The organism is Niastella vici (assembly GCF_002077945.1).
Classification (GTDB): Bacteria; Bacteroidota; Bacteroidia; order Chitinophagales; family Chitinophagaceae; genus Niastella; species Niastella vici.
This window is the reverse complement of the sequence record NZ_LVYD01000056.1, coordinates 57,672-115,342: the sequence shown is the minus strand read 5'-3', so window position 1 is coordinate 115,342 and position 57,671 is coordinate 57,672. Positions and strand designations below refer to the sequence as shown.

38 protein-coding genes (2 of these 38 cut by a window edge) are annotated in these 57,671 nt (G+C 45.7%); 24 read left to right on the top strand and 14 right to left on the bottom strand.

Annotation, left to right across the window (positions count from 1 at the left end; all coding sequences use genetic code 11):
- Positions 1 to 490: the beginning of a LacI family DNA-binding transcriptional regulator gene (locus A3860_RS23505; protein ID WP_081150567.1), read on the bottom strand. 551 nt of this gene lie to the left of the window's left edge; 490 of the gene's 1,041 nt are visible here — the first part of the coding sequence; the start codon lies at positions 488 to 490; its stop codon lies beyond the left edge, outside the window.
- A gap of 129 nt (positions 491 to 619) precedes the next feature.
- Here A3860_RS23505 and A3860_RS41225 point away from each other — a divergent pair, with 129 nt between their 5' ends.
- From A3860_RS41225 to A3860_RS23470, 8 genes are all read left to right on the top strand, one after another.
- A complete protein-coding gene (locus A3860_RS41225; protein WP_158085336.1) occupies positions 620 to 769 on the top strand; it encodes a hypothetical protein in 150 nt (49 codons plus the stop codon).
- A gap of 62 nt (positions 770 to 831) precedes the next feature.
- Positions 832 to 1,191, top strand: coding sequence for a hypothetical protein (locus A3860_RS23500; protein WP_216823495.1), 360 nt, complete (start codon positions 832 to 834; stop codon positions 1,189 to 1,191).
- 134 nt (positions 1,192 to 1,325) lie between these two features.
- A complete protein-coding gene (gene uxuA, locus A3860_RS23495) occupies positions 1,326 to 2,483 on the top strand; it encodes a mannonate dehydratase (RefSeq protein WP_081150565.1) in 1,158 nt (385 codons plus the stop codon).
- Between the two features lie 461 nt (positions 2,484 to 2,944).
- Positions 2,945 to 3,523 carry a hypothetical protein gene (locus tag A3860_RS23490; RefSeq protein ID WP_081150563.1) on the top strand — a complete coding sequence of 193 codons (579 nt, stop codon included), beginning with the start codon at positions 2,945 to 2,947 and terminating at the stop codon, positions 3,521 to 3,523.
- A 204-nt stretch (positions 3,524 to 3,727) separates the two neighbouring features.
- Positions 3,728 to 3,985 carry a hypothetical protein gene (locus A3860_RS23485; protein WP_143774232.1) on the top strand — a complete coding sequence of 86 codons (258 nt, stop codon included), beginning with the start codon at positions 3,728 to 3,730 and terminating at the stop codon, positions 3,983 to 3,985.
- Positions 3,967 to 4,215 (top strand): RDD family protein, encoded by a 249-nt coding sequence (locus A3860_RS23480; RefSeq protein ID WP_158085335.1) that lies wholly within the window; start codon positions 3,967 to 3,969, stop codon positions 4,213 to 4,215. Before A3860_RS23485 ends, A3860_RS23480 begins: the two co-directional genes overlap by 19 nt.
- Before the next feature lie 131 nt (positions 4,216 to 4,346).
- On the top strand, positions 4,347 to 5,663 hold the full coding sequence (locus A3860_RS23475; protein WP_081150557.1) for a leucine-rich repeat domain-containing protein: 1,317 nt from the start codon (positions 4,347 to 4,349) through the stop codon (positions 5,661 to 5,663).
- 143 nt (positions 5,664 to 5,806) lie between these two features.
- Entirely contained in the window at positions 5,807 to 6,115 is a 309-nt protein-coding gene (locus A3860_RS23470) for a YdhR family protein (protein WP_081150555.1), read from the top strand.
- A gap of 33 nt (positions 6,116 to 6,148) precedes the next feature.
- Here the strand turns inward: A3860_RS23470 and A3860_RS23465 are convergent, their stop codons facing one another.
- Complete coding sequence (locus tag A3860_RS23465; RefSeq protein ID WP_245843602.1) at positions 6,149 to 8,203, bottom strand: LTA synthase family protein; 2,055 nt, start codon at positions 8,201 to 8,203, stop codon at positions 6,149 to 6,151.
- Positions 8,204 to 8,218: 15 nt separating this feature from the next.
- On the opposite strand from A3860_RS23465, the gene A3860_RS23460 reads away from it, so the two are divergent.
- The 4 genes from A3860_RS23460 (at position 8,219) to A3860_RS23445 (ending at position 13,600) form a co-directional block, all read left to right on the top strand.
- The gene (locus A3860_RS23460) at positions 8,219 to 8,896 is read left to right on the top strand and encodes a response regulator transcription factor (RefSeq protein WP_081150605.1); all 678 of its coding nucleotides are present in this window, start codon (positions 8,219 to 8,221) and stop codon (positions 8,894 to 8,896) included.
- Entirely contained in the window at positions 8,893 to 10,149 is a 1,257-nt protein-coding gene (locus A3860_RS23455; RefSeq protein ID WP_081150553.1) for a sensor histidine kinase, read from the top strand. Before A3860_RS23460 ends, A3860_RS23455 begins: the two co-directional genes overlap by 4 nt.
- A 53-nt stretch (positions 10,150 to 10,202) precedes the next feature.
- Positions 10,203 to 12,377 (top strand): TonB-dependent receptor, encoded by a 2,175-nt coding sequence (locus A3860_RS23450; protein ID WP_081150551.1) that lies wholly within the window; start codon positions 10,203 to 10,205, stop codon positions 12,375 to 12,377.
- Positions 12,378 to 12,601: 224 nt separating this feature from the next.
- The gene (locus A3860_RS23445) at positions 12,602 to 13,600 is read left to right on the top strand and encodes a phosphatase PAP2 family protein (RefSeq protein WP_081150549.1); all 999 of its coding nucleotides are present in this window, start codon (positions 12,602 to 12,604) and stop codon (positions 13,598 to 13,600) included.
- A 147-nt stretch (positions 13,601 to 13,747) separates the two neighbouring features.
- Here A3860_RS23445 and A3860_RS23440 read toward each other — a convergent pair whose 3' ends face one another.
- A complete protein-coding gene (locus tag A3860_RS23440; RefSeq protein WP_081150547.1) occupies positions 13,748 to 15,958 on the bottom strand; it encodes an alpha-N-acetylglucosaminidase in 2,211 nt (736 codons plus the stop codon).
- Between the two features lie 480 nt (positions 15,959 to 16,438).
- Between A3860_RS23440 and A3860_RS23430 the strand changes: the two genes are divergently transcribed.
- Positions 16,439 to 17,149: a hypothetical protein gene (locus tag A3860_RS23430; RefSeq protein ID WP_081150543.1), complete on the top strand. Its 711-nt coding sequence runs from the start codon at positions 16,439 to 16,441 to the stop codon at positions 17,147 to 17,149.
- 128 nt (positions 17,150 to 17,277) lie between these two features.
- Here the strand turns inward: A3860_RS23430 and A3860_RS23425 are convergent, their stop codons facing one another.
- On the bottom strand, positions 17,278 to 17,559 hold the full coding sequence (locus A3860_RS23425; protein WP_081150541.1) for a hypothetical protein: 282 nt from the start codon (positions 17,557 to 17,559) through the stop codon (positions 17,278 to 17,280).
- A gap of 472 nt (positions 17,560 to 18,031) precedes the next feature.
- Here A3860_RS23425 and A3860_RS23420 point away from each other — a divergent pair, with 472 nt between their 5' ends.
- Positions 18,032 to 19,957 carry a rhamnogalacturonan lyase gene (locus A3860_RS23420; protein ID WP_081150535.1) on the top strand — a complete coding sequence of 642 codons (1,926 nt, stop codon included), beginning with the start codon at positions 18,032 to 18,034 and terminating at the stop codon, positions 19,955 to 19,957.
- 7 nt (positions 19,958 to 19,964) lie between these two features.
- On the top strand, positions 19,965 to 20,672 hold the full coding sequence (locus tag A3860_RS23415) for a DUF6250 domain-containing protein (protein ID WP_081150533.1): 708 nt from the start codon (positions 19,965 to 19,967) through the stop codon (positions 20,670 to 20,672).
- An 84-nt stretch (positions 20,673 to 20,756) separates the two neighbouring features.
- On the opposite strand, the gene A3860_RS23410 is transcribed toward A3860_RS23415, so the two are convergent.
- On the bottom strand, positions 20,757 to 21,581 hold the full coding sequence (locus A3860_RS23410) for a 5'-methylthioadenosine/adenosylhomocysteine nucleosidase (protein WP_081150531.1): 825 nt from the start codon (positions 21,579 to 21,581) through the stop codon (positions 20,757 to 20,759).
- Positions 21,582 to 21,630: 49 nt separating this feature from the next.
- Complete coding sequence (locus tag A3860_RS23405; RefSeq protein WP_081150529.1) at positions 21,631 to 22,932, bottom strand: NCS2 family permease; 1,302 nt, start codon at positions 22,930 to 22,932, stop codon at positions 21,631 to 21,633.
- A gap of 384 nt (positions 22,933 to 23,316) precedes the next feature.
- On the opposite strand from A3860_RS23405, the gene A3860_RS23400 reads away from it, so the two are divergent.
- Positions 23,317 to 26,325: a SusC/RagA family TonB-linked outer membrane protein gene (locus A3860_RS23400; protein WP_081150527.1), complete on the top strand. Its 3,009-nt coding sequence runs from the start codon at positions 23,317 to 23,319 to the stop codon at positions 26,323 to 26,325.
- Between the two features lie 12 nt (positions 26,326 to 26,337).
- The gene (locus A3860_RS23395) at positions 26,338 to 28,092 is read left to right on the top strand and encodes a RagB/SusD family nutrient uptake outer membrane protein (RefSeq protein WP_081150525.1); all 1,755 of its coding nucleotides are present in this window, start codon (positions 26,338 to 26,340) and stop codon (positions 28,090 to 28,092) included.
- Positions 28,093 to 28,187: 95 nt separating this feature from the next.
- Here A3860_RS23395 and A3860_RS23390 read toward each other — a convergent pair whose 3' ends face one another.
- Together A3860_RS23390 and A3860_RS23385 are read right to left on the bottom strand one after the other, a co-directional pair.
- Positions 28,188 to 29,825, bottom strand: a complete 1,638-nt coding sequence (locus A3860_RS23390) for a RagB/SusD family nutrient uptake outer membrane protein (RefSeq protein ID WP_081150523.1) — start codon at positions 29,823 to 29,825, stop codon at positions 28,188 to 28,190.
- 56 nt (positions 29,826 to 29,881) lie between these two features.
- Positions 29,882 to 32,881, bottom strand: a complete 3,000-nt coding sequence (locus tag A3860_RS23385; RefSeq protein ID WP_245843601.1) for a SusC/RagA family TonB-linked outer membrane protein — start codon at positions 32,879 to 32,881, stop codon at positions 29,882 to 29,884.
- Between the two features lie 237 nt (positions 32,882 to 33,118).
- On the opposite strand from A3860_RS23385, the gene A3860_RS23380 reads away from it, so the two are divergent.
- The 3 genes from A3860_RS23380 to A3860_RS23370 all read left to right on the top strand — a co-directional run bounded on the left by A3860_RS23380 (position 33,119) and on the right by A3860_RS23370 (position 36,672).
- Positions 33,119 to 33,721: a CDP-alcohol phosphatidyltransferase family protein gene (locus A3860_RS23380; protein ID WP_081150601.1), complete on the top strand. Its 603-nt coding sequence runs from the start codon at positions 33,119 to 33,121 to the stop codon at positions 33,719 to 33,721.
- A 334-nt stretch (positions 33,722 to 34,055) separates the two neighbouring features.
- Positions 34,056 to 34,604, top strand: a complete 549-nt coding sequence (locus tag A3860_RS23375) for a Crp/Fnr family transcriptional regulator (RefSeq protein ID WP_081150521.1) — start codon at positions 34,056 to 34,058, stop codon at positions 34,602 to 34,604.
- 61 nt (positions 34,605 to 34,665) lie between these two features.
- Positions 34,666 to 36,672 (top strand): FAD-dependent oxidoreductase, encoded by a 2,007-nt coding sequence (locus A3860_RS23370; RefSeq protein WP_081150519.1) that lies wholly within the window; start codon positions 34,666 to 34,668, stop codon positions 36,670 to 36,672.
- 174 nt (positions 36,673 to 36,846) lie between these two features.
- Here A3860_RS23370 and A3860_RS23365 read toward each other — a convergent pair whose 3' ends face one another.
- The 4 genes from A3860_RS23365 to A3860_RS23350 form a co-directional block, all read right to left on the bottom strand.
- A complete protein-coding gene (locus tag A3860_RS23365) occupies positions 36,847 to 37,173 on the bottom strand; it encodes an SHOCT domain-containing protein (RefSeq protein WP_081150517.1) in 327 nt (108 codons plus the stop codon).
- Between the two features lie 778 nt (positions 37,174 to 37,951).
- Entirely contained in the window at positions 37,952 to 40,564 is a 2,613-nt protein-coding gene (locus A3860_RS23360) for an Ig-like domain-containing protein (protein WP_081150515.1), read from the bottom strand.
- 148 nt (positions 40,565 to 40,712) lie between these two features.
- On the bottom strand, positions 40,713 to 42,590 hold the full coding sequence (locus A3860_RS41920) for a glycosyl hydrolase family 18 protein (RefSeq protein WP_081150513.1): 1,878 nt from the start codon (positions 42,588 to 42,590) through the stop codon (positions 40,713 to 40,715).
- 33 nt (positions 42,591 to 42,623) lie between these two features.
- Positions 42,624 to 44,348 carry a carbohydrate-binding protein gene (locus tag A3860_RS23350; RefSeq protein ID WP_081150511.1) on the bottom strand — a complete coding sequence of 575 codons (1,725 nt, stop codon included), beginning with the start codon at positions 44,346 to 44,348 and terminating at the stop codon, positions 42,624 to 42,626.
- Between the two features lie 1,010 nt (positions 44,349 to 45,358).
- On the opposite strand from A3860_RS23350, the gene A3860_RS41685 reads away from it, so the two are divergent.
- Positions 45,359 to 49,435, top strand: coding sequence for a glycosyl hydrolase family 18 protein (locus A3860_RS41685; protein ID WP_216823494.1), 4,077 nt, complete (start codon positions 45,359 to 45,361; stop codon positions 49,433 to 49,435).
- 150 nt (positions 49,436 to 49,585) lie between these two features.
- On the opposite strand, the gene A3860_RS23340 is transcribed toward A3860_RS41685, so the two are convergent.
- The gene (locus A3860_RS23340; protein ID WP_081150507.1) at positions 49,586 to 50,743 is read right to left on the bottom strand and encodes an MFS transporter; all 1,158 of its coding nucleotides are present in this window, start codon (positions 50,741 to 50,743) and stop codon (positions 49,586 to 49,588) included.
- A 114-nt stretch (positions 50,744 to 50,857) separates the two neighbouring features.
- A complete protein-coding gene (locus A3860_RS23335) occupies positions 50,858 to 51,748 on the bottom strand; it encodes an AraC family transcriptional regulator (protein WP_081150505.1) in 891 nt (296 codons plus the stop codon).
- A gap of 302 nt (positions 51,749 to 52,050) precedes the next feature.
- On the opposite strand from A3860_RS23335, the gene A3860_RS23330 reads away from it, so the two are divergent.
- The 3 genes from A3860_RS23330 to A3860_RS23320 all read left to right on the top strand — a co-directional run.
- Entirely contained in the window at positions 52,051 to 53,469 is a 1,419-nt protein-coding gene (locus A3860_RS23330; RefSeq protein ID WP_216823493.1) for a TolC family protein, read from the top strand.
- Between the two features lie 72 nt (positions 53,470 to 53,541).
- Positions 53,542 to 56,772, top strand: coding sequence for an efflux RND transporter permease subunit (locus tag A3860_RS23325; protein WP_081150503.1), 3,231 nt, complete (start codon positions 53,542 to 53,544; stop codon positions 56,770 to 56,772).
- A gap of 62 nt (positions 56,773 to 56,834) precedes the next feature.
- On the top strand, positions 56,835 to 57,671 hold the 5' portion of the coding sequence (locus A3860_RS23320) for an efflux RND transporter periplasmic adaptor subunit (protein ID WP_081150501.1). Its footprint extends 333 nt past the window's final position; the window shows 837 of its 1,170 coding nt (coding positions 1–837); the start codon lies at positions 56,835 to 56,837; its stop codon lies off the right edge, out of view.

Below are 57,671 nucleotides of genomic sequence, written 5' to 3'. Positions count from 1 at the left end.
GCACACTGGTGCATTCGGGGTGGTCGGCCACGCGGTCGAAAAAGATAAGCGGGATGTTCTTTTGAAAGAAGGGAGAGAAATGGTTTAGGTTTTCAGTATCGTAAGCGAGGGAAACCAGGATGCCATCGACCCGGTTATTGAACATGGTTTTGGCGCTGGCCAGTTCTTTTTCGGCCGATTCAGACGACTGGCTGATAATAAGGGTATAGCCCTCGTTATTGGCAACGCTTTCAATACCGGCGATCACCGTGCTCATGAAGTAACTGTTGAGCCGGGGAACAATGACCCCGATGGTATAGGTGCGCTGTTCGCGAAGATTACGGGCAAAATGGTTGTACCGGTAGCCCATTTCTTCGGCCAGGTCAAATACCTTTTTCTTGGTTTTTTTGCTTACGACCGGGTCGTCCTTTAAGGCCCTGCTTACCGTTGCTATGGAGACGTTCAACTTACGGGCGAGGTCATAAATGGTTACTTCTTTTGGTTTTGTCATACAATCGCTTACATACTTGATAGTAAAGGTAAAATAAAAATATTCTTAAAAAAACAATGTAATCGGTTACATTGTTTCGTTTTGGGTTGTAAATTAGCGTCGTGAATTGTTAATCAATAGATTGCCATCATGATTAAAACGATTGAAAAAAGATCAGGCTCCCTAAAAATAAAGTTATTAATAATATTCTGCTCGTTAGGCATAACGGCAACCGCCCAAATAAAACTGCCCCGCCTCATCAGCGATAACATGGTGCTGCAACGCGATGCCAAATATTAACCATTTGGGGTTGGGCGGCCGCTGGCGAAAAGGACAACCAGCCCGGTGAAAGCAGCTGGGCCATGACGCGCGAAGCGCAATTGAAAACATTATCATTACCCAACACCGGAATGGCAGTAATAACCGACATTGGCGAATGGAACGATATACACCCATTGAATAAAGAAGATGTGGGAAAACGGCCGGCCTTGTGGGCGCAAAAGCAGGCGTATGGCGATAAGAAGGTAGTATATTCAGGTCCGTTATACCAGTCAATGACAAAACAGGGCAACAGGATCGTACTGCAATTTACCAGTACCGGAAGCGGATTGATGGCAAAAGGAAATGGGGAACTGAAATATTTTGCCATTGCCGGAACCGATAAAAAGTTTGTATGGGCTAAGGCTGCCATTGAGGGGGAACCGTGTAGTGGTGTGGAGTGACCAGGTGGCTGATCCCGTGGCGGTACGATACGCCTGGGCGGATAACCCGGAGGAGGCGAATTTATATAATAAAGAAGGTCTACCGGCTTCTTCATTTAGAACAGACAGTTGGTAAACGTAACAAAAAACTTGCTATGGAATATACAATGCGTTGGTTCGGGCCAAACGATCCCGTTCCTTTACAACATATCCGGCAGGCCGGATGTACCGGTGTGGTAACGGCTTTGCACCATATTCCGGTGGGCGACGTGTGGACGATAGACGAGATCAACAAACGAAAAGCCATGATCGAAGCGGCCGGCATGAGCTGGACGGTCATTGAAAGTTTACCGGTGCATGAAGACATAAAAAAACAAACCGGTAATTACCAGCAATACATTCAAAACTATCAGCAAAGCCTGCGCAACGTAGCCGCCTGCGGATTGAAAGTGATCACTTATAATTTCATGCCCATTCTCGATTGGGTGCGTACAGATATTAACTATGAAATGCCCGATGGCAGTAAGGCCCTGTTGTTTGAACGGCTGGCCTTTATTGCCTTTGATGTATTTATGCTGGAAAGACCGGGGGCCGAAAAAGAATATACAAAAGAAGAACTCAGTGCTGCACGGCAATATCTCGACAACATAACGCCGCAGAAAAAGGAAACCCTGTACCGCAATGCCCTGCTGGGTTTGCCCGGCAGCGATGAACCGTTTACCAAAGAACAGGTGCTGGCCGCGCTCACCACCTATCATCATATTGATGCAAAAAAGCTGAAAGAACATTTGTTCTATTTTTTGCAACAGGTGATGCCGGTAGTGGAGGAATGTGGTTTGAAAATGGCCATTCATCCCGATGATCCACCATACCCGGTATTGGGATTGCCGCGTATTATGAGCACCGAACAGGATGTAAAAGACCTGTTGCAGGCGGTACCTTCCCAATCGAACGGCTTGTGTTTTTGTACCGGGTCGTTTGGAGTACGGCCCGATAACGATCTGCCGGGCATAGTACAGCGCTATGGCGATCATATTCATTTTGTGCACCTGCGTGCCACTAAAAGAGATGCCGCCGGTAATTTCTTTGAAGCCGATCACCTGACCGGTGATGTAGATATGTATGCGGTGATAAAGGAATTGGTGCTGGTGATGAAAAAAAGAGGCGTGTCGTTACCCATGCGGCCCGATCATGGTCACCAGATGCTCGATGATCTCAAAAAAACGACCTATCCCGGTTACAGTGCTATTGGCCGTTTGCGCGGACTGGCAGAGTTACGGGGATTGGAGTTGGGGATCGTAAGAAGTTTGTAAGTTTTTAAGTTTGTTTGTTTATAAGTTAGTAACCAGACCTGTGAGGTCCATCACCTGAGCTTGCATTATTATCAGGCTGAATTGGACCTGACAGGTTTTCTTACCTCGGCTTAATAGGTGTTTGATTATCAATACTTATATACTCTAATATTGCTTTTTAGATTATTTCCTGCCTTTACCGGATTCTTCCATTTCATAAAAAGTTCAAAAAAAGAGAAAACGTCTTCGGTTATTCATCAAATTTTAGTAACCTCGGTGCCGGGAGATCGTTAAGTTAACGGCTCTCCCCTTGTAGTATTCCAAAGGATTTGATTAATTGCGATACTGTGGCTGATGGGGCGAAGCTTTGCTGAACACGCATCGCATCCAAAAGCTAAAAACCAGGTACATGGATACAATTGATTTAAAACGAATTTTTCACCTTATAATGCCGCTAACGTTGTAGGCAACTTTAACCTCCTATGCGAATACTTCTTCTTATTGGGACATTGATAATATTTTTAAAGGCTCAAAGCCAGGACAAATATTATGATACCTATACAGTTGACACAATTACATTGACTGATATTCACTTTAAGAAAGTTGTTTCGTATCAGATTAACTCCGTGACGTTTTTTGTCAATTATGAAGACTACAAAAACGAACTATATATTTGTTGGAAAAGGTATCATGATGGAATGAAAGGAACTAAACGAGAGAAAAGAAGAGGCGAGTATATCAACCCAGATTACGAGCCAAGATGGAAAATAATTGACTCAGTATATCAGCTTTTAAAAAAGCAGGTCACGACACAGGACACAATATTTCTAACTCAAAAAATATTTGACAAAGTAGGATTAGGCGCTTTAAACAGCTTTTTTCCCGACATGATTGAAAAGAATAATTGTGCAATCTTTGGCAGTGACAATAAACGACATTTCATAATTATCCGACACAAAGGCTCAAAGAAAACGGGGAACTTTACTGGTACTGGTGGAAGAGTTTACTTTTTGCCAGGTCAAAAGAAATATTTTATTGGCGCAATGGATTGGGTATCGTAACAAAACTGCCTACAACAAAAAGCTTTGCGTCAGCAGGGCTAACGAGGTCGAGCCTCCGCAACAGTAACTCCGGTAAGCTTTAGTTCTGGCTCGACCCAACGGAACTCATCAATAGAATATGTTCTCAACTTTTTATTTTTAATCAGCTTTTGTTATGGGTGGGACGAATAAATCCGTCCCGCCGAACGCAAAGTCCTGAACGTTGTGGGCAAGCAAGCAGTCGCTTTCAAAAATTTAAAAAATCAACCCTATACACTAATGAACTTTTTACCAGAATTTGAAGTAGATTATAAAATTGCATTAAAAAGAACAAGAATAGCCGCAGCGCTAATCGACTTTTTTATATGTTGGTTTATTGGCTTTGTAATTGGAATAATTGGTGGCGACTTTTATCAGGACAGTGAAAGCATTGGGTTTCATTTAAAAGGATATCCGGCATTTTTTTGGGTTTTATTGTTATAATTCCAATAAATGAAGGAATATCTGGACAAACAATTGGCAAGAAGGTTTTAAAAATTAAGGTTGTTAAAAATAATCTGAGTCCAACAAATATTCCGATTTCATTAATCAGACATATATTTAACATAGTTGATTTAACTCTTTTTCTTGGATTAATTGTTGCAGCAATAAACAAAAAGAAAAAGAGAATCGGAGATTTAGTCGCAGGTACAATAGTGATTCACAAATACTAACTGCCTGCCCACAACAAAGGGTTTGCTCAAGTGTGGCTGGCTAAACTAAACTTTAACTTTTTTACCTGGCCAGGCTGTGGTTTTGGGCTGGACAATCCAATTGGGGCTTTAGTTCTTAATTTTCGGCATTTATGAACCGTATACTTACATTAGCAGCTTTTCTCTTGCTCACATTTAAAGGATATTCCCAAAACTGGAGGTATGTTCCTGATAAAAAGGTTTATAAGAGTCTTAGTGAAGCCTTTAAAGCGGAAGAAAAAGTATATAATCTTAGTCTTTATAATCAAAAGATTACCCGGGCTGATTTAAAAAAGATCGGGACATTAGATAGCTTACAATTTTTGTATATCGAGAAATGCGACTTAACAACTTTACCCGATGAAATTTTTAAGCTCCCAAATCTAAGAACTCTTTTTTTAGATTATAATTCCTTTACTACTCTTCCAAGAGGAATAAAGTTTTGCAAAAAATTAGAATATCTTTCAGTACATAGCTGTAAGCTATCAGTTATCTCTCCAGAAATCGGGGAACTGACTAATCTTCGGGAATTACATATCGGCAATAATAACATTTCACGCTTACCTGTTGAGTTTGGAAATCTTCAGAATCTTGTAGAGGTTTCATTCCAGGACAATAAAATTGAATATTTACCTGACCAAATCGGGGATCTGAAAAGTCTTGAATATCTAGGTTTAAGTGCCAATAGACTACAGGTGTTACCGGCATCGATAGGACGGCTTATCAGATTGATAACTTTAGACCTATCAGAAAATTACCTCACAACGCTTCCAGAAGAAATCAAAGATTTACAAAACCTAACGCGGCTATATGTATCCTGCAATAAGTTTACCAGCCTTCCAAAAGAAATAAAAGATTTACGAAGCTTAACGGTGCTAATTGTATCCTGTAATAAGCTAACCAGCCTTCCAGAGGAGGTCAAAGATTTACAAAACTTAACGCTGCTAAATTTATCTCAGAACAAGCTTACCAGCTTTCCAGAAGAATACACACAATTTCCTAAACTAAAACAATTATTTCTTGATGATAATAAGATCAAAATTTTCCCTCAGGAAGCAGGTTTATTGAATAATCTTGAAAAGCTTTCATTAACCAATAATTCAATCTCAGAATTTCCAGCGTTTATATCTGGTCTGAAGAGCCTAAAAAGACTTGAGCTGGACAATAATCAAATTACCAGTCTTCCCCAGGATTTTTTTAAGTTAGCCAATTTAGAGTGGCTAACAATAAGCATGAACCCGCTCTTAAATATTCCGGATGAAATTCAGGAATTCAGGAAACTAAAATGGTTACAGATACAGTTAACCCGTATTCAACCAGACCGGGCCGCAGAAATTAAAAAGCTATTACCCAAAGATTGTGAGATTGCCTATGAGGTTCGCCAAAGGAACATGAAAAATAGGATCCCGCTAAGTACTTTTATGCAGTAATAGCTAGAGCGGTAATGCTATGACGTAACGGTTATGTTGATTGTACACGAATGAATAATGCATGGAGCAAAGAGACTTTTGTGTATTTTTAGGTGGTGGTACACTTTTACCTTTGCATTAATATTTATTTAAAATATTGAACAATGCATGCACAAATAATCACTTATCAATTAAATGATATTTCCCAGGCGGAATATCTTAAGCAAATGGTGGAACCAGATGCACCAATTATAGCGAAAGTAAAAGGGCTAATTTCAAAAGTTTGGCTCGCAGACATAGAAAAAAACTCTTTTGGCGGTTTCTATTTATGGGAAAGCAAATCGGCAATGGAAGATTTTATGAATTCTGACCTGGTAAAAGCTGTTGTAAGCCGCCCGTACGTAAAGAATGTTTCTTCGGTTGACTATGAAGTAAATCAGAGTGCTTCATTGATTACCCGGGGAATAAAATAGGTAGTTGAGGCTTCTTCCATGTTGACAGAAGCACTACCGCTTTTCCTTCATCCCCCCATTCTTAAATAGATAATACGCCGTCTGATAGGCCGCTATAGCTTTATTGCTCATCGCAGGATCAATTTTTATGGGCGATTGCTCATCTGTTTGGGCATTCCACCTGCTACTGGTAACCTGCTGTTGCGGACTTAAAATGGTGAGGCTGTCATGCTGCAGATACCCCAGCTTCTGGTAGGTAGCAACATAGGCCCTGGGGGTAAAACCCGGCAGCAGCACATCGTTGCCATACCAGTTGCTCTCATAATTCCAGTGCAATAATCCAAACAAAGTAGCGAACAGATCGATCTGCGAACATTGTTGCGGAATGGTGTGTAAGCCATCCCTTTTTAAATTATAAATGATGCAGGGGATATGATATTTTAAAACATCGATCTCGTTCTTACCCGCGCTGCTGGCGCAATGATCGGCCACAAATACCACAACTGTATTATTGAACCAGGGTTTCGACCGCAGCTTTTTCAGGAATTCACCAATGGCATAATCAGTATACTTTACCGCGCCATCGCGGCCCGAACCGGAAGGGATATCAATCTTTTTTTCAGGATACGTGTAAGGCCGGTGGTTCGAGGTGGTCATTACAAAATCAAAGAAAGGTTGCTGCTTCGCATGCCGGGCATCTGCATCCCGCATAACCGCATCGTACAGGTCCTCATCGCAAATACCCCAGGCATTGCTGAAATGAATGTCTTCATCGGGAATAATGGAACGTTTGCCAGTGAAATTGTCACCCGGTGCAAACCGGCCGCCCTTATCAACGATATCGAATCCATTATTGCCAAAGAAATTATTCATATTATCAAAATACCCATCCCCCCCATAAAAGAATGATCTTGCATAGCCGGCCTTCTTAAAAATAGAACCAACGGTAAACAGTCCGGCGTTATCATTGCGGCGAACGATGCTATTACCGGGAGTAGGGGGCACACATAAGGTCAATGCTTCCATTCCCCTTACCGTACGCGTACCCGTGGCATACATATTCGTGAAGAGGATCCCCGAATCGGCCAGGGCATCGAGCACTGGTGTCAAATGCTGAACGTTTCCAAAATGAGCCATAAAATCGGCGCTGAAACTTTCAATGGTCACCAGGATCACATTGGGTTGTTGGGCCACTTCACCATTATTGATCTGCCGGCGTATGCTGTAGCCATTATCAATATAACGGGTATTGGGCGTCTGCAGCTCATTCCGTACTGTTGAAAAAGCCGTGGCCTCTGGTGTTTTGGCATAAAAATCATAATAGTTCAGCTCATTGTTCCTGAAAGCGGAAAAGAAGGAAAAGATCCCCGCTTTTGATAATTCACCCTGGTAGCGGTTATGACTGCTTTCAGCCCATGAATTGGGAACAAGGAAACCAATGAGGGCACCGGCCAAAACGATCCCTGTAGAAAGCAACCGTTGTTTGATGGGCGTATTGGAATAAAAGCTTTGTTTAAACAGCCCTCTTTTATGGAAGATAAATAATACGGCCAGTGTAAGCAGCACCATGCCGCTGATAAGCCAGGGCAACGGGTACGATTGATTGATATTCTGTATTACCTCAAACGTGTATACCAGGTAATCGACCGCAATAAAATTGAAGCGGCTTTCAAATTCATTCCAGAATGCGAATTCTGCAAAAAAGGAGAACATCAGGATAAGTACCACCAAAAAAAAGCCGGCGTAGGTAAATATTCTATTGGCGAGCGAACGGTTCCAGCGTTGAGGCAGCACCAGCAGGTAAATGGCATACAAAGCACTGAAATAAAGCGCCACGATGGTATCAAAAACCAGCCCTTTACCATAAATGCGCAAAACCGGTAAAAAGCCCAGATCGGCCTTATGGAACGACAACACTAAAAACACCGTTCTGGTAATAAAGGAAATGACCAGGAAGAACAAAATGAAGTTGGCCAAAACAGAATACCGCGATTTATGTATGTGCATATTGGATAAAACCGCAAATGAACCAGCCGATTTTGAAGGAATTCTGAAGCCCGGCCGGCCCTTTTTTCTGAATTCCTTCAATTTTGATAACTTACTTTGCATAAAGAAATGTTGGATATGAAAATTTTGATCGTCGAGGACGAACCATCACTGAACAAAGCTATGGTCGACTACCTGCATCATCAGCAGTACCTGTGCGAATCGGTCAATAATTTTCACGATGCGCTTGAAAAAACAGAAAGTTACGAATATGATTGCATTGTACTGGATATTATGTTGCCGGGTGGCAATGGATTGGAGTTGTTGCGTCAATTGAAAGCCAATAAAAAGACCGAGGGTGTTATCATTATTTCGGCGCGGAATGAGCTGGATGATAAATTGAACGGACTTCAGTTAGGGGCTGATGACTATCTCACCAAACCCTTTCATTTGCCCGAATTAAGCGCCCGCATTGCGGCAATCATCCGCCGCAAGAATCTGCAGGGAAGTACAATTATTAAGTTTGAAGAAATAGAAGTAGATGTGCTGGCAAAGATCGTCACCATACAGGGTAAGGAAATAACCCTCACCCGTAAGGAATATGACATGCTTTTGTATTTTCTGGTGAACAGGAACCGTGTGCTGTCAAAAGATGCCATTGCCAGCCATTTGTGGGGCGCCGATGCCGACCTGGCCGAAAACCTCGATTTTATTTATACCCATGTAAAGAACCTTCGAAAAAAGCTGTTACAATATGGCGCCGGCGATTATATACACAGCGTATATGGCATGGGGTATAAATTTTCATTGAAATGAAGCTCTTCTCTAAATATAACCGCATCAATATTGCTGTTTCCATTATTGTATTTTTAGTGGGATGCGCCGCTTTTTATTTTGTATTGCGGGTGGTGTTGATCAGGCAGCTCGATGATGCCCTGCATACCGAACAAACAGAAATTATAGCCTATGTACAATCGCATAACCGCCTGCCCGAAGTGGTGAATGCCTATAACCAGCAGATCACTTTTACTTCTATTGAAAAACCATTGCGGGGGTCTATTTATATAAGTGAAAAGATCAGGGACCGGGAAAAGGATGAAATTGAATGGTCGCGCAAATTGATCTTTGGTATTACCGTTGCCGGTATAAATTACCAGGCCACTGTTACCAAATCGCAGGTTGAAACCGAAGACCTGTTACAAATGGTGATCATGGTGGGCGCCGGAATGATCGCCCTGATCTTACTGGCCGGATACGTAATTAACCGCATGGTGATAAAAAAGTTGTGGAAACCTTTTTATACAACCGTACATGAAGTGGAGCAATTTCAGTTAGCCAAACAACAGGCATTGCAACTACCGGTGACCGGCACCAATGAGTTTGACCTGCTGAATAAATGTCTTACCACAATGACCAGCCGGGCGCAGCAGGAATACCAGGTGGTAAAGGAATTCAGCGCCAATGCCGCCCATGAAATGCAAACACCCCTGGCAGTGATCAGGAGCCATACCGAAGCCCTGATGCAGGATGAACAATTATTGCAACAACACAATGCATCCATAAAAACTATTGACCAATCGGTGAACCGGTTAACGCGCCTGAACCAGGACCTGCTATTACTGGCGCGCATTGAGAACGGTCAGTTTCCCTTACAGGAAAAGATTGAACTGGATAAGATCATACAACAGAAGTCGGAGGAACTGGCAGAGTTACTGTCCTCATTAAAAATTACCTGTCAGATACAAACCGTACCGGTACGTATTTCGGGTAACCAGCATTTAACCGAAGTGATCGTCAATAACCTGCTGAAAAACGCCATCCGGTATAACGTGGAAGGCGGGAAGATCATTATCAACCTTACCCCTCAAAAACTGATCATCTCCAATACTTCGTCATTGCCTGCACTGGAAGCCGGCAAAATAAGCCAGCGCTTTTACCGACATCCCGAAACAAAAGCCGATGGCAATGGGTTGGGGCTATCGATCGTAAAACAGGTATGCCAGGTAACAGGGTATACGTTGCAGTATGATTACCAGCATGGGATGCATATTTTCTCTATTTTGTTATAATTCCATAATCTACGCTTCAAACTTTTAACAGAATGCCTAAGTAGGTTTGCATCATGAAAAACTGGATGCTTCTCCTATTTTGTTCTTGCTTCCTGCTTCCTGCTTCTGCGCAGGAAATATTCCGTGCCCTGGTAAAAGATAAACAAACACAACTACCATTACCGGGCGTAACGGTAATTACCGGGGGCGGTAAAGGTATTACGACCAACGATAGCGGCCGGGTTGAAACAGCATCATTGCCTGCCGGTAAACATAGCATTCAATTTTCTTTTGTAGGGTATGAACTGTATACCCTCACCACCAAACTGCCCGATACCAGCTGGCATGAAGTATTGTTGACCGCTGTACAAAAATCACTGGAAGAAGTAACCGTGGTGGCCAGTACCCGCAATAACCAGCGCATAGAAAATTCGCCCCTGAAAGTGGAAGTACTCGGAAAGGAAGAAATGGATGAAGAAAATACCATTAAGCCCGGGAATATCGCCAGCATTCTGGGTGATATTAGCGGTATACAAATTCAGCAATCATCGGCCGTATCGGGCAATGCAAATGTGCGCATACAGGGCCTTGATGGCCGCTATACGCAGATCCTGCGCGATGGTATGCCGCTCTTTGACGGTTTTAGCGGCGGCTTTGGCATTCTGCAAATACCACCGCTCGATCTTAAACAGGTAGAGTTGATCAAAGGTTCTGCTTCCACATTGTATGGTGGCGGCGCCATTGGCGGATTGATCAACTTAATTTCAAAAAAGCCCGGCTATGAACAGGAAGGCATCCTTACGCTTAACCAAACGACTTTAAAAGAAAGTAATGTCAATACCTATATCGCTAAACGAAATAAAACCGTTGGTTATACTTTTTTTGGCGGGGTTACGCACCAGGGCGCTGTAGATGTGAATGACGATTCGTTTTCAGATGTACCAAAACTCGATGCGGTGATCGTGCATCCGCGGTTCTTCATATACCCCGGCAGCAATACAACCATTGCCATGGGATATACCGGTACTTTTGAAACACGTAATGGTGGCGATATGCAGGTGATCAAAGGAAATAAAGACGTGGTTCACCAGTTTTTTGAAAAGAATAAGACCATGCGGAATACGGGCGACCTGCTGGTTGATCATACATTGGGCAATGGAAGCAGGTTGGAGCTGAAAGCCAGTGTAAGCTCATTCGACCGGGCCATCACTACCAATGTTCATTATTTTAAGGGGAACCAGTTAAATTATTTTACCGAAGCCTCCTGGCTGCTGCCCAAAGAAAAGTACAGCATAGTGGCCGGGATGAATGTAACCGGTGACCAGTTTAACGTATTGCCATCTTCAGGTGCTGTTGCATTACGTAACTACGGTAATAATACCATCGGCGCCTTTGCACAGGCTACACTTAATTTACCGGCCAACACCGTACTGGAAGCCGGGTTGCGGGCCGACCATCACAATCGCTATGGGAATTTTTTATTGCCACGTGTAGCGTTATTTCACCGGTTCAATGAGCAATGGGCTACCCGCCTGGGTGCAGGGTGGGGGTATAAAGCGCCCAACCCGCTGGCCGTTCAAACAGTGGATTATCCTATAGAGAATATTCAACCATTGCCGGCCGGCATAAAAGCTGAATTATCAACCGGCTATAATGCCGAAGTGAATTTCAAAAAACAATTCGGTGAGCATGCTTCTTTATTCATAAATCATGCTTTCTTTTTTACCCGCATCAATGATCCGGTAATTACCACCGAGGAAGGGAACGGGGAAGTTGATTTTTCAACCGGCAGTCATATATTGACCGGCGGTTTTGATACCTATGTGCAATTAAAGCTCGATGCGTTGGAATTGTATGCCGGCTATACTTATACCGTTGCTGAACGGAAATATTTACCCAATAACCAGTTTATGCCATTGACCCCCCGCAACCGCATGGCTTTTGTGGTGGTGTATGAAATTGAAGATGCCTGGCGGTTTGGGCTCGAAGGTTCTTATACCGGCAGGCAATACCGCGACAACGATTCCAAAACGCCGGGTTATATGTTTATGGCGGCGATGGTTGAAAAGAAATTTGGCGACAAACTGAGCCTGGTGCTCAACTGTGAGAATTTACTCGATTACCGGCAAAGCAAACACGAAGCATTGTATACCGGCACCATTACCGATCCTACATTTAAACCCTTATGGGCACCTATTGATGGAAGGGTGGTGAATCTTTCTCTACGCTGGAATTGGGCCCACAAATAGGAAGTAGGAGGTAAGAAGTATGAAGAGTCTTATTTTCGAAAACCCTTATTATGGCTTAACTTCATGTTAGTGAGGCAGAAATAAGCAAGGCGAGGCCGGAAATTCCAGGTTTTTCCTACTTCTTCCTTCCTACTTCTTACATCGTACTCCATGGCATAGTTTTTTAATGATTCCTGGGAAGCTCCTGTGTTCACCAGGCACAGGTTGAAAAATTAGCTACGATTATGAGGAGCTATTATAAATATGGTTTCTACCTGTTGCTGCTGTTCCCATTAGCTGCCAATGCGCAGCGTGACATCTTTAGAAAAATGGATAGCATGAGCAGGCAGCCCCCGCCTTTAAAAAGAGGCAACCAGGACAGTATAAGGCGGGAATTCTACAATCAGACCACAAAGATCAGCTTTCCCGTTTACTGGAAGTTAATGGCAAGCGACCTGAAGCAACAGGTAACTTCACCTTTTCATGCAAAGCCGCGTCTCTGGTACCGGGCAGCTGCTGTAGTGGCAGTCACCGGTGGGGTATTATTATTGGATGAAAGTATTAGCCGCGCGGCCGTAGATTGGCGTAAGAGTAGTCCGGGAATGGTGAACACCAGTAAATTTGTGACGAATTTTGGCGGACCCTATGAAGTGATCACCCTTGCTGCCCTGGGCACCTATGGGTGGGTGTTCAGGAATACAAAAATAAAGACCACCACCTTACTCGCCACACAGGCTTATATTACTTCTGCCGTCATCTTTGAAGCCGCCAAGTTTTTATCGGGCCGTCAACGGCCTTACTATTACGATCCGGAGACCAACTCAAACGATCCTACCTGGCATGGGCCATTTTATCAGTTTAAAAAAGATGCAAACGGGAACAAGCCTAATAGTTACTCCTATACTTCATTCCCTTCGGGCCACACCACGCTGGCCTTTGCCGCTGCCACCGTATATGCCATGGAATACAGCGACCGGCCTGCTATCAAGATCCTTTCCTACGGCGCGGCCACTATCGTTGGGTTAAGCCGGATAACAGAAAACAAACACTGGGCTTCTGATGTGCTGATAGGTGGCCTTCTCGGCCATTTAATAGGCCGCCAGGTAGTGAATAACTACCACCGCTATGCTAAATTGAAGACCGAAGCAGCCCAGGAAGCCGTCAGGCACAAGAATACCATTTCATTTGCTCCACAGTATCAATTTGGAAGGTGGTTGCCGGGGATTGTTTATAAGTTTAATTGAGTTTATAAAAGTGCTTTTCTTTTAGGTGAAACCACTTTGTTTTAAGATACTGAATTAGGAAGTATGAAGTATGAAGCTCAAATATGATTAAAAGATCTACAAATAGTCGGGAACTTCGAAATTAATACTCTTCTTACTTCCTACCTCTTATTTCATCTCCTTCCTGTACTTCTGATACATTTTTTGCGAAACCTGCACCGGATCGCCAATCGCCACTACCGGAAACACCATTTCCGTCTTCACCCATTTCCATTCCCAGTTGCGGATGGTTTCATCAAATTGTTTCAGATCGGGGTCACTACCGGTGCGCAATGACAGTTGCAGCAGCGCAAAGAATTGCTGCCAGCGCGGTTTGTAAAAATCATTCAGCAAACCGCTCCACTGACGGTTTGAATATTCATGCAGGGGACTGTTGGCATCGCCCCAGAGGGTGATAAGATCGCGGGCGTTCTGCTCATACAATGCTTTTTCTGCAGGCGTGGTGCCATTACTGCGCGCCGCGGCTAACCAGGGACCCAGCATAAAATCCTTGCGGGTGGCCAGCAATACATCCATATCGCTGATCAGTTCTAAAAATGCTTTGCTGTATGTAGTGAAAGCAGCGGTGTCTTTTTCTTTATAAGCATTCACCCATTTCCTTTGTAACGGCCCGGCATAGTTGGCAAGCACCTGGCGGGTTACATCAACAAGGTCGTAACGGAAACCATCGGTTTTGACGCCTTTCGACGCTGCCTGTATAAACAGGTCCCAGGCCGGTAGCAGGTCTTCCCGGGCATAATTCAGTTTGGTGCGCGTCCAAATAGTGGTACTATCGAAGGTTGGCCGGCCGGTAATGATCGATTCGGCGCCATCGCGGATCTCTTTTCCATTGTACACAGTTTGCCGTAAAATTTGCCAGGCATTTATAAGGTCTTTGCTGGTAGTGGTATATCGGTTCAACACATATTTGGGGATCCAGGCATCCAGCTCAATGGGTTCTGTTTGCCAGGTATGTTGCATCATGAGTTCATACATCACTGGATTTTGTTCAATGGCTTCCATGGTTAACCCAATGCCCCACATTTTGCCCGATGCTTTATCGTTCAGGGCCAGCGCGGGGCCACCCGCTACGCCATCCAGGCGGCCGAACAGGTTTACATTACCACCGAAATTGTGCAACATATTCCAGATCCAGGGCTTTCCATAAAAAGCATCGGTGCGTTTCCACACAGGTTCAATTTCAGCGGCCAGGTCGAGCAGGAGCATTTTATCGCCCGGCACCGCTTTCAGCAATGCTTCTATTTGTGGCGCTTTCCAGAATTTTCGGTCACTGTAGAATAACCAGCCCTGCATTACCCAGGTGGCGGCGGTATCGGCTTGTTTCATGCCTTCATAAATACGCGCACTCAGGGCCGATAAAAAAGCCGGGTCATCAGAAGGCGGTTCATTTTCATTGAATGTATCGGCTGAATACAGGTGATCGGTGCCAAATAATTTGGTTTGAGTTTGCAGGAACCGTTTTCCGATCTCGGCAAACAACGGATCTTCCGAATTAAGGATATAGGTATCGGCAAAACCATTCGTCCAGTTGGTGGCTTTCAGTTTTGCATTCGGGAATTTCTTTTTAAATGCCGGCGGAACGTGACCGGTGAAGGCAGGCAATACCGGTTTCATGCCCAGTTCGCGTTCACGGGCCAATATTTTTTCCTGCAACCCTTTATGACTTTTCATCCAGCTCAGGGGTAGCGGGCCACCCCAGGCATCGAGGTTGCCCATCCAGAACCAGCCAAAATATGCCGGACCACTAAAGAAGTCTTTCAGTTCTTCATCAGTAAATCCCATTTCTTTATATACAACATACCAGGTGTATTCTTCGCCGGTAATGGCCAGCGGCATATTAATGCCATGCAGGGCCATCCAGTCAATTTCTTTTTGCCAGCGTTCCCAGTTCCACCAGCTCATACTGTAATTAAAGGTGCAGTAGTTGAGATAGTAACGATAAGTATAGGGAGTGGCCTTGTGTACTTTTTTTGTAACAATGGGCAGGGTGGCGGGCAGGTTCAGGTTACTACCGTTCCAGGTGATCTGGCAATGGCAATATTCGGTAAGATAATGGTATAAAGCCGAAGCCACAGCCGTGCCATTATTACCACGCAATACGATTTTTCCGTTGCGGCTTTCCACTTCAAACAGGTCTTTTCCGTTCTCAGCAGCTACGGATTCTACGACAAACGAGGCAGCCTGTTTGGGAATAACGCGTTGAATAAGCGCGTAAGAAGCTTTGGCGTTTAATTGGGCAGCAATGGTTAGGGGCAGCAGTGCAACCAGGAGCAACAGCATGCAGCTGAATGATCCGGGAGTTCGTACTTGTTTTAGCATAAATGGTGGCCGGTTATCAATACCAAATTGGTTACGCCGTCAAGATAAAGCCAATTTTAATCCCGGCCAAAATGCCCGGGCAAATAGCTGGGGTTTGTACGAAACCGGTTTCGTTATAAAAACCGTGTTTAAACTGTTTCCGGAACTGGGTGAATTCTATATATTAGTTAACTGATAAAGACATTTAATAATAATGGGGGGAATGCGAACAGACACAAAAAACAGGGCATGTAGGTATGTGCCCTGTTCTTTTTATTGTATAAGATACCTTTCAGTATTTGATTCTTTTGTTAATAAGTTTGAGAAGTAGGAGGTAAGAGGTAGGAAGTACTGCCCGAAATTCATACTTTTCCTACTTCTTAATTCCTTCTTCAGTTTTTATTTTCTCAATTCATTCTTCCTTTTTCCCAATTTATCATTAACCTGCTTTTCCCCCTCAGCGGCCCTGCGTAGGTTTATAGCATGTTGTACAAAATACCAATGATAACTGGTGCGCTGCTTTTGTTTTATATAAGCAATGCACAATCGCCTGCATTTGACATCATGCAGTTGATGGAGAAGCAGCCACCTGTATCGGCCACTGTAACCGAAGCATACGGGCAGTTTTATCCAAAAGGAAAAAAATCAGTCTATCAACAATATGAAAGTTCTGTTCAGGCTCAAATTAATTTACTGGCTGATGAGTCACAGCACCAGAGCGCGGTGTTATCGATGCTGGCCGGCCGTTTTGACCAGGAAAGAAAGCGGTACGATGATTTCATTAAAGTGGTTATTGCCGAAGAACCGGAGTTGAAAAAGAAACAACAGGCGGCAACTACCGATTACTTTTATGAGTTGGATAACTTTCAAAGGGTCATCAATAATGCATTGGACTCTATTGTCAAAAGCGAAACCGATTACGGTATACAGGCTGAAAAAATACTAAAGGCTTATCAGCGCATCCTTCCCGGTTTTGTAAAGAAAGCAAAAGGGGTGATCGGTGGTATGAATGAGTATCTGAATAAAAAAGGATACAATGCGGTTTTGAATAAGCAGGATAAAACGCATAAGTATTATATACAGCTGCTGGAGGTAAGGGGACTTTGGTTAGAGAAGATCAGGGAAATAAACAAGCTGACCGAAAGCGGGGCGAAGTATGCCGCCGACATGCATTTTTATGCCGGGGGGAAGGAGGTAGGAGGTAAGAAGTAGGAGGTAGGAAGTAAGAAGAAGAAGTACGAGTTATGAAATTAGTACGCTTCATACCTCTTACTTCTTACTTCTGTTACTTAGATAAGGTGGGCCCCATTTTAAGTAATTAGTACCCTAACAACGAGCAATCAATGCTGCAAATGATACCGCATTCTGCTTTCCAGTTTATCGAGGTTCTTATCCTTCATCACGGTAAATGAAAACTTCTTACCTGTTTTGGAAGCAGCGCGAACTACTGCATCGATCACTTCCCGTATAGATATTTTATCCTTGCTTTTGAATTCTACATTGCCCGAGTTTACCTTGTCGCCGCTGGCAACCAGCGATTCTTTTTGCATTTCTGAATACAACCTCTTATAATCATCCGGGTTCGCACTTTGTAATTCAACCCGCGCAGTAAATGTGTTCATATAGTTTATTTAATGGTTTGAAATAAATGATTACTTATCACCGGAGTATTAATACCTGTTTAAGATATTATTAATTATCTCCATGAAATGAAAAGCTAATACAAATTGATTGAATAAAGCGATTTTGTTTAATGGCCTCAACTATTAAAAAAGCGTGCCAATCTCTGCTATGGTGGATATAATAACAATGTACTTACAATTGTTAAGCATGTAAGCGCTGCCTGTTTAGTGTTTGTTTCGCCGGCTGGCGCAACATCGAAGGGCAAAAAGGGTATTCAGGGAAAGCATGATGGTATTGATTTAAATACTCTATAAAATTAGTGGGTTATTGGTTGTTATCAAAGAATTATTCAGATAATTTGTTAAGTGCCTGTAAAGAATGGAAAGCATTGCTCAGGCAGGTGCAGGATGGAGATTTCATATGGGTAATTAATTTCCGGTTTTAATTAAACGAAAGCCTGCCGTTACAGATATGCAAAAACGCGTTATTTCCCTCGCTGTTATTTTTATCACCCCGCTTGTTTTTTGCTCCACAGCAACCTGGGCACAACGGCAAATGGAAGCATTGGGCCGTGGCGTGGTGGCCGTGCGGGCGGCCGGAAAACAGGTATTTATCAGCTGGCGGTTATTGGGCACAGAGCCGGTTGGAACCGCTTTTAACGTCTACAGAAAGAGTGGGACAAAAGCGCCGGTACTGTTGAATACAGCACCGCTTACTACAGTTACCTGTTTTATAGATTCATTGGGAGATGCCTCCCTGGCAACAAGTTGGCTGGTGAAACCGGTCGTGAACGGAAAAGAAGCAATGGCGGGTTCCGGTGAATTCGCCCTGCCGGCCAGTGCGCCTGTACAGCAATACCTTTCCATCCCTTTGCAACCACCAGCGGCTTCAACTATAATGGATCAATCGTATACATACAGCGCCAATGATGCCAGCGTGGGTGATGTGGATGGCGATGGCGAATATGAGGTTATTTTAAAATGGGAACCTTCCAATGCAAGGAATCCGCCGCAGCCGGGCTTTACCGGTTCCCAAATACTGGATGCTTATACGCTTAAAGGAAAATTATTATGGCGCATCGATCTGGGTAAGAATATTCGTGCCGGCGCAGCCTACACCCAGTTCATGGTATATGACCTGGATGGAGATGGCCGCGCAGAACTGGTTTGCAAAACAGCCGATGGCACTATTGATGGAACCGGCAAAATAATTGGCGATAGCACAAAAGACTGGCGAACCTATACGGCCAATGATCCCACTTATGGCAAAGTGGTGAATGGACCGGAATACCTGACTGTATTTGATGGCCGTACCGGCGCGGCGCTGGCTACAAGCCCGTTTATTCCCAACCGCTATCCATTGAATGGCTGGGGCGGTATTGGCGGAAATGGCGGCAACGATAACAATGGCGGCCGGGCCGATCGCTATACTGCCGGCATCGCTTACCTCGATGGCGTTCACCCCAGTGTTGTATTTGTACGCGGTTGGTATGGCCGCTCTGTGCTGGCTGCCTGGGATTTTAGAAATGGAAAGCTCACCAGCCGCTGGGTCTTTGATTCAAAGGATGCAGGCAATCCATACTCTGGTATGGGTAATCACAGTTTAAGTGTGGCCGATGTTGATGGCGATGGTAAAGATGAGATCTGTATTGGCGCCATGACGGTCGATGATGATGGCAAAGGATTGTTCACAACCGGGCTGCGGCATGGCGATGCTTTACATATGACCTGCATGGACCCCGACCGGCCGGGTATGGAGGTATTTGGTATTCATGAAAGTGAAGAAAAAACGCTGGCCCTGCAAACACCGGGTGTGGCCATGTTTGATGCAAAAACTGGAAAGATATTGTGGAGCATGGCGCCGGGTGTTGATGTTGGGCGTGGGGTAGCGGCAGACATTGACCCCACCCATGCAGGTTTTGAGAACTGGGGCGGTCCCGGCGGACTGCGCGATGTACAGGGAAAAACGATCAGTGAGAAAACACCTTCTTCCACCAATTTCGTGGTGTGGTGGGATGGAGACCTGACGCGGGAGTTGCTCGATAAGAACCGCATTGATAAATGGGATTGGCAACAGGAAACAACCAATAACCTGCTTACGGCCGAAGGCTGCACGGCTAACAACGGCACCAAGGCAACGCCCTGTTTAAGCGCCGATCTGTTTGGCGACTGGCGCGAAGAAGTGATCTGGCGAACAACGGACAACAAAGAACTGAGAATTTATACAACTGCCATTCCCACTGCGTATCGTTTTTATACCCTGATGCACGATCCGCAATACAGGCTGGCCATTGCCTGGCAGAATGTGAGTTATAACCAGCCGCCGCATCCCGGTTTTTACCTGGGCGCCGGCATGAAGCAACAACCAGTACCCAATATTACAATTCCAAAAAAATAACCGGTGTATGAAGAGATCAATCGGGTTAATGATGGTGATGGCAATGCAGTTGGCGGCGGTAGCACAGCAACAACCGGCAGATACATCGGTGCTGTTGGGCGGAAAGCTGATTGCCGCTGCTGATTTTGCCGGGCGTTTAGATACCACGCAATGGATCGTTGAAATGGCGCCGGCACCAAATTCATCAGTATACACCAGTGACAACAGACTGGTGTTGGATACCAAAGGCGGGGTAACTGTTTGGTTGAACCGGTTGCTTGAAAAGAATATCCGCATTGAATACGATCGTAACGTAGTGATGGCTGGCGGCGTGAACGACCGCCTGAGTGACCTCAATAATTTCTGGATGGCCGGCGATCCCCATAATAAAAACCTGTTTACGCGAAATGGAGTATTGGAGTCATACGATTCCCTGCAATTATATTATGTAGGCATGGGCGGTAACAGCAATCGCACCAACCGGTTCCGCAAATATGAAGGAAATGGAGAAAGAAGATTGATACAGGAATATACCGATACGGCGCATTTATTACAGGCAAATAAAGTGTATCATATTGCCATTGTTGTAAAGAACGGCGTCACTTCTTTTTGGGTAAATGGCCAGTGTTATTTCGTATATAAAGATGCTGCGCCGTTACAAAAAGGTTATTTTGGGTTCCGCAGCACCAAATCGCACCAGGAGATCAGTAAGTTCAGGGTGTATCAGATCCAGTAGTTTATAGGTTTTTCAGTTATTAAGTTTATCGGTGATTTTATACCGGTTACAAACAAAGCGGCATAACGATTAACGGCTCCTCCTTTAGGGCGCTGCGGGGTATTCTAAAATCGCCATCACAAACTTTGCTGAGTTACGGGCTGCAATTTGATAGAAAGCCGCTACATCAGTATGCGCATTGTTATTGGCATTGTCGCTCATGCTGCGGATAACTATGAACGGTGTTTTTTGTTGCCAGCAAACCTGTGCTACAGCGGCGCCTTCCATTTCAGTGGCATCTGCCTGTAGTTGTTGAACCAGGTCCCCGGCTGCTTTATTGGATGATACAAATACATCGCCGGTTACAATGGTACCGGTAATGATCCGGGGCGCCTGTTCGCCGGTTGATCGGGTGATCTTTTCGAGTGGAATACTGTTGCCAATAATGCGGGCGTTCGCTACCAGCGCCGAATCGCAGGTGAAGTATAATGGATTTTCTGAAAGCGTAAAGGGGTTGCGGGTAGGTTTTCTTATAATGCTATCGGGCACTATGGCTCCATAATCGTGATACGCAACGCGGGTGCCTATCACCAGGTCGCCGGGTTGTAATACGGGGTTTACACCACCTGCAATGCCTGTGAAAATGATGGCCCGGGGTTGAAAATGCTCCAGCATCAACGTGGTGGTAATGGCCGCATTCACCTTGCCAATACCGGTTTGCGCGATCACTACTTTCTTTCCCTGTAAAATGCCTTCGGTAAAATGCACCTGTTGTATAACGGTCTCTTTTTGTTGCTGAACCTGCGTTAACAGGTATTTTATTTCCTCGCCAAATGCACCGAGTATGCCGGTGACGGCGGTTGTGTTCTTAATTTGTGCCTGCGTGGCGATGGTGGTGATGCAAAAAAACAATAAGATGGTTGTGCGCATAATAATTGGTTAATTGTGAAACGGCAGGCAGCAAACGTTAAAGGGGAACCTATTCAAGCACTAACGCTAAAATAGCAAAGGCATCAATTATATAGAGTGCAAGGCTGATATCTTTCTTTTTACCAATGATGAGCTTGATGGCTGTCCAGCTAAGGAAACCCCAAATGATCCCCTGTGTAATGCTATAGGAAAACGGAATGATCACCATAGCCAGAAAGGCCGGTATGGCTTCATCAAGTTGTGTCCAGTTGATCTTTGTAACGGGTTGCACCATGAACACGCCCACCAGTACCAATGCCGGCGCCGTGGCAATTGCTGGTACAACAGATAATAATGGCGCTAAAAATAAAAATGGTAAGAACAACAAGGCGCCGGTGATGGCCGTTAAACCGGTTCTGCCCCCTTCTTTAATTCCCACGGCTGATTCAATATATGCTGTACCCGGACTGGAACCAACCAACCCGGCAATAGTAGTGGCCATGGCATCGGTTATGAGTGCCCGCTTTATATTGCGGGGTTCGCCTTTTTCATCCAGCAGGTTCGCTGCTTCAGATAAACCTACCAATGTAGACAAACTGTCGAACATATCTGTAAACACAAAGGCAAAGATCACCGGTACTACCGACCATTGCAGGGAGTGAATGAGATCGAGTTTAAACAGCAGGCTGAAATCGGGCGCTGCAAAAATTCCTTTCCAGGTAATTAATGGCGGCGTACCCATTGCCCACCAGCGGCCCAATGGCAAAGCGGCCAGGGTGGTGAACACAATGCCTATAAGAATGGCTCCTTTTATTTGCCGGGTTACCAGTATGGCGGTAAAAAGCAATCCCGCTAAAAAGGTAAGCAGGGCCGGCTGCAATTTTCCGATACCTACGATGGTGGCGGGGTTGTGTACAATAAAACCGGCATTTACAAAACCGATGAGTGTTATAAATAAACCGATGCCTGCAGCAATGGCGTACCGCAAGGGCCGCGGGATAGCGCGCACGATATAGGTGCGAATATTGAAGGCTGATAGCAGCAGGAAGAAAATGCCGCTCCAGAAAACGGCGCCCAGGGCAACGGGCCAGGGCACTTTCATACCGATCACTGCCGAAAATGTAAAGAAGGCATTGAGCCCCATGCCGGGTGCTACCAGCACCGGGTTCTTCGCATACCAACCCATCATCAGGCTGCTGAAAAAACACACCAGCACCGTGGCTGTTAATACCCCGCTGAAAGGCATACCGGCCTGGCTCAGCACTGAAGGGTTCACTACAATAATATAGGAAGTTGCGAGGAACGAAGAAGTACCGGCAATGATCTCGGTGGTAATTGTGCTTTTGTTTTTGATAAGATCAGCTGAAAACATGCAATGATGCGTTAAGGATTGAAGATAAGAAGGAAAGCTGCAGGCCCCAAGCGCTAAGTGCTAAGTGCAGGCCCCTCGTTTCAGGCTCAGGCTTCAAAATAAATTATGTACCTCATATTAAAAGTAAGCTTTAGAATTAAAATTAACATAATGTGCGCTTAACACACAGGTTTTTTCTGAAAACTAACATTGCATCGTTTTTGCAAAAGTAGCCGCTTATGAGGTTTTTTAATATATAAGGCAGGTGTTGTACTACTTATAGCTCTGTTTAGTAGTACAGCTGTTTGCTTTTATGAATGCAGCAGGTAGTCATTCAGGTATAATCCTCACGGGCGGCTATTAATTCTTTTGTTTTTTAAACAACCTCGATTAATAGCGTAAAGTATGAACATTCGATTTGTTTTAATGGTAGCGGTATGGCTTTCGTTCGTTAGCTTTTCCCGGGCTAATGCTCCATACAATAAGTATGACCAGGTTACCAAACAGGAACCTGTTAAAGGAACAGTTGTTGGCACAGACGGCACACCAATTGCCGGCGCCACAGTTAGATCCCTTTCTGGCAAACACAGTACAACAACCAATGAAAAAGGAGAGTTTACCCTGCAGGCAGCTGAAGGTGAAAAATTGATGATCTCATTTGTTGGTTACAGCGATCAGGAAGTTACCGTAAGTGGTACCTCACTGAAGGTAACCATGACGGTTGGCAATAGCCAATTGGGCGAGGTGGTTGTAGTAGGTTATGGTAGCCGTACTAAAGCCGATGTAACGGGTGCATTAACCCAGTTAAAGGCCGATAACATAAGACAGGGCGTTAACATTTCTGTAGATAACATGCTGCAGGGTAAAGTAGCGGGTGTACGCATCGCTCAATCCAGCGGTGAACCCGGCGCTGGTGTTGATGTATTCATCCGTGGTGTGGGCTCTATCCGCAGCGGAAGCACGCCACTTTTTGTAGTAGATGGCGTACCCCTGAGTAATGATAATGTGAGCGCAGCCGGTACTGATGTAGGTATGGGTAGCACTGATGCCAAGAATCCGCTGAATTTTTTGAATACCAGTGATATTGAAACCATCACGGTGTTAAAAGACGCTTCTGCTGCGGCCATCTATGGCGCCCGGGGTTCAAACGGGGTGGTGCTTATTACAACCAAACGTGGTAAAAAAGGAGATCCTTCATTAACGTATGATATGTATGTAGGCACCTCTAAAGTTATAAAAAAACTGAAACTGCTTTCTGCATCGGAGTACAGGAATGCAATTGTTGACCCATCTTCTGACCACGGTGGAAATACCGATTGGCAGGATGCGATCATGCGCAACGGTTTTGTACAGAACCACAATTTGTCGTTTATAAAAACTACTGGTACTGGCAGCTACCTGGCATCGCTTTCTCACCTTGACCAGACTGGTATTATAAAGAATAGTGGGTTCAAAAGAACAACTGCCAGGTTGAATGCCGAAGAGTCGTTCTTCGACAACAAGCGGTTGACCGTTAAAATGAACCTTACCGCCAGTAATATCGGCGAAACAGGGATCCCCAATGGAAGTACCGCCGGGTCAGACGGCCAGGTGCTCATGTATGCCCTGATGGCCAACCCCACCTGGAACGTATATGATTCTACCGGCAACTTTACCAATTTCAAAAAGGTTCAGATCTTCAATCCCCTTTACGTGTTGAGCGTTTATGATGACAGAACCAATACTTTCCGGGTGTTGGGCAATATGGAAGCTTCCTTGCGTTTATTGCCAGGATTGAACTACCGTTTCAACCTGGGTGTTGACAAATCAACCTCTGAGCGTAACACCACCATGTACCCGAACCTTACCGACCGTACCCCTAAAGGCGTCTATACACAAAATAACCTGAAATCATTGACAACTTTGTTGGAGCACTACCTCACTTATAACCTGGCTATTCAAAAGCACCAGGTAGAAGTATTGGGTGGTTTCTCCTATCAAAAGTTCACTTTCGCAGGTACAGCTTTCAATATGCAGAACCTGGCAGCACAGGGTACAGGTGTACCACCCATGTATAACCCGGGTTATTCCGGAACGCCAGGCTCTCCCAGCGGATATGCGCAGGAGAACGAGCTGCAATCTTACTTCGGCCGGGTGAATTATAACTATGACAACCGGTTCCTGTTTACTGCCTCTATCCGTGCAGACGGTAGTACCCGTTTTGGTGAAAACAACAAGTATGGTTACTTCCCCTCTTTTGCAGCAGGTTGGAACCTTACGCGTGAAAAATTCCTTGAAAATGTTTCAGTGATCAATAACCTGAAGCTGCGTGCCAGCTGGGGACAAACCGGTAACCAGGAAGTACCCAACAAAATTACCCAGGCCAGTTACTCCTTATCATCAGCCTCAGGTTATTACCTCGATGGTACCAACCTGGTAAACGGCGTTACGGTGAACCGTACCGCTAACCCGAATCTTAAATGGGAACTGGTTGAACAGTACAACATAGGTGTTGACTTCGAGCTTTTGAAGAACAAACTGTACGGATCAATTGAATATTATAACAAGACCACCAAAGACCCTATCCTGTACATACCTTCTGAACCATTGAGCCCTACCTCTATGGTATGGAAGAACGTAGGCGCACAGATCGTGAACAAGGGTATTGAATTTACACTGGGGTCGCAGCTCATCAACACCAAAGACCTCTCCTTAACAGTTGATGTAAACGGGGCTACCTTGAAAAACACCATTAAAGATTTGCCGGTTTCTCAGTTATATTCTGGTAATATCTCAGGTCCGGGACTTTCTGGTGTAAGCGCCAACATCTATAAAAATGGGTATGCGGCAGGTTCATTCTTTATGTTGAAGCACCTGGGCTACGACAAAAATGGCAAGGATATTTTCGAAGACAAAACAGGCGACGGCATTATCAATGCAGATGACAGGCAGATCTTCCCGGGCGCTATTCCCAAATTCAACTACGGCTTCAATAGCCAGTTACGCTATAAGACCCTTGACCTGGCAGTTGCCTTCATTGGCCAAACCGGTGGGTACCTGTTTAACAACACCGCGCTTGACCTCAGCATCAACAACCTGAAAACAGATCGTAATACGCTGAAAAAATATGTTGACGCCAAAGCCGACCTTGGCAACCAGGTAGTAGTGTCGTCGCTGTTCCTGGAGAAATCAGATCTCCTCCGCCTCAGCAACCTGCGTTTGGGAAATACCTTTAAGTTCAAACAAATTCCCTGGATGCAATCGCTTAATATTTATGTAAGCGCGCAGAACCTGTTTACCATTTCTAAATATTCCGGCTACGATCCGTTGGTGAATACCACCAAAAATGTAGACGGTAACCAGTCGCTGGGCGTTGATTATACTACCTATCCCGCAATAAAAACATTCCTGTTAGGCGCAACGATCAAATTTTAAATTTTTTGGAATATGAACAAGCAATCATTTAAACTACATACAATAGCCTGCGCCTTTCTGTTAGTGGCCACGGCAGGCTGTACCAAGCTTCATGAAAAAGTAATTGACGAAGTACTGGGCTCCAATGCCGCAGCTCCCGAAAATGCACTGGCCTCCGCATACGAACAAATGGACAATGGTACTTTTACAAACCATGCCCAGGCATTTGCCCTGCAGGAATATTCAACTGATGAGGCAATATTGCCTACACGTGGCAGCGACTGGGGCGACGGTGGTATTTATCGGGCTATTCATGAATTTACCTGGGGGCCCGACAATTCCATGATCACCAACACCTGGAACAGTCTTAATACCGGTATCACCCTATCGCTCACGGCCATCAGCAGCATTAACAAATCGACTGCTGCCAATAAGGCCCAACTGCTGGCCGAAGCCAAAGCCCTGCTGGATTTATACACTTTTCATGCGTTTGACCTGTTTGGCCAGGCGCCTTACCGCGACCCAGGTGTAGATAATGGACCGCTGCAGGTGCGAAAAGCGGCAACCGGCATCGATGATCTGATCAAAGATGTAGAATCATTAATACCTGATCTGTCGAACTCAGGCCAGAATAATACCGGCAACGGGCGTTTCACCAAACAGGCAGCTTATGCCATGCTGGCAGAAATGTACCTTAACCGGGCGGTGTTCAAAGACCGTTATGCCACTACATTTAATTTTAATGAACAGGCGGTGGATGGTAACGGAACCGACATGGATAAAGTGATCACGTATACTTCCCAGCTCATTGGGTCAGGAAAGTATCAACTGGAAAGCAACTTTTTCCACAATTTCGATATTGAGAACGGGAACGGAACGGAACTGATCTTTGTTATAACCCAGGATGTAAACACCCTGACCACCAGCAGTAATAATTTTGCTTACATGCCTATGGAAAGGAATCAGAAACCTTCTACTGCTAACCGGGGTACCAATGCTTCCTGCACTACGCCTGAGTTTTTTCATACGTGGGATAATAACCGGGATGATCCGCGCTTTCAACGGCACTATCAATATGCCGATGGAACCTGGTTCATGAACGATGGCACTGATGTAAGCGTACCAGCCAACAGCCTTGTAGTAGGTGGTTCCCTGTCATGGTTTCATTTCAACCGCGGCATGCAGTATGGTCAGCAGTATGGACCAAGCATCGTGGGAACCGACTTTCAGCATACACCCGACGGGCGTATTAAAGTAAATAAGCTGTATTGCGAAAAGGCTTCCACACAACTGATGGACTTTACACCAGAGCTTAATTTTGATGATCCCAGCCAGAGTGTATTCACCCAGGCGCAGATCAATCGGGGTGTTCGGCCATTCAAATTTGAGTTTGATCCCGAAGGCCTTAATAGCAAAAGCAACTGTGATCTGCCGGTTTACCGTTTGGGCGGTATGTATTGCATGCGTGCTGAAGCGTATTTACGCAAAGGCCAAACCAGTCTGGCGTTGGCCGATGTGAACATGCTGCGTACAAGCAGAACGCGCGAAGCGCTCTATGCTAATGCTCCCGGAAAAGCGCTTACGTCTATCGACATGAACACCCTTTACAATGAAACCGGGTTTGAAATGTACTGGGAAATGTACAGAAGAAAAGCGGCCATCCGCTTTGGTAAATTCGAAGCAGCTGGCACCGCCAAGCCGGTCTCTCAGCCTTTCCGCCGTATTTACCCCATCCCACAGAGTACCAGGGATGCCTCCAAATTATTTGACCAGAACCAGGGGTATTGAGTGCGTTTAGAATAAATACCAACCCTATAAAAAAGCCGCCCCGATTTTTTCGGGGCGGCCTTTTTTATTAGTAGTTAGCAACTATGAAAGAAGAATTAATAACCAGGATTCTGATCCAGGAAAGTATTGAGTTTTCTTTCCGAAGTAGGAATGGGGAAGATCCTTCTGCGGGGATCTTTGTTCATCCCGGGTGTATAACCCGATGTAGCCACATCACCGGGAATGGGATATTCAATTTCATATTTGTCAAAACGGATGAGGTCATTGCGGCGCCAGTTTTCCCAGTACAATTCGCGGGCGCGTTCATCTAACAGGTCATCGAGGGTAAGGGAAGTTGCCAATGGAGCTTTGGCGCGGGCGCGTACTTTATTAAGTAATACAAGCGGTGTTTGTACTTCTCCGTTCACCGTTGTGCTGAGGATGCCACCGCGTATAAGGGCTTCTGCTTTCATCAAATAAATATCGGCCAACCGGAATATTGGCATGTCGTTACCACTCATACGCGTAGCGGCTGTGGTCGCTCTGTCGGGGTAGTACTTGATAGACCGGATTCCCATACAACGGGCGAGGTAATCATTACCAACATCGAATGGCTTTTTGCCGGTCATTTTGATGGCTTTTGTGATCTCCAGTTGCCAGGTGGTATCGCCTTTAGGTCCTGTATAGCTGGCATCCAGGTCAGTTTTAGGGATCTTTATCGTAAATGGCGTACTATCCAGGTTGTATTGTTTACCAACCAGCCAGGTGGCATTTCTTTCATCACCGGGTAAGTTGAAGCGGTCATAAAATTCCGGTGTGGTGCTCATGGAAATACTCAGGTTGTTGGGCACGCCATACTTCGGCCACAGATAGGCCATAATGCCATGACGGGTAAACTGGTTTCCATCGAGCAGCAGCGGATCATATGGAATGGCAAAAATGGTTTCAAGAGTAGCCGGGCCATTATCGGGTGCAAATACATCGGCATACACAGGATCGAGGGAATATTTTTTAGAGCCAATAACGCTGTCGCACATGGCTACTGCTTCGGCAGGTCTGGGAGTGCCGGTGTACACTGCCGCATTGAGGTACATTTTTGCCAGGAGGGCATACACCATTCCCTGCGTAGGGTGGCCATAGGTTGCGATGGCATTGGTACTGCTTTTTACCGGCAGGCTTTTAACTACCGCTTTTAACTCCTTTTCAATAAACTGAAATACTTCCAGTCTTGATTTTGTTTTGGGTAATTCCGGAACAGGAAAGGTATCTACAATAGGCACATTTCCATAGAGATCCATCATAAAGTAATAGAACAACCCACGCATGGCTTTGACTTCAGCAACGGAGCTTATGCGGGAAGGATCTGTAGGCGCCATTGATGAATTGGCAATATTGCTCAATACCCGGTTGCAGGTGTTGATGGCGCCAAAACCCCATTGCCATACGTCGTTTACGTTAACATGGTCGGGCGTATAAGTATGGTGGTGGTGCTGACGGTACTGACCGCCATCATCGTAGTTACCATCGCGGCCGGGAAGGATCAATTCGTCGGTGGTGAGCTCCTGCATCCGGAAATAGTCAATGGCATATTTACTGGCCAGCTGCGTATAAATGGGCCCGATCAGCGCCTGGTAGTCGGCAGGAGTTTTGGGAAAGTTGTTGTCAACATATTGTGATTCGGGTGTAACATCCAGTTTGGTACACGCACCAGCTATTATGGTGATAGCTGCTAATGCGATCAAAATCTTTTTCATACTGGTAATTATTTATGTTGTCGTTTACTTGAATTATGCTGAATAAATTAATTAAGCTAGAACATGAGGTTAGCGCCAAAGATGAACGATCTTGTTTTGGGATAGAAGTTCTTGGCATCTATACCCGGTCCCGGTGTAAGACCGCCGATACTGATCTCAGGATCGATACCGCGATAACCGGTTATGGTAAACAGGTTGTTGGTTGAAAGATAAAAGCGCATTTTGCTGATGTATTTGACCTTTGCATTCAGCGAATAGCCCAGTGTGGCGTTATCCATACGGATGTAAGAACCATCTTCCAGGAAACGGTCTGATGTCAGGTAGGCGATATTGTCCTTGTATGATTCGCCCAGGGTGAATTTGGGGATGTTCAGGGTTTTTGAATCGGCCGGATTGTTTAACTGAGCCAGTGTATTGTTCAGGATCTTGTTACCGGTTACGCCTCGTAAAAAGAAGTTCAGATCGAAATTCTTATAGGTAAAGCTGTTATTCCAGCCAAACATCAGCTTGGGTTGTGCATTGCCGGCAATCATGAGATCGTTCGTTGAAGGCTGGCTGGCAATTACCTTTCCATCGGCTGTTAAGAAAGTGCTGGTGCCTGCATCGTTCTTCCCAGCATAATGCCATAAACTGAATGTTCCCAACGGTTCACCTTCCCTGATCACCTGGCTCCAGACATTTGTTTGTCCTTTACCACCCAGGTAAGCCGTTGGTATAACTGTTAAAGAAGGGAATTTGTCATTTGCCAGCGAGGTCACTTCATTCTTATTATGCGCCAGGTTGGCTGAGGTGGTCCAGGTAAAGCCTTTTGTTGAAACCGGGATGGCGGTAAGGGTTAGTTCAATACCGGTGTTTTTTACTTTACCCACATTGGCAGTCATTGTACTTACAAAATACTGGGTTGTTGATACGGGATAGTTATAGATAAGGTCGGAAGTGTTCTTGATATAATAATCGATAGACCCGCTCACTTTGTTATTGAAAATGGCGAAATCGAGACCAATGTTCGTCATGGCTGTGCTTTCCCATTTCAGATCGCGGTTATCATTTTGTACAGGGAGTAACCCGGTTTGGTAATTACCATTCAGGTAGAACTTTCCACCCAGGCCATATCGTACAATAGAGGTAAAGGCATCAAAGCCGAGTGAGTTACCCGATACGCCATAACCGGCTCTTAATTTCAACTCATCAAAGATCTTTTGACCGGCCATGAACGATTCGCGGGTAATGCGCCAGCCTGCTGATACGGCCGGGAAATAACCCCAGCGATTGTTCTTACCAAAAGCTGAAGAACCATCGTTACGTAATGACACCTGTAACAGATATTTGTCGTCGTACTGATAGTTTATACGGCCGTAGAAAGAGATCAACCGCAAGGTAGAGATGATGGCATTGTCAAATCTTACATTACCAACTGTAAAGGGGTTACTTACTGCATAGTTATAATAGGTAAGCAGGTCGTTGGTATAGCCCTGGGTTGAGATGCCAAAGCCGTCGCCAATGCGGTCCTGCTGCCAGGAGTAACCGCCCAGTAATTTGATGTTATGCTGTCCCCATGATCTGTCGTAGTTGAAGTAAGACTCGATCACCTGTTTGGTATTCTCAAAATTGCTGCGGTAAGCACGGCCATTGGCGCCTACTGCCTGTCCTGAAGAAGCGTTATAGTAGATGTCGCGGGTGGTTTGTTCTTTCTGTCCCGAAATACTGAGGGTGTACACCAGTCCTTTCAGGATCTTTACTTCTGCCAGTCCGGTCAGCAGTGTTTTTTCTTCTTTGCTTTTCAGTACATTGTTGGCAAGGATGCCTACCGGGTTTAAGTAACCACCGCGGCTGAAGTCTTCAGTGAAAGAACCATCGGGGCGGCGTACGTTTACCGTAGGCATGTAAGTAAGCATATTGTTAAACAGCGCGCCCTGGTCAACATCATTATGCCGGGTGGTGCTGTTGGTTATTGATATACCCAGTTTTAACCGCTCGTTAAAGAACTTGCTTTCGAGGTTTCCCCTGGCAGTAACACGCTTTAGTCGGGAGATCTTAACAATACCCTGGTTATCGAAGTAGTTGATGCTGGCGCCGAACAGGGTATTGCCCTGAGAACCATTGATAGCAAGGTTATGGTTATGCGAAACGCCGGTTGGCCGCATAACTTCTTTCTGCCAGTTGGTGTTGGCGCCGCTGTCGTTGTATTGCGATAATAAGGTTTGTCCGTTCTGGCTCAGGTAATCTCTCAGTTCATCACCGGTAAGCATGTCAATTTGATTGGCAACTTTTTCAAAGGCTACATATGGGTTATAGGTTAAGATGGTTTGGCCCTGTTTTGCCCGGCGGGTGGTGACCATGATCACCCCATTGGCAGCACGGGAACCATAGATAGCAGTTGAAGAAGCGTCTTTCAATACATCAATTGAAACAATGTCGGTGGGCGCTACCAGTTCCAGTGCAGCGCCGGGTACGCCATCGATCACATAGAATGGCTCGTTGGCGCCATCGCGCAGGGTAGAAGGGCCACGCAGAATTACAGTAGGCTTTATGTTGGGGTCGCCACTGCGGGCAATGTTCAAACCTGGCACTTTACCTTGTAGTAATTGGGTGGGTGAACCGGTTACTACCTGGTTGAAATTTTCGCTGCTGATGCTGGTTACGGAACCGGTGATATTCCTTTTGCTCGTTTTGCCATAACCGGTAACCACCACATCGCTTAATTGTTTCGATGTTAACGTGAGTGCCACGGTGATAGTAGTCTGGCTGCCGACAGCAATTTCTTTAGCTACATAGCCTACGGAAGTAATTTGCAAAACAGCTTTAGCTGATGGAACAATTATTTCAAAATTTCCATCGGGATCGGTCATTACAGACTTACTGCTGCCCTGCAAGGTTACGCTCACATTGGCCAGCGGTGCTTTGTTTTCGTCTGTAATTTTTCCTTTAATTGTACGTTCCTGTTGCTGGAAGGCTAAAACAGGGGTTGCAAAAAACTGCAAAAGGGTTATTAGAAAGAATAAGGTTGTTTTTTGGACAAGCGCAAAACAAAAAAAACGCATGACTTTTTTTCTCATAGATAAATTGTTTGGTGTTACGAGATTGAGAATCAGTGAACCACTATAAATTTAAATTTTAAAATGCAGGCATAGCTCCGTTAGCGATAGGAAAGGATGGTTAATCTTACTTTTTGGGAAGGCCAAAGGGAAACTTTGGATGTTACTACAATGTGAAGCGTGTATTAATTTATTGCTGTGCGCCCGCGCAGCATTGCAAAACATTTTAGCTATTTTCGTGACAACATGCTATTGAATATGAACAAGATCCCCATCACACTTATTTATACAAGATTGCTTTTGGGTGTATGTATCCTGCTTTTGAGTATTGTACAGATAGATCATTACAACGTAATTGCCGTGGTGCTTTTTGCAACCGGCTTACTGACCGATATTTTCGATGGTATCATTGCCAGGCGTTTGAATGTGTCGTCCCCGCAACTACGCAGAATGGACTCTACCATTGACCAGGTATTTTTTATTATGGTAGCCATAGCCACCTATATTCAATGCAGGGAATTTTTTTATAACAACGCTGTAAAGCTGGCTATTTTGCTGGGCACTGAAGCATTGACCTACGTGGTGAGTTTTATAAAGTTTAAAAAAGAAGTGGCTACACATGCTATTGCATCAAAGGTGTGGACGTTGATCTTATTTGCCACCCTCATACAGATAATGGTGGCGTGTAAGGCGCCAGCCTTGTTTCAATGGTGTTTTTATGTGGGCATGCTCTCCCGGTTGGAGATCATCGCTATTTTGCTTTTTTTGCGTGAATGGACGAATGATGTTCCTTCGGTTTACCATGCCATTTTGTTGAGAAAGGGGAAAGCCATCAAAAGGCATAAGCTGTTTAATGGGTGACATTGCAAGTTGAAGTGGAAAGAAAAATTTGAGTAGTTACAGAAGCGTTTCGACCCTTCGATCCTTCGACTTCGCTCAGGATCTTGTGCCAGGCGGAATCCCCGGGATCATCCTGGGGTTCCGCTGGTCTTGTAATGTGTGCGTAGGTACAAACATAGGCGTAAAAATCATAATGAACTTACGATTCAGGGAAAACAAATTATTAATTCCGAAATAGTATTTTCACGTATGTGAATCAGATATTATTAATCATACCTTTGAGTACCGGTTATGGTCCTGTTGAAATGTGCATATCCCGCCTGTTGCACCATCCCGTCCTTATAAAAGAATTGAAATGAAAACGCTCAAAGATCATATAAAACGCACTGTTTCCGTTACGGAAAGGGAGTTGGAACATATGGTCGGTTCATTTCAGCCGCTCTCCCTTGACAAAGAGACCCACCTGCTTAAAGCCGGACAATACTGCGATAATTATTATTTTGTTGAAGCCGGTTCGCTTCGTATTTATACGATGGTCGATAACCTGGTTGTTACCAATTGGTTTGCTTTTGAAGGCAATTTTTTTACTGATCTTGAAAGTTACACCTATCAATGTAAGGCAAAATTTAATATACAAGCCATTGAAAACTGTACCTTATTATATATATCCAGAAAAAATATGAATACCTTGCTGCAGCAATATCCTGCCTGGTGTGAGCTGGTTCGTAAAACATGGGAACAGGCATTTCTGCGGCTTACCCAGATCGTATTGTCGGTTCAAACCATAAACGCGAAAGGGCGGTACGAGCATTTATTCAACAATCAAGAGGTTAAGCAAAAGCCGCTGACCAATGGTGTTGATCCTTTCCTGGTGATCACTGATCCTTCCCTTAGTAAAAAATAGTTAGTCAGGGGCCTGCGTTGTAGCTTTACTTTTAATATAACCTTCAATTGAACGATTGCCTATGCTACAGTTGCGCATGCTTGCCGTTGGTATACTCTTCTTTGTTTTCCCCGCTTATGCTCAACATGCAAAACCTGTACAGGTTGATATCTGTATATATGGAGCCACTTCGGCTGGTGTAATTGCAGCCTATACGGCTAAAATGCAACATCATTCTGTATTGCTGATTGATCCCGGCAAACATATTGGCGGGTTAACTTCGGGTGGCTTGGGATTTACCGATATTGGTAATAAATATGCTGTATCGGGGTTAGGGCTTGATTTTTACCGGCGGGTTGGTAAGCAATATGGACAATTTGAATCCTGGATCTTTGAACCCCACGTGGCCACAGCCGTGTTCTCACAATACCTTAAATTGGCTAAGGTGGAAGTGGCGCTGGAACATACGCTGCAGCACGTTAGCAATGAATTCGGATATATAAAAGAAATAGAACTGAACTATCGTAATGCAGCAGGACAGGTCCTTACAAAAAGGGTAGCAGCGAAAATGTTCATCGATTGTTCTTATGAAGGCGATCTGATGGCCAAGGCCGGGGTTTCGTTTACAGTGGGCCGTGAATCGGGCAGCCTGTACAATGAATCTTTTAATGGCGTACAGCTGCGCGACAAACACCAGTTCCCCGATGGGGTTGATCCTTATAAGATACCCGGAAGGCGGGAGAGCGGTTTATTGTGGGGCATTTCCGATGCCATGTTGTTGGCAAACGGTTCGGCCGACACAAAAGTGCAGGCTTATAATTTCAGGATCTGCCTTACCGACGATGCAGCCAACCGCATTGCCATTACCCGGCCCTCAGCATATGATTCAACCAGGTATGAATTATTGTTGCGTTTACTGCAAAAAAAGCCCGCTGCCAGCCTCGGCGCAATTTTGAAGATCGACCGCATGCCCAATCACAAAACAGATATCAATAACAATGGTCCTTTTTCAACCGATATGATCGGGATGAACTATGGCTATCCCGAAGGAGATCAGGAAATACGGAATACCATCAGGCACCAACATGAGGTATACATAAAAGGGCTGTTGTATTTCATTGGTCATGATCAGCGGATGCCTGAAAACCTGCGGAAGGAGATGTTGAACTGGGGCTATCCGAAAGATGAATTTACCAACAACAATAACTTTACGCCACAATTGTATGTGCGCGAAGCACGCAGAATGATCGGCGACTATGTAATGACGCAAGCTAATTGCCAGGGAAAAGAAGTTGTAACGGATGGTATTGGTTTGGCTGCTTATACCATGGATTCACACAATTGCGAACGCATTGTGGTGAATGACATGGTGAAGAATGAAGGGGATGTGCAGGTAGGCGGTTTCGGTCCATACCCGATATCATATCGTTCCATCATTCCAGGGGCAAAAGAATGTAAGAACCTGCTGGTGCCGGTGTGTTTATCTGCCAGTCATATAGCGTATGGTTCCATTCGTATGGAACCGGTATTTATGGTGCTGGGGCAGGTTGCTGCCACGGCTGCTTCCATGGCCATTAAAGCCAAAGCCGGTGTACAGGAAATAAATGTGCCCGAACTGCAGCAGGCGCTTAAAACAAATCCGCTTGCTGATGGCAGCCTGCCAGAGATCGTAATTGATAATGACAATACAGCGCAGGTACAAATAAAAGGGAGCTGGACAACTAAAGAGCATCTGGGGTATGGCCCTTCGGTGCTTACTGCCGATGAGCCTTCTGCCGAAGAACGTTCAGTGCAATACCAGCCGGTCATTGAGAAGGAAGGATACTATCACATCTATGTATATATGCTGCCTGCTTATAATAAGCTGGCTTCGCAAACTATGGTGGCTGTTTATGATGGCAACCGGGAAACCCGCATTACATTGAAGAAAAGGGATATGCAGGTACAGGGACAAACCTCAGGCGAATGGATAGCAGTGGGAAAATATAAATTACCGGCCGGCTCCAAAGCGCATGTAACCATACAGGCAGCCAATGCCGATGGGGCAGTGGTGGCCGATGCTGTGTTGTTGATACCTGAGCGAAAATAGATCAAATGTAACCATACAGGCAACCAATGCCGATGGGGCAGTGGTGGCTGATGCTGTGTTGTTGATACCTGAGCGAAAATAGATCAAATGTAACCATTCAGGCAGCCAATGCCGGTGGGTCAGTGGTGGCCGATGCTCTGTTGTTGATACCTGAGCGAAAATAAATTTTATAGCTTAGCTATAGTAGATCAAATGTTCTCTCTTTTCCTGGTATTCTACATCTGATATTTTTCCCGCATCTTTCAGGTCTATCAGTTTTATCATCTCTTCCAGCTTATTGATCGTAGCCACGGGTGGCTGGTTGGGGACGGGTGTATTTGCTGGCTTCGCATTACCCGGACTTTTAATCAACAGTGCCAATAAGATCAACGTTAAAGGCGCCAGTAACGACAGCCATATGCCATTGCCTGAAGATACTGTTCCAAATGCCGCCACTACAATGCCAATGATCGCTACAGATAAAACGAGCCGGCGTTGCTTATTCATTATTAATAAATTCATAAGTACATAGTTTTTTACCGTTTAGAAATAGCAGTCAGCTTTGGAATGGCAATAGCTTTTCCCCCATCAGCTGTATGGAGCTAATCATTGGAAATGGAAAACTATAAGTATAAAATAGTACAGTTCTTTCTATCGTAGTTATTTAATGGAAGCGTTGGGGTTTTTCCCAGGAAATGACCTATTATCACTAAGTTACAAAAAAGAGTTGATAAGTAAAAAACTTGTCATCGCCTGGCCGGCGATGGCGGGGGAATACATCAAGAAGTTAACCTGGATCATTTATCCATTAAAAGCAGCACCTAAGAGTAAATATTGAGGTCGCTGTCGTTTTTATTGCCCCTGTTGTTTAGGTAAAATGATAAAATAAGGCCAATCAGTACAACGCCGGTAATAATAGGGAAAGCTATTGAATGCATAATGCCGAGTTTATGTAAGGTTAGACGGTTAACGGTGCGCAATATTGTTAACGGCTTGCAAGTTTTTGGTTAATACCCCCGGCCCCCTAATGGGGGTGAACTACCCCACCTTAAAAAACATAACAAAATTCAACAGGCTGACATAGCTTAAGTCTACATATTTTTTTAGAATTTCAGATTGCTGAATTGAGTAGTGACTTCTCAAAACGCGCCAGCACTCCCCCTTTAGGGGGCCGGGGGGTGTAAAATAAAAAACGGAGCGGGTGGCATGCTCCCGCTCCGTGATGACGGACTATGACTAATGGACTGTGGACTATTCTTTCATGCCAGAATCTTCCGCGTGTAAAGGAATAGTTCCCTTATTAACGCTTGATCAATTTTTTCGTGATTGTTTCTTTACCCGTATTTATTTTAACGAAATAAAGGCCTGGTCGCAGGTTCGCGATGTTGATGGCCTGTCCGCTTAAAATACGCGGAGCAGTATAAACAAGGGAGCCGTTTACGTCAACGATCTTCACATCAAAATAATCGCCCATGTTGCCATATTGAATAACCATTTCACTGATGACGGGGTTAGGCAATATGCGCATGGTTGATGCGTATTCAATATATGGAATTACGCCGCCATTTTCTGATGCAGCCATAGCTTGTGCAGCAGTTTGACGAACCACAACGGAACTGGTCCAGTCGTTTAAGTTAACGGTTGAACCGCCCGACAGGCCAACGCTCACCAGGCATTCGTAATTGCTTCTGAACAAATAAGCAGGACCTACAAAATTATTATCGCGGTACAGGATCACTTCATAGCCGCTGTTCACTTTTAATGAAGAAATATCATTGTCCAAAGCGCCCAGTGCTATTAACTGGTTGAGCGTGTAGGTGCCAACCGGCAGGTTGATCGTATAGCCGCCATAGCTGCAATGTTTGAACACAGTAGCCCCGGCCGGGTTGCTGACTGCCACCGTGATCTGTGCTGTGGCCTGTCCGCCACGATCGTCTGTTGCCACTGCTTTAATGGTATAAGTGCCGCCGCTTGCATTGGCCCAGGTATATGAATACGGGCTGCTGGCATCTTCACCCAGTTTGGTAGAACCATTATAAAATTCCACTTTGCTGATGGCGCCATCGGCATCTGCGGCGGTTGCATTGATCGTAATGCTGGCCGGTGGGGTAAATGTGCTGCCATTGGCTGGTGAAGTAATGCTTACTGTAGGTAAGGTGTTGGCCACCTTACGAACGCGTAACGAAGAAGCAGAATCATTCCAGCCGCTGCTCACAAGGCAGGAAACATCTGCGGTATAACCGGCAGCGCTGCCACCGAAATTGTCGTTCTTGTACAACACTACTTCATAGCCTGAAGTTATTTTAATGGAAGAGATGTCTTTGTTGGATATTCCTTTTGCGGTAAGCTGCGCTGTTGTGTAGTTGCCTTCGTTCAGTCCGATTGCATAAGTGCCTGTGTAGTTACAATCTTTATAGAAGATGGCAATACCGGTTGGGGTAGAACCGCCGGCGATGGTGCCGGTAATGGTATAAGTACCCAGCGAAGCATAGTTGGAATAACCGGTGGTAGCAGGATTGCCTGAACCCGTACCTGTAACCGAAACATAATACGTGCCCGCAGCCAGCGTACTGCTGATGCTGGCGTTCAGGGCCGTGGGATTGGAGCTTGTAATGGCAGTTCCGTTATTATCATATAAAGTAGCCAGAATATCCAGATCAGGATGCGTGGCATTGGGGTTGAAGGTAAGACTGAGGTTACCGCCGGTAGTGGTGAATGCAAACATATCCACATCACCGGTGCGCTCAATAATACCTGCATTGTTTACATTGCCCGAGCCATCAACAGTAAGCGATCCGGCGGCAGATATCGTGTTGCCATAATCGTCGGCCCGGTAACCTACGCCGTTGGCAGTGCTGGAGATTATAGCCAGGTCGTCCTGGGTTTGACTGGGATTGGCATATTCTCCTTTGCTCCATTGTACCAGGGTTACATAATACCCTACACCCATGATGGGGGCCCAGTTGCCCTGGCCTGCATAATATTCTTCAACAGGCGATGTTCTGCCATCATGTGAAAGACCGAATGTATGGCCCACTTCGTGCGAACCGGCTTCACCGGCTGCTTTGGCGCCACTGTTGAAAACCCAGCAGGGGGTATCATCATTCCACCTGAAGGAATTTAAATACGCTACCCCGCCGGCTCCCGGGGCAGCTGTATTGGTAGGTGTAAAAATGCAACGCATTCTTTTCGTTTTTGGGTACGTATTAAAAACGGCCTCACTGGTTGTGATATTCACATGAAATGGGCGGTAATCTTCGCTGATCAATTTCCATACGGTTTCCTTTTCTGCATCTGTTAAATTAGCCGGGGCTGCAGTGATCGGATTACCGTTGTTCCAGCCAGTGCCTGAAACATATTGCCCATCGAAATCGAGCAGTACACAGCCATTGCCACCCGGATAGCTTTGCAGGTCGGTGACAGCTGCTGGTGCATTAGCTACAGGAGCGTCGGTCGTGCTGGCCTCCGTGGTAGTAGTCGTGTTTGCTTTTTGATAATCTATACAAACCACTTTGTTGATATCTGTTTCTTCAATAAAAACAGCGCCATCATTATCGGAAAAATACTTATAAGCTTTTTTACTATCACGTAACAGGATGTGCCCGTTCACCGATTTGCCTTCGATCATCAGGTAGAAAGAAGAATTAGGTATGTTTTCAATGCTACCTGCCAGTTGTTCTGAGGTGGCGCTTATTGACCGGCGGAAATTGATGCTTGCCGGCATGGAAACAGTTGATGAAATTTTTAACTGCAAACGGCTGAGTCCATTGGGCCTTTGTGTGGCCGTTAGTTGTTTGCGAAAGCTGCTTAAGACATTGGTGCTACTGCCAATGGGATAACGTTTGTCCTGACCATAGGTGGCGGAGCCTATTATACACAGGCCTATCATCAGGTACAGATTTAGTTTATGCATGGTGCGTGATTAAGTTTTGGTATGGATGTAAAAGAAAACCCTGTCAGGTCAAAAAGCATTCCATGTTGCATACATATTATAAATATGTGTGCGCACGGCTTAAGACCTGACAGGGTTATTAACTACTTAACTTAAAGGAGCGCTTATACTACTTAATGAACTGACGAACGATGCGCTTACCATTCTTTGTAAACTCCAGTGTATATACACCAGGCGCCAAAGATGATACGTTGATCTGGTTCGCAGCCGGGCGGGCTGTTACCACCTGTTTGCCCATGATATCATAAATTCTGATAATGCCGCCAGACAAAGATTCGCCACCGTTCGAAATGTTCAATTGTTGATGAACAGGGTTGGGGTAAATGGTGAATGCTTTATCGGTTTGTACAGAATTATCGATCAGGCTGTTTACCATGCCGGCAGTGGTTGCCACTTTTGCGGTGCTGAGTGGTGTAATACGGATCCAGTTCAGGTTCCAGCCACCAGCCTGAGCATATACACCAAAGTTGTAAGTGCCTGCAGTAATGGTAACGTTGTGTGAAATGGTTGTCCAGTTTTGCCAGCCACCGGTTGAAGGAACAGCCAGTTGGCCCAGTTGAATGGAACCCGCATTCAGGTCACAGGAAACAGTGCCGCCACCGCTCAGGCTCGCAACGCGGTATTCCACTTTATAGGTGCCGCTAACAGGGAAGTTAATGTTGTAATAAGCCATCCAGTCGGTGGCATCAATATAACCAACGTTCAACCCGCCACCATCATCGGTACAGGTTTCAGTTTGTATACCAGCCATATTGTTATAATTCTCGGCCTGTATCAAAATGCTCGTTGCTGAGGTATTGGTGCTGATCGCGATAGATGTTACTTTGTCATTCCAGCCATCATCAACCAGGCAATCATCGTCACCGGTTTTAACCAGCGTGGTGCCGGTGAAGTTGTCGTCCCAGTACAACGTTACTTTATAACCGCTTTGTACTTTTAAAGAAGAGATATCGTCGTCACTAATGCCGCTGGCTATCATTTGCGTCCGGGTGTAGGTGCCAACAGGTAATGAAACGGCATAGCCACCGTAGCTGCAATCTTTGTAGAAGGTAGCCACGCCTGTTGTGTTGCCGCCGCCATGGGTCAACACTACATCATGAATGGCCGATACCAATGAGTTGGAACCGGTTGCATCGCCACTCAGTTCCCAGATCATGATACCACTGCCCTGATCGAAGGCCAGGTTGGTTTTATTCTTGATGGTGGTGATCCCATTATAACCAACGCCATTATAGGTGTCGGCATAGGGATCGGCGCCACGGGCAACCAATGCTGCAAATGTTTCCCAGCTGGGCCGGCCATAAAATGGAACACCCAGAACGCATTTTGATTGTGGTAAACCCTGACCCCGCCAGTAGCTCATTGACTGCTGCGCGTATGCATACGTTGAGTGATCGTAGTTGTTATAGTCATATGCCATCAGGTTCAGGAAGTCAACTACATTGAAAACGGCAGGCAGAATGCTGTTGCCGCCTGTGCCCACTACAGCGGCAGTCAGCAATTTACCGCGGTTGTGCATTTCGGTAGCCAGTTGTGTCATCAATGTAACATAGTTATTGGCTGAGGTGCCGGCATCGGGATATTCCCAGTCTATGTCAACACCATCCAAACCATATTGATTCACAAAATTGATCATATTGGTCACAAAAGTGCTGCGGTAGCTGCTATTGCCGGCCAGTGTTTCAAAACCACTGTCATCGCCATTGTTCCAGCCGCCTACAGAGATCATCACCTTTACTCCATTGGAGTGGGCAAGGGAAACCAGGCTTTGCAGTTTGGATGGGTTCTCAATGCTCTGTATTCCTCCCGTTGCGGTAGGCAACAGAAATGCATAATTAATATGGGTGAGCTTGCTGTACTGTACAGCATTTACATCACCCGTCCAGGAGGGCATGTAGCCGATGACCCTGAATTGCGCGGCTACGCGTTGCACGGAGGCAAACAGCAATAATAACAGGAAAATGCTGACCGGTAGATTTTTCTTCATGATCTTAGATTTTTAATTTTTAAGGTTCGGAACTTATTTCACAAATTCTTTAGTGATCCTTGTTTTGTCTTTGGAGAATAAAAGTGTGTATACACCCGGCGCCAGTGCCGATACATCAATGTGGTTGCTGGCAGGCCGTGCAGATATAACCTGTTTGCCGCTAATATCATAAATGCGGATAAGCCCACCTGCCAGTGATTCTCCACTGCTGATGTTCAGGAGTTGTTTAACCGGATTGGGGTAAATGGTAAATGCTTTTCCTGCCTGTACAGAGTTATCGATGAGGCTGTTCACCATGCCGGTGGTTGCAGCCGATTTGGCGGTGCTAAGCGGTGTAATGCGGATCCAGTTAAGGTTCCAGCCGCCTGCTACGGCATAAATGCCCGGATTATAAGTGCCTGCAGTTACATTTACGGTGTGTGAGATGGTGGTCCAGTTTTGCCAGCCACCGGTAGAAGGTACATCCAGTTGACCCAGTACAATAGAACCGGCGTTGAGGTCAGTTGATAAACGGCCGCCGCCACTCAGGCTGGCCACGCGGTATTCAATAAGGTAAGAACCGGAAGTGGGGAAGTTTACAGCAGGGTAGGCCATCCAGTCACCTGCATCAATATAACCAACGTTCAGTCCGCCGCCATCATCGGTAGTGGCTTCGGTTTGCACGCCCGACATATTGCTGTAGCTCTCGGCCTGTATCAGCGTGCTGGAAGCGGTGTTGGAACCGATCACTATAGAAGATACTTTATCATTCCAGCCGTCATCAACCAAACAGGCGTCGTCGGCTGTTTTAACCAGCGTGCTGCCACTATAGTTGTCGTCCCAATACAACGTTGCTTTGTAACCGCTTTGCACTTTTATTGAAGAAACCCAGTCATTTGCCACGCCCAGGGCCTGTAATTGCGACAGGGTATAACTGCCCGGATTCAATGCTACTGCAGTTCCACCGTAATTACAATCCTGGTATACAACTACAGGACCGGTTACAGAGCCGCCGCCGTCCTGGTATACACGCACATAGTCAACATACATCTTGGCAGGGAAACCGCCATTGTCAATGTTAAAGCCGGGCCAGTTGCCACCTACGGCCATGTTCAACAGAATGAAAAAATTATTCTGGAATTCGCTGGTGCCGTTGATGCCGCCACCAATATAAATTTCATGGTATTTAACCCCATCTACAAACCAGCGGATGTAGTTGGTATCCCACTCAATACTGTAAACGTGATAATCGGTTACGGTAACGCCGGTATTGCCACCATAGGAAGCATGCTGGCCATTGGGGTCCGACCAGTGTGCTGTGCCGTAATTTATGTTTTCGGAATTGATATGTTCCATGATGTCCAATTCACCGCAGGAAGGCCAGCCAACTGAGGAGATGTTATCGCCCAGCATCCAGAATGCCGGCCAGATGCCTGAGAATGCCGGCATTTTTATCCGGGCTTCTATTTTGCCGAATTTCCAGGATTTTTTACCCTGGGTTTTCATGCGGGCCGATGTATAATTATAACCGCCATACGATTCGTTTTTGGCGGTAATTACCAGTTGTCCGTTTTCAACGGTGGCATTCTCGGCGCGGTAATATTCCAGTTCATTGTTGCCCCAGCCGCCGCTGCCATTACCCGTTTCAAAAACCCAGTCGGAGCTGATGCCATTGGTAAATTCATCCTGCCACACCAGCTGCCAGTTCTGCGCCTCGGCATTTTTTTGCAGTGTGGTCAGCGCACCCAATAATAAACAGGTGGGTAAAAACTTTTTCATAGAAAAACAGTTTGGTTTTAATGGTGAATAGTTAAAAGCATAGCAATAGCCACGCATCATGCTTTATGCATAATGCATAACACGTACCCATGCCCTAAGCCTGCAACTGGCTATAGACATTTGGTAACTCCCGGCTAAAGCCGGGAACCGGGCGGTACAGGCATGCACGGTATGCGTAATACGAAACGTGCAACCGTAACCCGGTATAGGGTGACAATAGAAAATGAAAGGGGAAAAATGGATATTCCAGGGATGCGGGCATATTTCCCGCTTAGTGCTAAGGGACGCTGCTACAACTTACATTACTACTTACAGTCAAGTGATTTTTACAAAGAAGGTAAAAGACAAAAATCACTCCAATTAACTCATAACCGCTAAATCGTTTTGGAATTTCAAAGCTATAAATGATTCTCAGGATGAAAAAGAGTAAAATTACTCGATAATTTCAGTGAGCGGCATTCATAGCTGATACAATTAATTAGCACTCCTATATAACAATGCATTAATGTAATATCTTAAGAATACGGGTTCGCAGAAATGTTTTGTTGAAGTATATATATTCTGTTCTGATTATCAGCCTGCGTATAACGGCGACCAATAATGTGGAAAAAAATAAAACTGCTTTCGTAATAAAAGTATTTTAAACAGTTTTTACTTTGCATCTGCTTCTTCAACTACATTACGCTTTTACTAAATACCTTCTTCAATTGTTGCAGCTGTTATGATCTGTATAGCCATCGGGTGTTTACAGGCTGCTTACAATTTCTCAACCAAAGTCGATTTATTACAACGGAATGAAATGGGCCGGTAACAGGCTTGCCTTTTTTCGGCGTCTGTATGCCTGTCTTATGATCCATTCCCGTTATCCTTTGCTATCCTGTTGGGTTCCCTGCTGTACTATGTGTGCCTGTACGCGCATGCATATGGTATTGCTTTGGCCCAACAGGATCTTATAAATTTTTTGTTCCATTTATTATGTATGTATTGTTAATTAAAAAATGCTTTACAGTATGAAAGTGTTGTCTACCCTGTACAAAAGGCGCCCCTGGCGTTTTTTGCAGTATGTTCATTTGGCTATTTTGTTCTGTTTGTTTTCCACGGCCCGGGCGCAGGTGAGCCCCAGTGTGCCGGCCACTACTGCCCAGCACACCAAACAGGTGATCGGGTATATTACCCAATGGGACGCCTGGAAGGAAGTGGCGAACCTGGTTCCCAAGGGCGGGTTTAATCAATTGAACGTTGATTACTCGCAGTATACCATCCTGAACTTTTCTTTTTTCGGTGTTGCGAAAGACGGTTCATTGCACAGTGGTGATTTTCGTAACAAAAACATTTACCAGGCAGGCCAGGTGCAGGAACCGGCGGCGCTGCTAAATGAAGACATCTACAGCAGCTGGGACCTGTACCTGTTGCAAGGTGAACTGGAAACCCTGTATTATATCTCTGACGGCAGTTATGCGTACAACCAGGGTTACCGTAACTCAGGCAGCGGCTGGTCGAATGTAAATACCGGCAAAACCGGTTCGTTCCCGCTGGCTATTCATAAACAGGGTGGGGCGCCCGGCCTCATTGAGCTGGCTCATTCAAAAGGCGTGAAAGTAATGGCATCTGTTGGTGGCTGGAGCATGTGTAAGCATTATCCTGAAATGGCTGCTGATGCTGCCAAGCGCGCCAAATTTGTGGCCAATTGTAAAGACCTGATCGCAATGGGTTTTGATGGTATTGATTTCGACTGGGAATATCCCAACGATCCCGGTATGAACATCGAGCATTACAGCGCGGCTGATTATAACAACTTTGCGACTATAGTGGAAGAAGTACGTGCAGCCATCGGCAGCAGCAAGCTGATCACCGCTGCTTTTTCTGCAGTACCTTCCAAATTAACCGGTTTTCCCTGGAGCCGCCTGAACAGTGCTATGAATTTTTATAACATGATGACCTATGACTATAATGGCGGCTGGAGCAACAAGGCAGGTCACAATGCACCTTTGTACGATTATCCCGGTATGGAGTATACCGGTTTTTCTTTGAACGGAACCGTACAGGGGCTGCGTACCATTGGTGTTAACCTGAGCAAAGTGAACCTGGGCGCTCCCTTCTACGGAAGAGGGGTGGTTTGTAGCGGCACTGCTGCAGTGAATGCAGCTACGGTAAAACGCGCCGAAACGGTTCAACCCGATGGCCCCATTCAAACCTGCGCCGACTTTACCAACTGGCAAAAAGACCTGTGGGATGGAACCCCGGCCTACAGCGAAATTCAGCTGGCAACCGGCAGTGGTTCGGGCTGGACAGAATACTGGGATGATGTAGCGAAAGTGCCTTATAAAGTTAAAGGCAATTATTTCTTAAGCTACGATAACGAACAGTCAATTGGTGCCAAGGCACAATATATAAAAGACAATGGCCTGGCTGGTGTAATTGTGTGGCAGGTATTTGGCGACATGACCGATATGACCAGCAGCACCACGGCTTATGGAAAGCTGATCTTCTGTCCCAATACCAAATCAAAACTGGTGAACAAGATCAACCAGGTGTTTGCCAGCGGCAGCACCGGTAATCAATCACCAACTGTTTCTATCACTGCGCCTGCAAGTGGCAGCACCTATACAGCACCAGCAAGCGTTACGCTTACTGCCAGTGCAGCAGATGCTGATGGCTCCATTTCAAAAGTGGAATTCTTTAACGGCAGCACCAGCATTGGTTCTGCAACTTCTTCTCCCTATACTGTTACCTGGAGCAATGTAGCGGCCGGCAGCTATTCAATAACTGCAAAGGCAACCGATAACAGTGGCGCTACCACTACCTCTTCAGCCGTTGCTGTAACGGTGAACAGCAATACCGGTGGTGGCAATACCTCAAAAGTGATCGTAGGTTACTGGCATAACTGGGTTTCCACCACGCCGCCTTACATCCGCCTGCGCGATGTGAATTCGAAATACAATGTTATACAGGTGGCCTTTGGCGTAAGTGGTTCAGATTATTCTACCATCAGCTTTGCGCCGGAAGGTACAACCGATGCTGATTTCAAATCAGACATTGCCACCCTGCAATCACAAGGCCGCAAAGTGTTGTTGTCATTGGGCGGGCAAAACGGTACTGTTGTATTGGCGACTGCTGCTAACAAGGCGGCCTTTATAAGTTCTATGGAATCCATTATCGATAATTACAATTTCGATGGATTTGACCTTGACCTCGAAGGCGGTCTTTCCCTGCAATTGGATAACGGCGATAATAACTTTATGAGCCCCACAACGGCCAAAGTGGTGAACCTGATCGCTGCCGTAAAAGAGATCATTAACTACCGGAAGGCGAAAGGAAAAGACTGCTGGCTTACCATGGCGCCAGAAACTTATTATGTGCAAACAGCATATGGCGCACAATATTCACCGCTGGTGGGTGCGTACCTGCCGCTGATCTATGGGTTACGCGACCAACTTACTTTCATTCATCCCCAGTTATACAACACCGGTTCGGTAACCGGCATGGATAACAAAGTATACTCACAGGCTACGCCTGATTTCATTGTTTCTATGACAGAAATGTTGCTGTACGGTTTCCCCGTATCAGGAACAAATCAAACTTTCCCTGCATTGCGTGAAGACCAGGTAGCGTTTGGCTTGCCTGCAGTACCAGCTGCTGCACCAAGCGGTGGTTACCTGGCCCCTGCCAGTGTAAAGCAAGCGTTGAATTACCTGACCAAAGGAACTTCATTTGGTGGTGGTTATACATTGCGGAAAGCAGGCGGTTATCCAAATTTAAGAGGTATCATGACCTGGTCAATCAATTGGGATAAGACCAATGGTGATGAGTTCGCCAATAATTATTATGATTATTTCTTCGGTAGCACACCCGGCAACAATGCGCCCACGGTGAGCATTACTGCACCGGCTAACAATGCTACCTATACATCGCCTGCGACTGTTTCAATAACAGCTTCAGCCAGCGATGCCGATGGTTCTGTAACTAAAGTGGAATTCTTTAACGGCAGCACCAGCATCGGTTCTGCAACAGCTTCTCCCTATACTGTTACCTGGAGTAACGTAACAAACGGTACATATACCCTTACTGCCAAAGCAACCGATAATGGCGGCGCTGTTACAACATCAGCAGCTGTTACCATTGTGGTTGGAACCGGCGGTGGTACCGGTTGCAGTGGTATTGCAGCTTACAGCGCAACTGCTGTATATGTAGGCGGCAACCAGGTGGTATATAACAACAAGATCTATGAAGCAAAATGGTGGACGCAAAACCAACAGCCCGACCTGAACACCGGCGATGGAATGCCCTGGAAATATGTGAGTGATTGCAGCGGCGGTGGCGGTACCAATACAGCCCCTGTTGTAACCCTTACAGCTCCTGCATCAGGCGCCAGCTACACGGCACCGGCCAGCATTGCTATTACGGCAACTGCCAGTGATGCAGATGGTTCTGTAAGCAAAGTAGGTTTCTACAATGGCAGCACACTGTTGAGTGAAGTATTTGCAGCGCCTTACAGCTATACCTGGAGCAATGTAGCAGCCGGTACGTATACCATTACGGCTAAAGCAACTGATAATGCAGGTGCCGTTACCACTTCATCTGCTGCAACTGTAACAGTAAGCGGTAGCACCAATACAGGGAATTGCGCCGGTGTGGCTGCATACCAGCCTTATCCAAAAATTTACAACAAAGGTGATAAGGTAACTTACAATGGTTATTTGTATGTAAGCCTGTCTGATGCGTTGTACAACGTGACACCTGGCACTGCTGACTATTGGTGGCAGCCATTAGGCGCCTGCAGTGCTACTACAAGGACCAGTGCAGCAACCAGCCTTGCCACTACAGTAGGTGGAGCAGCTGTTGTTCCCAACCCCACAGAGGGTACCACCGCACAGGTGTTGAAGTATGCAGAAGCCGGCGATCAGTTGATTGTAGAAGTACAAAGCGTGCGTGGTTATTCCGTGAGCAGCCGTTCATTTACTGCTTCTTCTACCGGTGTAAGTGCCATCACTATTCAAACAGGTAACCTGTCGAAAGGGATCTGGATCGTTCGCATTACCAACAGGAAAACAGGCAATGTGAGCACAACCCGCCTGGTGAAACTGTAGAATGGAACTATAAACGACGATGAGGAAGCGAGGCGTTAGGAGTTAGTGTATTCCTGGTTGCTTCGGCGTACAGGTTATTGGAAAAACCAAACAAGGAACAGGAATTGCGGGTACCCCCACCCAATATTCCATGTTCCTTGTTTTTTTATTTTAGTTTTCTTTCAATTCACTCACCAGCCAGGTGATCAAAGCGCCGAACAGGGCAATCAATGCTATTGACCAGCGCAGGTTAAATTGTTCTGCAATAAACCCAACAGTAGGGGGTACTATCAGGAAACCAAAATAACCAATGGTTGAAACGCCTGCAATGGCGGGTCCGCCACTCATGTGTTTTATTCTTCCCGCCATACTGAACACCATGGGCACAACACACGATACGCCAAAGCCCGTCATCATAAAACCCAGTGCAGTGGTCACTGTATAAGGAAGGGCAGCAGCGAGCAACAGTCCTGCCATAATGAACAATCCACTGTATTTCAACATGGCTTTCACCCCGATCCTGTTGGCTAATTTATCACCGGTAAAACGGCCGAACATCATAGCCACCATGTATACCGCATAACCGGCGGTTGCCATTTCTTTGGAAGCATGAACCGCTTTTTTTAAATAGATGGCGCTCCAGTCGTACATGGTGCCTTCGCAGGCCATGGAAGCAAAACAAATGAAGCCGAGTTTCAACAGGGCTTTATCGGGTATGCGGATGGTTGTTTTCTGTAAACGCTCGTGGGGTTGCGGCCGTTGATTTACCGTATCCCTGAAAAAGAAAGTACAAAGACTGGTTAATATAATAGCAACCGTGAGAAAATGCCAGGAAGGATGAACGCTGAACGAAACCACCAGCGACCCTACGGCTGCTGCAGCAAAACCGGCCACGCTCCAGATGCCGTGAAAGGTGGCAATGATGGAACGGTCGTATAATTTTTGCACACCTATTGATTGCGCATTCGCCGAAATGTTAAAGAGGTTGCGCGATGAACCAAAAAAGAACAACACCAGCACCAGTTGCCAGGTTTGCTGGGCAAAACCTACCAGGCACAACATGATGTTGAACAGCACCGCACCGGTAAACATAATATGCCGGCTGCTGAACCGCCGTAATAAATAACCGGTAACCGGCAGCGTGCACATTAAGCCGGCCGGAAGGGCGAACAATACCGCACCCAGCTTTCCTTCACTTAAATGCAGGTTCTGCTGAATGGTGGGAATCCGGGAGGCCCAGGATGAAAAACCAAAACCCGAAACAAAAAAGAATACCGCCGTTGCTATACGGGATTTGCGGGGATTGTCAGTAAGTAATGCACCAGACATAATAACGAAATACCAGAGTTAATTTTTCAATGTAATAATAGTTACTGTTACCGGTTACCAGCTACCAGGTACCGGTTTTTCCCGGGAACCGGCAACCGGAAACCGGTACCTGGCTCAGGCTGTAGCAGCTACTACCATTTTCCTGTCAAACATTACTTGTTTACGGTAGCCGGTAGGGCTTATGCCTTTGTATTTTTTAAAGATGCGGTTTAAATGGCTTTCATCAGTAAAATGTAATTCAAAGGCAATCTCGTTAATGCGCATATCGCTGTGCAGCAATCTTGTTTCTACCAGCTTTAATTTGTAGTTGGTAATATAATTCTGTAAGGTTTCGCCGGTATGTTTTTTAAAATATTCGCTGAGGTAATTGACTGAGATCTGAAAAGCGCTGGCAATTTGCTCCCCTTTTAATAGTTCCGGTTTGTAAATATTGGCCTGTACATAATGAATGATCTTTAATGTGGTTTCATCATTGTTTGAATCGTACCTCATTTTGTTTGGCAATTTGATATACAGGTTGCGCGCCACTATCGAGATCACGGTATTCACCATTTGGTGTATGATCTCCTGGTGATAAGGATCTTTATTGATGTGCTCTTTTATCAATCCATCAATCAACGCCTTTACCAGCACGCGGTCGTTCATACCTTTTAAGATACAACCGGGTGAATGCGTGGTATTATGAAAAATGAACTCCAGCTTTTTTATCCATTCGCTTTGCTGGCTGTTCGCCTGTTCGTTCTGTGATTTGAAGTAAATATCGTTGAAGCGGATCAGGAAAAATTTAGTGGTTGTCCTGACCGTTAATTTATGTAAATCCTGGGGGGTAAGCAAAAACAAATGACCGTTCCTGTATTCGAATTTGTTCTTGTTGATGCAGTGGGTGCCGCTACCATCAATAATATATACCAGTTCAAAAAAATTATGTTTGTGGGCTGGTTTAAGACATTCGTCTGTTTCTTTGTATACTATTTCAAATGGTTGGTGAAGGTTCTCCGCGTTCATACCTGTAAAAGTACAGAATAAACCCAAAATTGTACAACAGAAAATCGCTACCGTATTCGCACCTTTACATCCTCGTTTTAAAAGTATACGTCCTGGTAACTACCTGATCTATTGACAATCTGCTCAATGAACTACGGACAAACATAATGTCTCTTCAACGATGCTGCCATTAAAAATAGATTAAAAAAGGTGAAGCACATCCTCTTCAACAGGGAAGGGTTGTTTTACCGTTAACGCTCAATTAACAACCAACCATGGTTTTACGCGAAAGAAGTTACGGGGTAAAAGTTATCATTACAGCTATGACCCAAAGAACTATGCATGCATTCCCGGGTGTCGCCATTTTGCTAATGCTTTTGCTGGCAGGAGAACAAACAGTAACAGCCCAGTCATCGCAACCATTATTATTGTCTGATGCCATTAATACCGGGTTAAAAAATTATCAAAGCATCCAGGCTAAACGCAATTACCTGCAGGCTTCCACAGCCCTGGTGCAAAATACCCGTAATGAGTACCTGCCGAATGTGATTGCTTCGGTGCAACAGGATTATGGTACCATCAATGGGCAGTACGGTCCGCTCGCCGCTGTGGGCGTACCGGGTGTTTCTTCAAGTGGCCCTATAACCCCTTCGCAAAATTGGAATGCCGCCTTTGGCTCGCTGTATTTTTTAAATACGAACTGGGAGTTTTTTACATTCGGCCGGTTGAAGTCAAAGATCAGTTTGGCCAATGCCCAGGTGCAAAAAGATTCGGCCGATCTGGTGCAGGAACAGTTTATTCATAGCGTAAAGATCTCGGGCGCTTACCTGAACCTGCTGGCCACCCAAAAGCTGGTTGACAATGCTCAGAAGAATCTGGAAAGGGCCCTGTATGTGCAGCAGGCAGTAATTGCGCGTACCCGTTCGGGTTTAAATGCCGGGGTTGATTCTTCCATTGCCAACGCCGAAGTGTCGCGGGCAAGGCTGGCCCTGATAGAAGCGCGGAATGGCGAGCTGCAGGTAGGCAACCAACTGGCGCAATTCCTGAACATGTCACCGGCAGCTTTCAATTTAGACACTACTTTTTTTATTACCATACCTGCTGTGGCGAAAACCAACAGCTCCATTACGCAAAACCCGCAGGTGAAGTTTTTCCAGTCGCGCATTAATCAAAGCGATGTGGCTACGGCGTACCTTAAAAGAAGCATATTGCCCGGCGTGAACCTTTTTGGTATTATTCAAACCCGGGGCTCCGGTTTTAATTATGATTATTCGCCGGCTACCAATCCCAAATATTCACATGATGTTATGGATGGCATAAAGCCAACCCGTACCAACTATGTGGCCGGGTTGTCCATTGCCTGGAATATCACCAGCATTGCAAAGATCAAACAACAGGTGAAAGCGCAGCAATTTGTTACCAATGCCTATAAAAATGAATACGACCAGGTGGCCACGCAATTGCAGGACCAATTGATACTGGCCGATCAGCGGTTCGAGAATAGTTTGCAAAGTGTGCACGAGGTGCCGCAACAATACAAGGCTGCTGCCGATGCATTTTTGCAAAAGAGCGTGTTGTACAGGAACGGGCTTACCAATTTGGTCGACCTGCAACAGGCCCAGTTTGCCCTGAACCGCGCCGAGACCGATCTGTATGTGGCTTATCTAAATGTGTGGCAGGCCTTGTTGTTAAAAGCGGCCGCTTCGGGTGATTTTGAGCTGTTTGTAAAGCAAGTTAAGTAGTGAATGGTCAATGTGAGCTTCGGGATCAGGGCCAATAGACAAAGACAAGCGTTCCTTAAATAAGAGTAATTTATGAATTTGATTCGATTAGCATTACGGAAACCTATAACGATACTGGTATTGGTAGCGGGGCTTTGCTTTTTTGGTGTTAATGCAGTGCGCAATATCAAGATCGACATTTTCCCTTCGCTCGATCTGCCGGTTATTTATATTTCCCATCCATTTGGCGGTTATACCCCTACGCAAATGGAAGCCTTCTTTGGAAAACAATATGTGAACCTGTTATTGTATGTATCTGGCGTAAAAAGCATTGAAACAAAGAATATACAGGGACTAACGTTAATGAAGCTTTCCTTTTACCCCGGCACCAATATGGCGCAGGCAGCGGCGGAAGTGAGCGCGTACTGTAACCGGGCGCAGGCGATCTTCCCGAATGGCTCGCAGCCGCCGTTTATTCTACGCTTCGATGCGTCGACGCTGCCGGTAGGTCAGCTGGTATTGAGCAGCCCTACCCGTAACAACAACGAATTGTTGGACATGGCCAACGTTTATGTGCGTTCTTCCTTTACCTCCATTCCTGGTCTGGTTTCGCCCGCGCCTTTTGGCGGTAACGTGCGTACCATTGTTATCAAGGCCGATCCGGAACTGTTGCGGGCGCATAACCTCACACCCGATCAGCTGGTGCAGGCCCTCCGCATCAATAACCAAACGTCCCCTTCGGGTAATGTGCGTATCGAAGATAAAAACTATATAACGCCTACCAATACCACCATCAGGACCATAAAAGATTTTGAGAATATTCCTTTATTTAAAGGGGGGGTGCAGAACCTGTATTTGCGTGATGTGGCTACGGTGGAAGATGGCGCCGATATTACCTCCGGTTATGCATTGGTGAACGGGAAACGGTCGGTATACCTCCCCATTACCAAATCGGCCGATGCCAGCACCTGGGAAGTGGTGCAGAAATTGAAAGCCGCCCTTCCAAAATTCCAGGCCCAATTACCAGAGGATGTAAAGCTGTCGTACGAATTCGATCAATCGGTATATGTGATCAACTCGGTAAAGAGTTTGATCTCTGAAGGCGCTATTGGCGCTATTCTCACCGGTTTAATGGTGTTATTATTCCTGGGTGATGCCCGGGGCGCATTGATCGTGATACTGACCATTCCTGCCTCAATTATTTCAGGGGTATTATTCCTTTCGCTGTTTGGTCAAACCATAAATATCATGACCTTAAGCGGTCTGTCACTCGCCATTGGGATCCTGGTCGATGAAAGTACGGTGACGATCGAAAATATACACCAGCACTTTGCGATGGGTAAGCCCAAGGCAATGGCCATATGGGATGCGTGTAAGGAAATTGCTTTCCCCAAGTTGCTTATCCTGTTGTGTATCCTGGCGGTTTTTGCGCCTGCATTCACGATGGGGGGCATACCGGGTTCCCTGTTCCTGCCGCTGGCCCTCGCTATTGCATTCTCTATGATCACTTCTTACTTCCTGGCGCAAACATTTGTGCCGATCATGGCTAACTGGGTGATGAAAGCGCATCCTGTCAATCATAGTATGGCTGAACAGGTAAAGGCAGCAACAGCACACAATACCGATACCTGGGACCAAAAGAAAGTGTTGTTGGAAAAAGCAGATAAGGATGCTACCCGCTTCGAGAAATTACGCGCCCGGTTCCTGCGTTTCCTGCAACGGATATTGCCTTACCGTAAACCGGTAGTGCTGGCCTATATTGTATTGGTAAGCGGCGCTGCGGTGCTGTTGCTTGCGAACATTGGCCGCGACGTACTGCCCCGTACCAGTTCAGGGCAATTCCAGTTGCGCATAAAGGCTCCCGAGGGTACACGTATCGAGCGTACGGAAGCGCTCATGATCAAAACATTGGGTGCATTGGATGAATTGGTTGGCAAAAAGAATATTTCCGTTACATCGGCTTTTATTGGTCAACACCCTGCTTTGTTCAGTTCCAGCCCCATCTACCTGTTTATGCCTGGTCCCAATGAAGCCGTTGTGCAGGTACAGTTAAGTGAAGATTATGAAGAAGACCTGGATGACCTGAAGGAAAAGATCAGGGCGAAATTGAATACGGTTATGCCAGAGATAAAACTTTCGTTTGAGCCTATTCAGTTAACCGATAAAATATTAAGCCAGGGATCGCCTACACCGATCGAGGTGCGCATTGCGGGGAGAAATAAAAAACTGAATGAAGAATACGCCAATAAGGTGATCGATAAATTAAAAACAATCCCTTACCTGCGTGATGTACAGTTGGGCCAGAGTACCAAATACCCTGCTATCAATATCAATATTGACAGGACCAGGGCTGCCCAACTGGGTGTTGATATCAATGATATTTCCCGTTCGCTGATCACCTCTACTTCTTCCTCCCGGTATACTGAAAAGAACGTGTGGGTTGATGAGAAATCAAATCTGTCGTACAGTGTGATGGTGTACGTACCTGAAAACAAAATGACCAGCGTGAGCAGCATTGGTGAAATCCCCATCCTGAACAATCAGCCCCGGCCGGTATTGAGCGACGTAGCCTCAATTACGCCTGATATTACTTATGGCGAAAACGACAACCTGGGCGCCATGCCTGTGTTGAGTGTTACTGCCAATTTGAATCATAAAGACCTGGGGACTGCCACCCGTGATGTTCAAAAAGCCCTTCAATCGATGGGTGAATTACCCCGTGGCTTAACGGTTGAACCGATAGGGCTTAGTAATGTACTTACCGATACGCTTGATAGTTTGCAGGGTGGTTTGTTGGTGGCCATTGTGGTGATCTTCCTGATGCTGGCGGCAAACTTCCAGTCGTTCAAAGTATCGGCGGTGATCCTGGCTACCATCCCGGCGGTGATCTTAGGCTCGCTGGTCATGTTGAAATTAACCGGTTCTACCCTTAACCTGCAATCGTATATGGGTATCATTATGTCGGTAGGGGTTTCCATTGCCAACTCGGTGCTGTTGATTACCAATGCAGAACATTTGCGCATGCACAATGGCAATGCCTGGGAATCGGCCAAAGAAGCGGCGGCATTGCGGTTACGCCCCATATTAATGACCACTATTGCGATGGTGGCAGGTATGATCCCCATGGCTTCGGGTTTAGGTGAAGGCGGCGATCAGGCATCACCTTTGGGCCGCGCCGTAATTGGCGGTTTGATCGCCTCTACATTTGCAGCTTTATTTATTCTGCCAATGGTATTTGCGTGGGTGCAGGGGAAAGCTTCAACGCAGTCAGTTTCATTAGACCCCACAGATAAGGAGAGCAAGTTTTATGAAGAAGGGGAATAGACAATAAGCAATCGACAATGCAATTAGTAATTTTGTAAAGACATTATAGAAAAAGAGCGCATATGCAACTTAGAAATTTAATACGTAAAGCAAAGGGATTGACGGCAATAGTCAATACGCCTTATTCTGCCGGCATGGTTTTGATAACCACTGCCGGGTTGCTGGGTTTGTTACAAAGCTGCAGTTCAACCAACGGAAAAGAACCAGCCAACAATTCAATAGCAGCTCCCGTGGCAGCTGTTGTTACACCGGTAGTGCCATTGGAAAAGGGCATGCTGTCTTCAGACCTGCAAATACCCGGTGAGCTGGTTGCCTTTCAACAGGTTGACCTGTATGCAAAGGAAAACAGCTTTGTGCGTAAGTTGTATGTTGATGTGGGCTCTGAAGTAAAGGCCGGACAATTACTGGTGACCATGGAAGCGCCTGAGCTGAATTCGCTGGAAGCAGCTGCACAATCACGATTGAAATCGCAGGAAGCGATCTACATCGCCAGCAAATCAAATTATGACCGTTTGCTGGAGACAAGCAAAACGCCCGGCACCATTTCATCAAATGACCTTGACCAGGCGCTGGCTAAAAAGAACTCAGACTTTGCTCAATGGGATGCAGCAAAAGCGCAATACCGCGAAATTGCCGACAGAAGGAATTACCTGGAAGTAAGGGCGCCGTTCAACGGAGTCATCACTTCCCGTAATGCCAACCCCGGCGCTTATGTTGGCCCCTCCGGTAAAGGATCAGAGTTTCCGCTGTTCACTTTGCAGGAGCAAAAGAAATTGCGTCTGGTGATCTACGTACCTGAAGCGTATACCGGTTATTTGAACCAACAGGATAAAGTGAAATTTAATGTGAATGCTTTCCCCAACGAAAAGTTTTCGGCCCAGGTAAAAAGGCTGGCCGGC

What these genes read in the sequence shown, in the direction of transcription:
- A3860_RS23395 (WP_081150525.1), top strand. Translation starts at nt 26,338, where the DNA reads ATGAACAAGCAATCATTTAAACTACATACAATAGCCTGCGCCTTTCTG.
- A3860_RS23465 (WP_245843602.1), bottom strand. Translation starts at nt 8,203, where the DNA reads ATGCAAAGTAAGTTATCAAAATTGAAGGAATTCAGAAAAAAGGGCCGG.
- A3860_RS23445 (WP_081150549.1), top strand. Translation starts at nt 12,602, where the DNA reads ATGAGGAGCTATTATAAATATGGTTTCTACCTGTTGCTGCTGTTCCCA.
- A3860_RS23340 (WP_081150507.1), bottom strand. Translation starts at nt 50,743, where the DNA reads ATGTCTGGTGCATTACTTACTGACAATCCCCGCAAATCCCGTATAGCA.
- A3860_RS23490 (WP_081150563.1), top strand. Translation starts at nt 2,945, where the DNA reads ATGCGAATACTTCTTCTTATTGGGACATTGATAATATTTTTAAAGGCT.
- A3860_RS23335 (WP_081150505.1), bottom strand. Translation starts at nt 51,748, where the DNA reads ATGAACGCGGAGAACCTTCACCAACCATTTGAAATAGTATACAAAGAA.
- A3860_RS23455 (WP_081150553.1), top strand. Translation starts at nt 8,893, where the DNA reads ATGAAGCTCTTCTCTAAATATAACCGCATCAATATTGCTGTTTCCATT.
- A3860_RS23460 (WP_081150605.1), top strand. Translation starts at nt 8,219, where the DNA reads ATGAAAATTTTGATCGTCGAGGACGAACCATCACTGAACAAAGCTATG.
- A3860_RS23405 (WP_081150529.1), bottom strand. Translation starts at nt 22,932, where the DNA reads ATGTTTTCAGCTGATCTTATCAAAAACAAAAGCACAATTACCACCGAG.
- A3860_RS23475 (WP_081150557.1), top strand. Translation starts at nt 4,347, where the DNA reads ATGAACCGTATACTTACATTAGCAGCTTTTCTCTTGCTCACATTTAAA.
- A3860_RS23400 (WP_081150527.1), top strand. Translation starts at nt 23,317, where the DNA reads ATGAACATTCGATTTGTTTTAATGGTAGCGGTATGGCTTTCGTTCGTT.
- A3860_RS23440 (WP_081150547.1), bottom strand. Translation starts at nt 15,958, where the DNA reads ATGCTAAAACAAGTACGAACTCCCGGATCATTCAGCTGCATGCTGTTG.
- A3860_RS23360 (WP_081150515.1), bottom strand. Translation starts at nt 40,564, where the DNA reads ATGCATAAACTAAATCTGTACCTGATGATAGGCCTGTGTATAATAGGC.
- A3860_RS23425 (WP_081150541.1), bottom strand. Translation starts at nt 17,559, where the DNA reads ATGAACACATTTACTGCGCGGGTTGAATTACAAAGTGCGAACCCGGAT.
- uxuA (WP_081150565.1), top strand. Translation starts at nt 1,326, where the DNA reads ATGGAATATACAATGCGTTGGTTCGGGCCAAACGATCCCGTTCCTTTA.
- A3860_RS23350 (WP_081150511.1), bottom strand. Translation starts at nt 44,348, where the DNA reads ATGAAAAAGTTTTTACCCACCTGTTTATTATTGGGTGCGCTGACCACA.
- A3860_RS23370 (WP_081150519.1), top strand. Translation starts at nt 34,666, where the DNA reads ATGCTACAGTTGCGCATGCTTGCCGTTGGTATACTCTTCTTTGTTTTC.
- A3860_RS41920 (WP_081150513.1), bottom strand. Translation starts at nt 42,590, where the DNA reads ATGAAGAAAAATCTACCGGTCAGCATTTTCCTGTTATTATTGCTGTTT.
- A3860_RS23500 (WP_216823495.1), top strand. Translation starts at nt 832, where the DNA reads ATGACGCGCGAAGCGCAATTGAAAACATTATCATTACCCAACACCGGA.
- A3860_RS23380 (WP_081150601.1), top strand. Translation starts at nt 33,119, where the DNA reads ATGAACAAGATCCCCATCACACTTATTTATACAAGATTGCTTTTGGGT.
- A3860_RS41685 (WP_216823494.1), top strand. Translation starts at nt 45,359, where the DNA reads ATGAAAGTGTTGTCTACCCTGTACAAAAGGCGCCCCTGGCGTTTTTTG.
- A3860_RS23390 (WP_081150523.1), bottom strand. Translation starts at nt 29,825, where the DNA reads ATGAAAAAGATTTTGATCGCATTAGCAGCTATCACCATAATAGCTGGT.
- A3860_RS23450 (WP_081150551.1), top strand. Translation starts at nt 10,203, where the DNA reads ATGAAAAACTGGATGCTTCTCCTATTTTGTTCTTGCTTCCTGCTTCCT.
- A3860_RS23410 (WP_081150531.1), bottom strand. Translation starts at nt 21,581, where the DNA reads ATGCGCACAACCATCTTATTGTTTTTTTGCATCACCACCATCGCCACG.
- A3860_RS41225 (WP_158085336.1), top strand. Translation starts at nt 620, where the DNA reads ATGATTAAAACGATTGAAAAAAGATCAGGCTCCCTAAAAATAAAGTTA.
- A3860_RS23365 (WP_081150517.1), bottom strand. Translation starts at nt 37,173, where the DNA reads ATGAATTTATTAATAATGAATAAGCAACGCCGGCTCGTTTTATCTGTA.
- A3860_RS23325 (WP_081150503.1), top strand. Translation starts at nt 53,542, where the DNA reads ATGAATTTGATTCGATTAGCATTACGGAAACCTATAACGATACTGGTA.
- A3860_RS23330 (WP_216823493.1), top strand. Translation starts at nt 52,051, where the DNA reads ATGACCCAAAGAACTATGCATGCATTCCCGGGTGTCGCCATTTTGCTA.
- A3860_RS23415 (WP_081150533.1), top strand. Translation starts at nt 19,965, where the DNA reads ATGAAGAGATCAATCGGGTTAATGATGGTGATGGCAATGCAGTTGGCG.
- A3860_RS23375 (WP_081150521.1), top strand. Translation starts at nt 34,056, where the DNA reads ATGAAAACGCTCAAAGATCATATAAAACGCACTGTTTCCGTTACGGAA.
- A3860_RS23430 (WP_081150543.1), top strand. Translation starts at nt 16,439, where the DNA reads ATGATAACTGGTGCGCTGCTTTTGTTTTATATAAGCAATGCACAATCG.
- A3860_RS23470 (WP_081150555.1), top strand. Translation starts at nt 5,807, where the DNA reads ATGCATGCACAAATAATCACTTATCAATTAAATGATATTTCCCAGGCG.
- A3860_RS23420 (WP_081150535.1), top strand. Translation starts at nt 18,032, where the DNA reads ATGCAAAAACGCGTTATTTCCCTCGCTGTTATTTTTATCACCCCGCTT.
- A3860_RS23385 (WP_245843601.1), bottom strand. Translation starts at nt 32,881, where the DNA reads ATGAGAAAAAAAGTCATGCGTTTTTTTTGTTTTGCGCTTGTCCAAAAA.